This is a genomic window from Clostridium punense (assembly GCF_017874425.1).
Lineage (GTDB): Bacteria > Bacillota > Clostridia > Clostridiales > Clostridiaceae > Clostridium_J > Clostridium_J punense.
Genome location: NZ_JAGGLL010000016.1, coordinates 1 through 57,671 on the forward strand (window position 1 = coordinate 1; position 57,671 = coordinate 57,671).

General features: G+C 32.6%; 36 protein-coding genes and 1 riboswitch. Of the genes, 28 read left to right on the forward strand and 8 right to left on the reverse strand.

Features of this window, described 5'->3' with window-relative positions:
* The first annotated feature begins 162 nt into the window (after window positions 1–162).
* From J2Z44_RS10875 to J2Z44_RS10935, 13 genes are all read left to right on the forward strand, one after another.
* Window positions 163–1,779, forward strand: coding sequence for a S8 family peptidase (locus J2Z44_RS10875; protein ID WP_021281837.1), 1,617 nt, complete (start codon window positions 163–165; stop codon window positions 1,777–1,779).
* On the forward strand, window positions 1,779–3,809 hold the full coding sequence (locus J2Z44_RS10880) for a S8 family peptidase (RefSeq protein WP_021281838.1): 2,031 nt from the start codon (window positions 1,779–1,781) through the stop codon (window positions 3,807–3,809). The genes J2Z44_RS10875 and J2Z44_RS10880 overlap by 1 nt, the downstream gene beginning before the upstream one ends.
* 84 nt (window positions 3,810–3,893) lie before the next feature.
* Window positions 3,894–5,831, forward strand: coding sequence for a S8 family peptidase (locus J2Z44_RS10885; protein ID WP_021281839.1), 1,938 nt, complete (start codon window positions 3,894–3,896; stop codon window positions 5,829–5,831).
* 38 nt (window positions 5,832–5,869) lie between these two features.
* A complete protein-coding gene (locus tag J2Z44_RS10890) occupies window positions 5,870–9,526 on the forward strand; it encodes a S8 family peptidase (RefSeq protein ID WP_021281840.1) in 3,657 nt (1,218 codons plus the stop codon).
* Between the two features lie 271 nt (window positions 9,527–9,797).
* Window positions 9,798–11,690 carry a S8 family peptidase gene (locus J2Z44_RS10895; protein ID WP_209649568.1) on the forward strand — a complete coding sequence of 631 codons (1,893 nt, stop codon included), beginning with the start codon at window positions 9,798–9,800 and terminating at the stop codon, window positions 11,688–11,690.
* Between the two features lie 44 nt (window positions 11,691–11,734).
* The gene (locus J2Z44_RS10900) at window positions 11,735–13,678 is read left to right on the forward strand and encodes a S8 family peptidase (protein WP_152513215.1); all 1,944 of its coding nucleotides are present in this window, start codon (window positions 11,735–11,737) and stop codon (window positions 13,676–13,678) included.
* Window positions 13,679–13,850: 172 nt separating this feature from the next.
* Complete coding sequence (locus J2Z44_RS10905; RefSeq protein ID WP_021281844.1) at window positions 13,851–15,323, forward strand: peptidoglycan-binding domain-containing protein; 1,473 nt, start codon at window positions 13,851–13,853, stop codon at window positions 15,321–15,323.
* 595 nt (window positions 15,324–15,918) lie between these two features.
* A riboswitch (cyclic di-AMP (ydaO/yuaA leader) is annotated at window positions 15,919–16,123 on the forward strand.
* A 5-nt stretch (window positions 16,124–16,128) separates the two neighbouring features.
* Window positions 16,129–16,899 (forward strand): hypothetical protein, encoded by a 771-nt coding sequence (locus J2Z44_RS10910; protein WP_021281846.1) that lies wholly within the window; start codon window positions 16,129–16,131, stop codon window positions 16,897–16,899.
* Between the two features lie 604 nt (window positions 16,900–17,503).
* Entirely contained in the window at window positions 17,504–19,801 is a 2,298-nt protein-coding gene (locus J2Z44_RS10915; protein ID WP_021281847.1) for an MASE3 domain-containing protein, read from the forward strand.
* A gap of 268 nt (window positions 19,802–20,069) precedes the next feature.
* On the forward strand, window positions 20,070–21,869 hold the full coding sequence (locus J2Z44_RS10920) for a S8 family peptidase (RefSeq protein WP_209649569.1): 1,800 nt from the start codon (window positions 20,070–20,072) through the stop codon (window positions 21,867–21,869).
* Between the two features lie 363 nt (window positions 21,870–22,232).
* Window positions 22,233–22,934, forward strand: coding sequence for a response regulator transcription factor (locus J2Z44_RS10925; protein ID WP_021281850.1), 702 nt, complete (start codon window positions 22,233–22,235; stop codon window positions 22,932–22,934).
* Between the two features lie 151 nt (window positions 22,935–23,085).
* Entirely contained in the window at window positions 23,086–24,579 is a 1,494-nt protein-coding gene (locus J2Z44_RS10930) for a sensor histidine kinase (protein WP_021281851.1), read from the forward strand.
* 430 nt (window positions 24,580–25,009) lie between these two features.
* Window positions 25,010–26,809 (forward strand): heme NO-binding domain-containing protein, encoded by a 1,800-nt coding sequence (locus J2Z44_RS10935; RefSeq protein ID WP_021281852.1) that lies wholly within the window; start codon window positions 25,010–25,012, stop codon window positions 26,807–26,809.
* Window positions 26,810–27,078: 269 nt separating this feature from the next.
* Here J2Z44_RS10935 and J2Z44_RS10940 read toward each other — a convergent pair whose 3' ends face one another.
* A complete protein-coding gene (locus J2Z44_RS10940) occupies window positions 27,079–27,993 on the reverse strand; it encodes a radical SAM protein (protein WP_021281853.1) in 915 nt (304 codons plus the stop codon).
* A 383-nt stretch (window positions 27,994–28,376) separates the two neighbouring features.
* Here J2Z44_RS10940 and J2Z44_RS10945 point away from each other — a divergent pair, with 383 nt between their 5' ends.
* Window positions 28,377–28,829 carry a hypothetical protein gene (locus tag J2Z44_RS10945; RefSeq protein ID WP_209649570.1) on the forward strand — a complete coding sequence of 151 codons (453 nt, stop codon included), beginning with the start codon at window positions 28,377–28,379 and terminating at the stop codon, window positions 28,827–28,829.
* Between the two features lie 172 nt (window positions 28,830–29,001).
* On the opposite strand, the gene J2Z44_RS10950 is transcribed toward J2Z44_RS10945, so the two are convergent.
* Window positions 29,002–29,196 (reverse strand): alpha/beta-type small acid-soluble spore protein, encoded by a 195-nt coding sequence (locus J2Z44_RS10950; RefSeq protein WP_017415000.1) that lies wholly within the window; start codon window positions 29,194–29,196, stop codon window positions 29,002–29,004.
* A gap of 390 nt (window positions 29,197–29,586) precedes the next feature.
* Between J2Z44_RS10950 and J2Z44_RS10955 the strand changes: the two genes are divergently transcribed.
* Window positions 29,587–30,027, forward strand: coding sequence for a hypothetical protein (locus tag J2Z44_RS10955; RefSeq protein WP_021281856.1), 441 nt, complete (start codon window positions 29,587–29,589; stop codon window positions 30,025–30,027).
* Window positions 30,028–30,186: 159 nt separating this feature from the next.
* Window positions 30,187–30,663: a hypothetical protein gene (locus J2Z44_RS10960; RefSeq protein ID WP_021281857.1), complete on the forward strand. Its 477-nt coding sequence runs from the start codon at window positions 30,187–30,189 to the stop codon at window positions 30,661–30,663.
* A 159-nt stretch (window positions 30,664–30,822) separates the two neighbouring features.
* Here the strand turns inward: J2Z44_RS10960 and J2Z44_RS10965 are convergent, their stop codons facing one another.
* The 3 genes from J2Z44_RS10965 to J2Z44_RS10975 all read right to left on the reverse strand — a co-directional run bounded on the left by J2Z44_RS10965 (window position 30,823) and on the right by J2Z44_RS10975 (window position 34,476).
* Entirely contained in the window at window positions 30,823–31,893 is a 1,071-nt protein-coding gene (locus J2Z44_RS10965) for a YkvI family membrane protein (RefSeq protein ID WP_021281858.1), read from the reverse strand.
* A gap of 448 nt (window positions 31,894–32,341) precedes the next feature.
* Window positions 32,342–33,565 (reverse strand): ABC transporter permease subunit, encoded by a 1,224-nt coding sequence (locus tag J2Z44_RS10970; protein ID WP_209649571.1) that lies wholly within the window; start codon window positions 33,563–33,565, stop codon window positions 32,342–32,344.
* Window positions 33,565–34,476: an ABC transporter ATP-binding protein gene (locus J2Z44_RS10975; RefSeq protein WP_021281861.1), complete on the reverse strand. Its 912-nt coding sequence runs from the start codon at window positions 34,474–34,476 to the stop codon at window positions 33,565–33,567. Before J2Z44_RS10975 ends, J2Z44_RS10970 begins: the two co-directional genes overlap by 1 nt.
* 701 nt (window positions 34,477–35,177) lie before the next feature.
* Here J2Z44_RS10975 and J2Z44_RS10980 point away from each other — a divergent pair.
* The 8 genes from J2Z44_RS10980 (at window position 35,178) to J2Z44_RS11015 (ending at window position 43,030) form a co-directional block, all read left to right on the forward strand.
* Entirely contained in the window at window positions 35,178–35,894 is a 717-nt protein-coding gene (locus tag J2Z44_RS10980; RefSeq protein WP_209649572.1) for a CBS domain-containing protein, read from the forward strand.
* A gap of 546 nt (window positions 35,895–36,440) precedes the next feature.
* Window positions 36,441–37,346 (forward strand): putative selenate ABC transporter substrate-binding protein, encoded by a 906-nt coding sequence (locus tag J2Z44_RS10985; RefSeq protein ID WP_021281864.1) that lies wholly within the window; start codon window positions 36,441–36,443, stop codon window positions 37,344–37,346.
* 412 nt (window positions 37,347–37,758) lie between these two features.
* Window positions 37,759–38,700: a phosphonate ABC transporter ATP-binding protein gene (locus J2Z44_RS10990; RefSeq protein WP_021281865.1), complete on the forward strand. Its 942-nt coding sequence runs from the start codon at window positions 37,759–37,761 to the stop codon at window positions 38,698–38,700.
* Window positions 38,693–40,333 carry a PhnE/PtxC family ABC transporter permease gene (locus J2Z44_RS10995; protein WP_021281866.1) on the forward strand — a complete coding sequence of 547 codons (1,641 nt, stop codon included), beginning with the start codon at window positions 38,693–38,695 and terminating at the stop codon, window positions 40,331–40,333. The genes J2Z44_RS10990 and J2Z44_RS10995 overlap by 8 nt, the downstream gene beginning before the upstream one ends.
* Window positions 40,334–40,686: 353 nt before the next feature.
* A complete protein-coding gene (locus tag J2Z44_RS11000) occupies window positions 40,687–41,187 on the forward strand; it encodes an NUDIX hydrolase (RefSeq protein WP_021281867.1) in 501 nt (166 codons plus the stop codon).
* Window positions 41,188–41,275: 88 nt separating this feature from the next.
* On the forward strand, window positions 41,276–41,803 hold the full coding sequence (gene lepB / locus J2Z44_RS11005; RefSeq protein WP_021281868.1) for a signal peptidase I: 528 nt from the start codon (window positions 41,276–41,278) through the stop codon (window positions 41,801–41,803).
* Between the two features lie 101 nt (window positions 41,804–41,904).
* A complete protein-coding gene (locus tag J2Z44_RS11010; protein ID WP_209649573.1) occupies window positions 41,905–42,462 on the forward strand; it encodes a flavodoxin domain-containing protein in 558 nt (185 codons plus the stop codon).
* A gap of 22 nt (window positions 42,463–42,484) precedes the next feature.
* Window positions 42,485–43,030, forward strand: coding sequence for a flavodoxin domain-containing protein (locus J2Z44_RS11015; protein ID WP_021281871.1), 546 nt, complete (start codon window positions 42,485–42,487; stop codon window positions 43,028–43,030).
* Window positions 43,031–43,389: 359 nt separating this feature from the next.
* On the opposite strand, the gene J2Z44_RS11020 is transcribed toward J2Z44_RS11015, so the two are convergent.
* From J2Z44_RS11020 to argS, 3 genes are all read right to left on the reverse strand, one after another.
* The gene (locus J2Z44_RS11020; protein ID WP_209649574.1) at window positions 43,390–46,038 is read right to left on the reverse strand and encodes a CheR family methyltransferase; all 2,649 of its coding nucleotides are present in this window, start codon (window positions 46,036–46,038) and stop codon (window positions 43,390–43,392) included.
* Window positions 46,039–46,404: 366 nt separating this feature from the next.
* Entirely contained in the window at window positions 46,405–48,483 is a 2,079-nt protein-coding gene (locus J2Z44_RS11025) for a sensor histidine kinase (RefSeq protein WP_021281874.1), read from the reverse strand.
* A gap of 357 nt (window positions 48,484–48,840) precedes the next feature.
* Window positions 48,841–50,610, reverse strand: a complete 1,770-nt coding sequence (gene argS / locus J2Z44_RS11030) for an arginine--tRNA ligase (protein WP_021281875.1) — start codon at window positions 50,608–50,610, stop codon at window positions 48,841–48,843.
* A gap of 514 nt (window positions 50,611–51,124) precedes the next feature.
* Here argS and J2Z44_RS11035 point away from each other — a divergent pair.
* The 4 genes from J2Z44_RS11035 to J2Z44_RS11050 all read left to right on the forward strand — a co-directional run bounded on the left by J2Z44_RS11035 (window position 51,125) and on the right by J2Z44_RS11050 (window position 57,668).
* On the forward strand, window positions 51,125–52,402 hold the full coding sequence (locus J2Z44_RS11035) for a hybrid sensor histidine kinase/response regulator (RefSeq protein WP_021281876.1): 1,278 nt from the start codon (window positions 51,125–51,127) through the stop codon (window positions 52,400–52,402).
* Window positions 52,403–52,565: 163 nt separating this feature from the next.
* Window positions 52,566–55,508 (forward strand): response regulator, encoded by a 2,943-nt coding sequence (locus J2Z44_RS11040; RefSeq protein WP_209649575.1) that lies wholly within the window; start codon window positions 52,566–52,568, stop codon window positions 55,506–55,508.
* A gap of 265 nt (window positions 55,509–55,773) precedes the next feature.
* Complete coding sequence (locus J2Z44_RS11045) at window positions 55,774–56,907, forward strand: CheR family methyltransferase (protein WP_021281970.1); 1,134 nt, start codon at window positions 55,774–55,776, stop codon at window positions 56,905–56,907.
* A gap of 284 nt (window positions 56,908–57,191) precedes the next feature.
* Complete coding sequence (locus J2Z44_RS11050; RefSeq protein WP_021281969.1) at window positions 57,192–57,668, forward strand: hypothetical protein; 477 nt, start codon at window positions 57,192–57,194, stop codon at window positions 57,666–57,668.
* Window positions 57,669–57,671 lie beyond the last annotated feature (3 nt).

A 57,671-nucleotide genomic window follows, 5' to 3' on the forward strand; every position in this document is an offset into this window, starting at 1 on the left:
CCTCGCATAATTTATTTTTATTATTTTGGATTTTTATATAGTTTTATATTAGTGGTATTTTTAGGGATGAATTTTCTTAATTAAAACATATATATTCAAAAGGCCTTTCCCTTTACACTTTCTGATTTAAAAGTAAGTGAGGAATTAAGTGTTTATGAATCTTTGGATATACAAAGCACCTTTCTGAATGGAAAGGGTGTAATAGTAGGAATTATTAGCACAGGAATAGATTATTTAAATCCAAGATTTATGAACATAGACGGAAGTACAAGAATTATTAGTATTTGGGATCAGACTGTAAAAGAAGGGCCCCCACCAGAGACTTTTATAAGAGGTACTGAATTTAAGCGGGAAGATATTAATGAGGCACTTCAAAAGCAAGCTTTAGGAGAAGATCCTTATGCTATTGTTAATCACAAAGATAATATAGGGCATGGCACTGCCATTGCTGGAATTATTGGAGGAAGGAATCTTGGAGATGGAGATAAACTTCAAAGTGTGGTTCCAGAATGTGAATTTTCTATAGTGAAGCTCAGAGAAGCAAAGGAAAATATGTTAAGGCTAGATGGTATAGAGAGAAATGGGAAAAATATATATCAAGATACAGATATATCTGCAGGGATAAGATACTTTAGGACCCTTCAGGGTATAGTAAAAAGACCTATAGTAGTTTATTTAGCTTTAGGTAGCAATTCAGGGGGGCACGGAGGGGAAACTGTATTAGAAAGGTATATGGACTTTGTAGCTTTACGAAGAGATTTTATTGTAAGTTGTAATACTGGCAATCAAGGAGCAGCATCAGGGCATGCTAGTGGAATCTTAGAAGGTACTGGTAGTAAAAAAACAATTCCTCTAAGTGTAGCGGAAGGAGAAGGAAATGTAAGCTTTTCCATGTATACAAATAAACCAGACAAAGTAAATATTGGACTAACTTCACCAACAGGGGAAAGGCTAGAAACTTTAATTATACCTACTAGAAATGGAGCATCCCTTGATTTTACTATAGACAATAGCAATATAACTGTGCAATATTTTGAGGAAAATCGTGGTGGAGGGGTACAGCGGGTAGACGTATTAATAAGAAATGCATTAGGAGGATCGTGGTATATAGATTTAAAAGGAGCGTATATTTCCAATGGAAGATATGATTTGTGGCTTCTTCAAAAAGAGTTAATTGAAAAAGAGACAATATTTTTAAATCCAGACATAAATATTACATTGATGACACCTTCTACAGCTCAAAACTCCATAACTACCTCGTATTACGATCAGAGGGATAATAGTGTAATTAATGAGTCAGGAAGAGGATTTACTCGTTATGGAGCAATTAAGCCTACTACAACCATGGAGTCTATAAATTTTTTAACTTCAGGACTAAATAACTCTACCATAGTAGCTAGTGGGGCAGCTATAGCAGGAGCATTGCTTACTGGAGCCATTGCAATGATTTATCAGTGGGGAATTGTAGAAAAGAATGATATAGATATGTATCAGCCCAAGTTAAGGAGCTACATAATCTCAGCTAGCTTAAGAGATGAGGATAGCATTTATCCAAATCAACAGTGGGGTTATGGAAGATTTAACTTCAATAAGCTTCTTGATAACTTAAATAAAATAGTTGAAGCAAAGGAGAAAAAAAAGAAAAAGCCCATAGTAATTAGTACACAAGAGGATTCTTTAAGGAAGGTCATAGAAGGATTATTTATAAGTATTCCAGAGGATATATATTTAAGGCTTGGAAATCATTTGCTAGTAAGGAATAAGGGGCGGGGTAAATAATGGATAGTGATGACATTAAAGCAAAGGGACTCATAAGAGATAGAGGGATTAAATTCATTGAAGATAAAGAGGATGGAATAAGAGAAAAATGGGATATAGATAGGGAAACTAGTGAAGAAAGGCCTAGTAATCTCAGTGTAGAAGAGACCAAGTACTATTACTTGAGTGAAGATTATGAGGTTTACTTTATTGAGTATGTAGGTGATATTTTAAGTAGAATAAGAAACATACCCTTTGCTCATGTATATCTAACAGGAAGATTTTTTGCAATGCTATTCGTGGAGAATGGAAGGTTTAATGAAGTTGTAAAGGAAGTTCCCGAAATTGTAAATATACAAAAGGGATTTCCTTATACTCTTTCAGAGCTTGAAATTTCTAATGATTTATATAGTAGCAATGTAATTGATAAGGGAAACACCACTCTTCAAGGTGAGGGGGTCATAGTTGGTATAATAAGTACTGGAATAGATTATTTAAATCCAAGGTTTATAAAAGATGATGGGACTAGTAGAGTAGTAGCTATCTGGGATCAAACCTTACAGGAAGGTCCATATCCACAAAGTTTTTTCTTTGGCAGAGAATTTTCACAAAAAGAGATAAATGAGGCCTTAAAGAGAAGAAATTTAGGAGAAGATCCCTATGAAGTAGTTAATCATAAGGATACTATTGGTCATGGTACTGCTATTGCAGGGATTATTGGAGGGGGAACCCTTGAGCCAGGGGAACCTTTAATCAGTGTAGTTCCAAAATGTGACTTTGCAATTGTAAAGCTTAAGGAAGCTAAGAATAATACTTTAAGATTAAGTGGTATAGATAGAAGAGAAGTGCCTGTATATCAGGATTCAGACATATCAGCATCAATAAGATTCTTATCGGAACTGCAACAGAGAGAGAATAAACCAATGGTGGTTTATTTAGCGTTGGGTAGTAACTCAGGTGGAAAGAATGGTCAAACGGTAGTGGAAAGACATATAGATTATTATTCTCAAAGAAGGGATTTTTCCGTAGTTTGTAGCACAGGAAATCAAGGGGCAGCAGAAGGTCATGCCAGTGGTATTTTATATAGGACTGGGGAGGAGAATATTGTTCCACTAAATGTAGATTTCAATGAGGGGAGTCTATATTTTTCTATATATAACTTTAAATCAGATAGGATATCTCTACAATTAACTTCTCCAACGGGAGAAACCATAAAAGCTCTAACCATTCCAACAGTAAATGGGGAAAGTCTTACCTTTAGTTTAGGACAGAGCACAATAACTGTTCAATACTTTGAGGAACTTCAAAGCATTGGAGATGAAAGAGTAGATGTATTAATTAGAAACGCACCAGGGGGATCTTGGGTAATTGGGATTTCAGGTGAGTATATAGTTAAGGGGAAATATGATATTTGGCTTCTTCAGAAGGAGCTGTTAAGAAAAGAAACCAGATTTTTAGAACCAGATCCTAGTATAACCTTAATGACTCCAGGTACTGCTAGGAATATTTTAACTACTGCATACTATAATCAAGATAATAACACAGTGATTTTAGAATCAGGAAGAGGTTTTACAAGGGATGGAAATATAAAGCCTTCTTTTGCAACTGCAGGGTTAAATGCTTTGACGGTAGGTTTAAATAATACACCCATAGTAGTAACAGGTGCAGCTGTAGGTGGTGCGCTTCTTGCGGGGGCGGTGGCAATGATATATGAGTGGGGAGCCGTTAGAAGAAATGATATCAATCTTTATCCTCCTAAAATAAGAACTTATATGATTTCAGCAGCTATCAGAGATGAAGGAAGGACCTATCCAAATGAGGAGTGGGGATATGGAAGATTTAGTTTTCAAAGCCTTGTAGAAAACCTTGAAAGAATATCTATAAGTAAAAAAAGAGATAGGTACCATGAGTTGGAGAACCTAAGAAATTTTGAAAGTGTAGAAAATCATAAATATATGGAAAGAAGTAATATTATTTATCATAGTGAAATCATTTTTCATAAAGGTCTATATATTAGGATTCCTAAAGAGATATATAGCACATTAAAATAAGAAATACAATCTTGGGAGCAATAATATAAAAAGCGTTACTAAAATCCATTAATAAATTATAACAATAATTAGGGAGAAGGGGTTATGGCATTTAAAAATTTAAAGCTTTCAACTAAGGAAACCAAGGAAAATAGAGAAACAACTATGGAAACTGGAGCTTTATTAAGCGAATTAAGTGAAGAGGAAATAAAAAAGTTAAATCAGCTCTATCTTAGTGAGGATTATGAATCCTATTATATAGAATATATTGGAGATATTAAAGAGAGTATAGATAAACTGGATTATGCCACAGTATTTTTTCCTGGAAGGTTTTTTGCGGTAGTGCTTGTGAAAGCAGGAATGTTAAACAGATTAGTACAGGATGTACCACAACTAACTAATATTATCAGGTTTTTCCCTTTTACTTTATCGGGGTTAAAAATATCAGATTTACCCTACGACCCACAGGTTATAAATAAGGGAAATATTCCTCTAGACGGCAGTGGAATTGTAGTTGGTATTATTAGCACAGGAATTGATTATTTAAATAAAAACTTCATAGCAGAGGATGGAAAATCTAGAATAGTAGCTATTTGGGATCAAACTGTAGACACTGGACCAATTCCCAAAAGCTTCATACATGGTACAGAATTTACCAATGAAGAAATTAATATAGCCCTAGAAGAGCAAAGACAAGGAAGGGATCCCTATGCCATAGTGAATCACAAAGATGAGGTAGGCCATGGCACAGCCATTGCGGGTATTGTAGGGGGAAGGAGTAAAGATAATACGGAGAATTTAGTAAGTGTAGCTCCTAACTGTGAGTTTGCAGTAGTAAAACTAAGGAAAGCAAAGCAAAGAACCTTACAGTCAATTGGACTTGAAAATCCTCGGGAAACAGTTTACGGCTCTTATAATATGACTTCTGCAGTTAGGTATTTTGCAGAACTACAGCTTAGGTTAAATAAACCTGTGGTGGTTTATTTAGCTGTGGGAAGTAATCTAGGAGGACACGATGGAGGCACCATAACAGAAAGATATATAGATTTGTTTTCCCAAAGAAGGAACCTCGTGTATGTTGGGGACAGTGGAAATCAAGGAAATACAGCTACTCATGCTAGTGGCCAATTGATAAGAGCCGGTGATAGAAAAAACATTGAAATAAATGTAGATAGTGAAGAAAAAAACTTGGATATTTCTCTTTATATAGTAGGCTCAGATAAAATTAGAGTTGGCATAACTACTCCAACTGGTGAGGAGTTGGAAAATATAGCTGTGCCCAATAAAATTGGAGAGATAGCCTCAGCTAATTTAGGAGGAAGTGATATAACAATAGAGTTTTTTCCGGAAAGGCAAGGAATTCCAGACGCAAGATTAGATATCATTATTAGAAACATAACCCCAGGGGTTTGGAGATTAAATCTCCTAGGGGAATTCATAACAACTGGAAGGTATGATGCTTGGCTCTTTCAGAAGGAACTATTAGCACCAGGAACTAGATTTTTAAATCCCGATCCTTACTGCACTATGATGACTCCAAATACAGCTATAAATAACATTGTAGCAGCATCCTTTAATCAACAAACAGGAAGGATATTAGATGAGTCAGGAAGAGGATTTACAAGGGATGGGAGAATTAAACCTTCTGTTGCTGTTAATTCTGCAAATGTTTTAACTACTGGATTAGATAATAAATTAATTGTAGCTACTGGAGCTGCTATGGCAGGAGGAATACTTGCTGGAACGGTAGCGTTACTACTTCAGTGGGGAATAATTGAGGGAAACAATGTGGATATGTATCCACAAAGGCCTAGAAACTATATTATAGGTGGCACCATAAGACAACAAAATGTAATATACCCAACTCCGGAAGTGGGGTATGGACAGTTAGATATAGAAAAATTGTTTACAAGTTTATTGCAAAGTCCGGAAAAAAGCAATAAAGAACTAGAAGTAGAACGGTTAGGAAATGAAATCCTTGAGGAACAGGGCTTATATGTAAGATTACCTGTTGAGATATGTGAAAAATTAAGAATTCATTAAGATTTATAATTTAGCAATTATATGGGAGGTAAATCCTTGTGAGTATTAATAATACCTCTAATAATTTTTACAGAGAAACTGAAAATAATACTGGCCAAAAGGGGGCCACTGTAGAACAGGCTAATGCTTACTATGCAGATGAAACCTATGAAAGTTATTTTATAGAATATACGGGAGATGTAGCAGAGAGCATAAGAAGAACAGGCCTTGGAGATGTTTTTTTCTTTAATAAGTTCTTTGCCCTTCTCTTTGTAAAAAAAGGAATGTTAAGAAGACTTCTTGAGAGTGTACCTGGAATTGTAAATATAGAAAAGAGCTTTATATATACTTTATCACCATTTAATATTGAAAATAACTCACCAGATTTAAGTGTTATTAATAAACAAAATACTACTTTAAATGGAGAAGGGGTTATAGTTGCTATAGTGGGTACAGGAATAGATTATCTAAATCCTAGATTCTTAAATGAAAAAGGTGAAACTAGAATTGTATCTATTTGGGATCAAGGATTAGACCAAGGGCCAAAACCAGCAACTTTTTTCTTCGGAACAGAATTTACTAGGGAAAATATCAATAATGCTATAAAAGTCAAAGGTATAGGAAGAGATCCCTATGAAATAGTTAACCATAGAGATGAAGTTGGTCATGGAACTTCCATGGCAGGACTTATTGGTGGAAGAAACTTAGGTGGAAGAGATATTTTTACAAGTGTGGCCCCAAACTGTGAATTTGCAATCGTAAAGCTTAAACAGGCTAAAAAAAGCAATTTAGAATTAGCGGGAGCTGGAGATTATGAGGGAAATGCATATGATTCAAATGATATTACTTCATCAATGAGGTATCTATCAGAACTCCAAGAAAGACTAAAAAGGCCTATGGTGGTGTACCTTACTATTGGTACTAATTCGGGAGGTCATGATGGAGGTACTGTAGCAGAGCGGTATTTGGACTTCTTCACAAATAGAAGAGACTTTTCTATGGTTTTAAGCACAGGTGGAGAAGGAAATACAGCTACTCATACCAGTGGAAACTTACTAGAAGTAGATGGAAATAACATTGTAGAAGTGGCTGTGGGGCCAGGCCAGGACAATCTTCTTCTGTCTATATATACAGTAAGGAGAGATAGAATTTCCATAGGAGTAGAAAATCCACAGGGAAAAGTCTTTGAAAGAATAGACATCTCCTTTATAAATGGAGCAGAAACCTATGTTAAATTAGGGGAAACAGGAATTAGATTGCAGTATTTTCTTGAGGTTGATGGCATTGGCGACCAAAGGATAGATGTTTTATTTACAAATATAAGTGAAGGTACCTGGAGAATTAGACTTATTGGAGAGAATGTAGTTGATGGTGAGTATAATTGCTGGCTCCCTCAAAGAGGGCTTTTAAAGGGGAATACTAGATTTATTAATCCTAATTCAGCTATTACCTTAATGACTCCTGCTACAGCCAATAATGCCATAGTAGGTTCTTCTTATAATCAAATTGAAGGAACTACTTTACCAGAGTCGGGAAATGGATTCACGAGGGATGGTAGGATTAAACCTAATCTAACTGTTCCCTCTAAGAATATATTAACTATGGCTTTAAGTAATAATATAGTTGCTAGTGGACCAGCTATATCAGGAGCACTACTTGCAGGGGCAGTAGCCTTACTATATCAGTGGGGGATTGTAAGAAACAATGATATCAATTTATTTCCACAGAAAATTATAAGCTATTTAGTGCAAGGGGTTGAAAGAAAAGAAGGTGTAACTTATCCAAATGAAAGAGAAGGCTTTGGTGTATTTAGCTTTCAAAAGTTTTTTATTAGTCTAGGTGCTGGTGCAAGAATAATAGCTGATGTAAACAATCAGCAGGAGATTTTTAAAAACTATTATCTTAATGAGGATTATGAAAATTACATCGTTGATTATACAGGAAATATTTTTGAAACCTTTGAGAATATTGACTATGTAGTAGTTTACTTTTCAGATAACTTTGCAGCTATTGTGTCTATTAAAAAGGGAACCCTTGGCAGGCTCTTAGAAGATGTTCCTGAAATAACTAATATTCAAAAGAGTTATTTGTTTACTATGGCTGATATAGAGAAATCTAATGAACCCTATTCACCCCTAGTTTTTGATAGAAGCGGGTTAGATTTAGAAGGACAAAATGTCATAGTTGGAATTGTAGGCCCAGGTATTGACTATTTGAATGAAAGATTCATGACCCAAGATGGAAGTACTAGAATAATAAGTATTTGGGATCAAACTTTAGAGCAGGGTCCACCACCACTTGAAACCTTTGGTACTGAATTTGATAGAGAAAAAATAAATGAAGCTATCAGGACAAGTAAAGAAGGAAGAGACCCATACTCGGTTGTTAATCATAAAGATGATAAGGGAGAGGGAACTGCTATTGCAGGCATTGCAGGCGCAAGAAACTTAGAAGATAATGATGATATGGTAAGTCTAGCCCCAAGGTGTGAATTTGCAGTGGTTAAGCTAAAGGAAGCAAAGAATAACACTCTAGAGCTCAATGGAGTTACTGAAAGAAAAGAAGGAATTTATGAGACTACTGATATAGGTCTAGCATTAAAATATCTATCAACTATCCAACTTAAAGAGAAAAAACCTATGGTTGTCTATGTACCTTTAGGCAGCAATTGTGGTGGCCATGATGGCTCAGATGCACTAGAAAGATATATAGAGTTTTTAGTTAGACAAAGGGGCTTCGTAGTGGCAACTACCAGTGGAAACCAAGGAAATACTAATACTCATGCTAGTGGGTTCCTAACCTCTACAGGGGATGTAAAAACCATAGAGGTGAATATAGGACAGGGAGAAAAAAACTTTTGTATGGGGATTTACATGAACTTAGCTGACAGAGTGTCTATTGGTGTTGTATCTCCTAGTGGTAAAACTGTAGAGCGGATACCTGCACCTTTAGGACAAGAGGATATAATGGTAGTTAATCTAGAAGGAGCTACTATAGAAGTAAGATATTTAATACAAGAACAAAGTCAAGGAGACCAGGCTATCATCTTATCAATTTATGGAGTAACTAGTGGAGTGTGGCAAATAAGGCTTTTGGGAGATTCTATATTAGGAGGGCGCTACGATGCTTGGATGCATCAAAGGGAACTTCTAACTGGTGATACTAGATTTTTAAGAAGTGATATTAATACAACTTTAATGACTCCTTCCACTGCTAATAATATTTTAGTTAGTTCCTATTTTAATGAGGTAGCTGGTAGTGTACCACCAGAGTCTGGAAGAGGATATACAAGGGATGGAAGAATTAAGCCAGGAATAGGCATCGAAGGTACAAATATACTAACTTTAGGATTAAATAATCAATATGTGGTTGCCAGTGGAAATGCTTTAACAGGCGGAATACTAATTGGTATGACAGCTATTTTACTGCAATGGGGAATTGTAGATAAAAATGATATTAATATGTTTGCGTCAAGAATAAGAAACTACTTAGTTGCTGGAACTGTAAGACAGGAGGGCGGTTCATATCCCAATAGGGAAGTAGGCTATGGAGTCTTATCAATTAGCAAGATATTTCAGATATTAAAGGAAATATCTAAGAGAACAAGAGTAGAAAAGGATAATAATAACAGTGTACTTTCACAAGGAATTTATATAAGTATTCCCAAGGAAATGTATTTAAGAGTAAAAGAGAAAAATAACTTTATAAGGAATTAAATCATGCTAATGAACAAAGAGTAGCTTTACGATAGTTTAAAGCTATTCTTTTATTTTTAAATTTATTTGCTATGAAAAGTGTCTAATTTTTAGTTTGCAAATATAATGATATTATGAGAACTGACATAATTTTAGAACACTGAAATCTGAAGAGCTAAGCAACCTAAAGCTTGCTAAAGCTTCATAAGAATATTAACTTTTGGGGAATTAATATAATTTACAAATAGATATTGTTAAGTGATTGAAAAAGTAACAACTAAGAGGAGTTGAAATGGGGATAATGGGGTGTTTTGGGGAAGGGAAGCTTATAGGTAAACATAATAGACAAGTAATACTAAAAGATAAGAAAAATTACTATTTAAGTGATGAATATGAAACTCATATTGTGGAATATATAGGGGATATTGCTAGGGCCATTGAAAAGTTAGATTATGCTCAGTTAATTGAGTCTGAAAGTTTTTATTCAGTAATAGCAGTAAAACGTGGAATGGTAGAACAATTACTTAAGGATATACCTGAGATAACTAATACGGAAAAAAATCATTTATATACTCTTTCAGACATAGAAAAGGTTGATAGGCCTTATGATAATAAGGCAATTGATAGGGATGGGGTAACTTTAGATGGAGAGGGGGTTATAGTGGGGATTATTAGCACAGGTATAGATTACTTAAATTCAAGGTTTACCACCCAAGATGGCAGAACAAGAATAGTATCAATTTGGGATCAAACTATAGAAGAAAGCTCATTAGCTCCTTCTTTAACTATAGGATATGGAACAGAGTTTGATAGTGAACAGATAAACGAAGCCATAAAAGCAAAGAATCAAGGGAGAAATCCATATGATATTGTTCCTCATAGGGATGAAGAAGGGCATGGAACTTCTATTGCAGGAATTGTTGGTGGAAGAAAATTTGGTGTGGATGATGATTTGGTTAGTGTTGCACCAAAGTGCGATTTCGCCATTGTAAAATTAAAAAAGGCTAAACATGTAAATCTACAGGTTAGTGGTATTGGACATACCAATGCAAACATCTACGAAGGTGCTGATATTGGTTTTGCAATTAAGTATTTAGCCAATCTACAGCGTGCTATTAATAGGCCAATGGTAGTTTATCTACCCTTAGGAACTAACTGTTCAGGACATGACGGAGAGAGTGCTTTAGAAAGATACATTCGTATCTATCAAAGCAGAAGAGGTTTTATTGTGGCTACTGATTGTGGAGATGAAGGAGATGGGAGTACTCACACAAGCGGAACTTTAGCACCAGTGGGAAAAAGCAAGGTTGTAGATTTGTCTGTAGATCCAGAAGAGACAAACTTTTGTATGACTATTTGGATATCGAGGCCTAATAAGGTATCAATTGGGATAATTGCACCTTCAGGGGAACGAGTAGAAACCCTGCCCATGGCATCTTCTGAAGAAGGAGAGGCAGTGGTTAACTTTGCAAATAATCAAGTAAAGGTGGAGGCATTTATACAGGAGGAAACTGGAGGAGAGCAAATTTTATTCTTTTATGGAAGTGGAAATATTGGAGGTATATGGCAGTTTACTCTGACTAGTGAATATTCAATTGAAGGAAGATACGATTGTTGGCTTCTTCAAAGAAAGCTCTTAAAGGAAAATACCAGATTCCTAAGCCCAGACCCATATATAACTTTAACCACACCAGCTACTGGAGTAAGCCTCATGGCTACTTCCTACTACAACCAAAGAAGCAATTCTATTGCACCTAAATCAGGAAGAGGATATACAAGAGATGAAAGAGTTAAACCAGGAGTTACTGCAGCAGGGGTAGATGTATTAACTGTGGGAAAGGGAGATGCCATGATAGTAGTTCAGGGAGCTGCTGTAGGAGGGGCAATGCTTACAGGAGCAACGGCACTTTTACTACAATGGGGAATAGTTCAAGGAAATGATAGGAATTTATTCACAGCTAAGGCTGGGAATTATATAATTCGTAGCACAAAGAAAATTGAGGGAGTAACTTTTCCTAACCAAGAATGGGGCTATGGTATTCTATCTATTAGTAATCTTTCAAAGGTTTTGGAGCAAACTTCTACTAGTAAGCCTAAAGATGAAAGAAGTTTTAAAGACGAAGAAACCAAGGAAAGTAAAATTTTTGTTCGGATGCCAGTAGAATTATATGAAAAACTGGGATAGGTTATAGAGGGAAAGGATGTTGCTTGTTAGTAAGAGAAGAGGGGATGAATTTTTTTATGGTCAATAGTAATTTTGACTATGAGGGTTTAGATAAGAAGAAATTGAAGGGAAAACAGAGTGTTACACAGGAACTAGGGGAAGGCCTGAGGGAGGGTCAGTCTAAATTTCTTCCGGTATATACTAGTGAGGATTATGAGAATTACATTGTTCAGTACACAGGAGATATTTTAAAGGCTTTAGAACCTTTAAATTACGTTAGAGGTTATGCTTCGGGAGAAAACTACTTTGCTGCCATAGCTGTTAAAAAAGGGAGAATTCAAGACTTACTTAAGGCAGTTCCTGAGATTGTGAATATAGAAAAAAGTTATCCATTTACCCTTTCAGAGCTTAGGGTGGTGGGTACAGAAACTTTTGACAATGCTGATTTTCCTAAAAAACCAGAAAGCCTTAATGGTGAAGGCGTAATAATAGGAATTATTGGTACAGGAATAGATTATTTAAATGAAAGATTTATGACACAAGATGGAAGCAGTAGAGTTATAGCAATTTGGGATCAAACAATTTATAAAGGACCAACACCTAAAACTATGAGATATGGAACAGATTTTTCAAAAGATAAAATAGCAAGTGCTGTGGCAATAAAAAGACGAGGTGGGGACCCATATAGCATTGTTGACCATAGGGATGAAGTTGGACACGGAACGGCTCTGGCTGGAATAATAGGAGGAAGAAGTTTAGGGAATGAAGATACTTTTAAAAGCATAGCACCTCGTTGCGACTTTGCAATTGTAAAGCTTAAAGAGGCAAAGCAAGCAACCTTAGAAATGAATGGCATTAGTGAACGAAAGGGTCATATCTATGAAAGCACTGATATTGCGGCAGCTGTTGAGTATTTGCATAAACTTCAAATTAGTGAAAATAAGGCTATGGTAGTATATATACCACTTGAAAGCAATTGTGGAGGGCATGATGGCCAAACTACTTTAGAGAGATACCTGGATATTTTTAATATGCGAAGAGGATTTGCTATAACATCTACCACAGGGACTGAGGGTGATAAAGGAACTCACACTAGCGGAATACTAGCACAAAAAGGGGATATAGGGAAAATAGATGTGGAAGTAGATGAAAAGGATAGATTATTTTGCTTATCTATTTGGCTTACAAGACCTGATAAGGTATCTGTAAATATCATTACACCTACAGGTGAAAAAACAGGAAAAATAGAAGTGCCTAAAATGGAGGAGGGAGAAATTCAAACAAAGTTAGGGGATAGCCTTATTAAAATTCAATACTATATTCAGCAGGAAAGCGGTGGAGAGCAAGTAATTATCCTTATAGCTAATAATGTTAAAGGAGGAATTTGGCAGGTTAACCTTATTGGCGATATTGTGGTTAATGGGAGATATGATGTTTGGATGCACCAAAAATCTTTGTTAAGAGGGGAAACAAGATTTTTAAAGCCAGACATCTACACAACTTTAACTGTGCCATGTACAGGAAGAAATGTACTTTGTACAGGATATTACAATAAAAAAGATGGCATTTTACCACCAGGATCAGGCAGAGGATACACCAGAGATGGAAGAATTAAGCCTACAGTAATTGTTAATGGTTATAATATTTTAACTACAGGGCTAAATAATTCAGCGATTGTAACCAGTGGAGTTGCCGTGGCAGGAGCTGTACTTACTGGGGCGGTTGCTCTTTTGCTAGAATGGGGAATTGTAGAAAAGAATGATGCTAACTTGTACTCTTCTAAAATTGCTACCTACTTAATCCGTGGGACTATAAAAAATGAAGGTATAGTTCACCCAAATCCAGATTGGGGTTATGGCATTTTAACCTGTGAAGAATTATTTAAGAATTTGGGAAGGGTGGAGGAAGGGGTGTGCACAAAGGGCTACTTTGAAAAGTTTTATCATATACCCACTGAAAATCTATTTTTTAGTATCCCATATGACGCTTTTAAAAGGTTAAAAGCATAAAAGATATAGAGAGCAAAGATAATGCTTGCTTCTAGAAAAGCAACTTACTATAGATTTTATGAAGATAGAATCATAGAGTAAGAAAATAAAGTTAAATCTTATGGCAGGATATTGAACTTTTTAAATGGGTCTTTCATATAATATTATGAAGCATTTTGTTAAGGAGAATATTATGGCGGATATTGGAAGACTTCAGGTGCAAGCTTTTCGAGGAAATACGTTAACTCCAGTTAAAGACGCAAGGGTAACAGTTATACCTAGGGAAAGGTATAATAGAGAAACAGCTCAAATACAAACGGATATCTCAGGGCAAACTCAAGTTATTGATTTAGTTGCTCCACCAAAGGAGTTATCTCTTAATCCCAACAATACAACTCAGCAACCTTATAGTACTTGTGATGTAATTGTTGAAGCTGAAGGCTTTGAGAGATTTCAAGTAAATGGGTGTCAAATATTGCCCGACACTGTGGCACTACAAATTTGCAATTTAGTTCCACTTGGCACACCGGGGGGAACTAATCCGGCACCAGGAGGAAATGCAACCCCTGGAGTTGGAACTATTAATACTGGAGTAGGTGGTGCTGGAGCGACAGGTACAGGAGCTAATACTAATGGTACAAGAGACTGGTGGGGAAGAGAAGTTATTCAACCTACTGAAGTAATTGAAGTTCCTGCAAATAGATTATTTGGGAATTTTCCACCTAAGATTCCAGAGGACCCAAATAAGCCACTACCACCACCACCAAGTGGATTTGTTGTACTTCCTGAGCCAGTAATACCAGAGTTTATTGTGGTTCATGCAGGAGTACCTACAAACACAGGAGCACCAAATTATACTGTAAGATTTAGAGATTATATTAAAAATGTTGCAAGCTCAGAAATTTATGCAACTTGGGATGAAAAAGCAATAAGAGCAAATATTTATTGTATTTTATCCTTCACTTTAAATAGAATTTATACAGAATGGTATAGAGGTAAGGGATATAACTTCCAAATAACAAACTCTACAGCTTTTGACCATGCTTTTACTTATGGAAGAAATATATTTGATAACATCAGCAGAATAGTTGATGAATTATTTACTACTTATATACAAAGAACAGGAGCAAAGCAGCCTTTACTTACTCAGTACTGTGATGGAAGACAAGTACAGTGTCCTGGATGGCTTACTCAATGGGGAAGTCAAGCTTTAGCAGAACAGGGAAGAACTCCATACCAAATATTAACTAATTTCTATGGTGGGAATATTCAATTGGTTCAAGCAAAGCAAGTGTCTGGAATACCACAATCCTTTCCAGGTTCAAACTTAAAGGTAGGAAGTACAGGAGCAAATGTAAGAACTATTCAAACTTATTTAAACAGAATAGCTCAAAACTATCCAGCTATACAAAAGGTAGCAATAAGTGGAACCTATGATCAAGCGACTGCGGATTCAGTTAAGACCTTCCAAAGCATATTCAATCTTCCACAGACAGGGATAGTAGATCTTGCAACTTGGTATAGTATATCCAATATTTACGTTGGAGTAAGTAAAATAGCAGAGCTAAGAAGAAGTGCTCAGCCAACTTTTGAAACTGCTAGATTTTATCCACCAGTACCCTATGAAGGCATGATTAATGTTCCAAATATAAAATATCCACTTTAATCGCATTTTAGAAGGTTAATTAATCCGTTTTGGATTGTATTAAATCTCCTTCTAAATTTGCTCTATAGGATCAACTAATTTATTATTCCATAAAATTCTCCTAAGGAAGGTAGCCTTAGGAGAATTTTTTTGAGTATTTGTTGTGAAAATAGATTAAAACAGGGATAAAAGATTTCAGTGGTATAGATACTACGTTGCAAATACTGAATTGAGTTGTTCCGTGATGAATCACGGAACTAAATAGAGGTGAGACTGAATTGAATTCATCCGTGCTCCGACACGGTATATTAAAGTGAACTGAAAAATTCATAGTATAACTACTACGTTACAAAAACTGAATTGGGTTGTTCTGTGCTGCGACACAGTATGCTGAAGTGAAATATAGAAATTCGTAGTATAGCTATTGCATTACAAAAACTGAATTGGGTTGTTCCGAATTCCATTCGGAACTAAATAGAGGTGTATAATTTTTCTTTTTTTACTTATGCTAAGGAGTGAGTCAGTCATAAGCAGGCATTGTACGAAGCTGTTACAATAATTGGGGGTTTTAATGGAGAGAGTTTTCCATTATAATATTATAGGTACAGTTTGTATAAGTTATGTTAAGCCTAATGCCATTTTGGCAAGGGAGGATTTTTCATTGGGGTGAATCCTAAAGAAACTTATTTTGAATTTTAAGGCTAATTATAAAGTCAGACTATAATGGAGGACTTGATTAACTTTTAAATTTAAGAAGTCTTTAGGTAGGTTATCTCTTTCCGAACCCGTCAACTAACTTCCTAGGCATTAAGAGAGGAGTAAAGAAATGAAAAAGAATGTTTTATGTGTTTTATTGGCTACAGCTCTGTCCATAGGAGTAATGGTTATGGCAGGAGAGAAGACTTCAGAAAGTAAAGAAGTTAAGCCAGTAGCACAAGTAGAGGCAACTCAAAATCCTAGAGCATCTAGAGGGGGAGCCTTTGATGACAGCTTAAATGTTAGTGCAGAAGAGGATGGCGAAGCTGAAAAAGCTAGCCAAGGTCATATAGACAGTGAAGTAGCAAAAGAAAACCAAGAAAGCCCTGTAAAAGAGGTATCAAAAGAGCAAGAAAAACCAAAAATTGAGACTTTAGATTGGTGGGAAGAAGCTCAATACATATTTGAAAGGGGTACAGTAGCAGAGGTTGAAGATGTTTATACAGGTAGAAGGTTTAATATAAAAAGAACCTTTGGGACTAACCATGCAGATTGTGAGGCTTTAACTAGCGAGGATACAGAAATTATTAAAGAAATTTGGGGTGGTTTCTCTTGGGAGAGGCGACCTATTATTGTGAACATAGAAGGAAGAAGACTTGCTGCTTCTATGGCTGCAATGCCTCATGCGGGAAAAGACTCAGCACCAGCCTTAGCTGTTGCAACTAATCTTTCAGCAGGATATGGAACTGGGCAGAATTTAGATTTAGTTAAGGATAATGGAATGGACGGAGTTTTTGATGTGCATTTTTTAGGAAGTAAAAGGCATAAAGATGGTAATGTTCAAGCAGTAGTTGACCCACAACATCAAGAAGCCATAGAAATTGCAGCAGCTGCAAACTAAGGTATATGAAAATAAATAACAAGTGAAAATAGACGAGTAGACTGACCTATTTATTTTTTGAAGATGCATGAACTATTTCTAAATAATAAAAATATTAAAGAGTGTTAAATTATAGAAAATCCCCTGGTGATTCCAGGGGATTTTCTACTTTAATATTATTTACAGCTATTATAGATGTCCTAAGTAGAAATTATAGTTAAATATGATATGGGAACAAATAAAGGAGGCAATTTATGTTATTTACTGTAAATATTTATCTATAACCCCAATATAAAACGGAAAAGTATCGAATAGTATATAAATATAGTATATATTGCCAGTGTGGTAAAGTGTTTTATTAGCCACTAGGAGCCTTAGGAATTTATAGTAGGTGAATATGGAGATACAGCAAATATTATAAGTACATATAAATAAGTTTTTAATTAGACAATGAAGTAAACAAGCTTACTTGTATTTTCGACGGTATAAAAATAAATTTCAAAGTTTTTGGTGAAAATTCTTAATATTTTGATTCTATTTTTGTAAATTTGTAGTAAAATATCATATATAAGGCTATTATTTTGGGGTATAGTACGGGTATATACTGAGAATTTTGGGGGATGCTATGAAAAGTTTGAATTTAAATGAAGAAAACACTCATGAAAGACATAAAGTAGCAGTATTCAGGCTGATTTTAATAACAATCTTTGCGGTCATATTGTCCTTAATTATTTGGTCAACCCTTTGGAGAGGAAACGAACTGGTTATTCATTCTTCCCTAGAGATTGCATGCATATTTGTGGGAGTCTCCACTTTCTTACTGAGTTGGAACACCTATCACCATGATAATTGGATAAACAGGATGATAGGCTTTGGTTTTTTTATTACTTCTTGCTTTGACTTGATTCATGTTTATTATTACCAGTCTATGTATAGATACAAGGATCTACCAATTGACTTACCATTAAAGTTTTGGATGATAAGTAAGTTGACTCTAGTATTGGTGATTTTTATGTTAGGTTATTGTTCTAAGATACAGGAAAGTATAAAGGTTTGTCATTTTATGAGAGTAAGGAGAATTCAGGGGGAAAACAGTGCCAACAAGGGCAAATGGCTATCTCTTATAACTTCAATAGCATTTGTAGTGGTAATGTGGTATGTATTCTATAATATAGCTTTTATTAATCTTTATACTGACCAAGGAGTAACTAAAACGAAGATTATTTTGGAATTAATAATAACTGTACTTTTAATTGTAACCCTAATTAAGCTTCATAGAACTAGTGAGTTAAATGAGAAGGTAAAATTAGAATATATTTTTATGAGTTTATTAGCTATGATTGTTAATGAGATATTTGCTTTATCAGCTACAAAATCAACTTCCTTCTTTTTACTATTAGGACATGTAATGAAAATTGTCAGTTACCATTTTCTTTATAAGGGGATTTTTGAGACCACTGTAAGGGAACCTCATAGAAAGATGGAAGAGGCAAATAGTAAATTAGTGGATATATTAGATGCAGTTCCAGTAGCCTTAGTAACCTATAATGAGGATAATAAACTGTCGTATGCTAATAAAAGCTTTGAACAGGTTATAGGATGGAGTCGAGAGGAATTAATTGGGTTAAGTCCAGCAGAATTTTTAAAGATTATTCCTAAGGCCGAGGAGCACAAAGAAGAAGCTCTAGTAGAGCAGGTTTTAAAGACCGGAGAAAAAGTAAATGGGGTTATAAGAACCTATAGTACCTCAAAGGGTGATAGGATAAAGCTTTTGGTTAATGCTCATAAAATTAATGATGGGGCACTAATGATTTTTAATGATGTAAAAGCTGAGCAACAAATTGCTGACTTAAACCTACAAACCCAGATAATTTTAAATTCTATTGGAACTCCAGCGGTGATACTAGATAATCTAAATAGAATTACAGCACATAATATAGCTTTTACGAATTTAATTCATAGAGATGATATTGATATAGTTAAAATGAGTATAGATGAACTTATTACAATGCTTGATGGTAGTATAACTTTGTTAGATAAAAAATATGACAAGGACATCTTAATAGAAGAATCATATGAAGGTTTTTTTCAATGCATAAATGGAAAACAGAGGAGTGTTCTTATAAAGGTTTCTACGATTTATAACATAGAAAATGAAAATATAGGGGCAGTTTGTGTAATTCAAGATATAACAGATGAAAAGGAAAATCAGCAGAAACTAATTAACCAAGAAAAACTAGCTCTTCTAGGACAAATGTCTGCTACTATTGTTCATGAAACAAGAAACTTTTTAACCACTATAAAAGGCTGTAGTCAGCTAATTCAAACCTATACTAAAGAAGATAGGATTAAACTGTATGCAGAAAAGATAAATTGCAATACAAATGAGGTAAATAAGATAATTAGTAATTTATTAACTATGTCTAAACCTAGCAAAGCTGTTATGGAGGAAGTATCTATAAATGACTTAATTTATTCATTAAAGAGTACTTTAGAGACCTCAACTATGACAAAAGGGGTAGATGTTCAATTCAACTTAAACTTTGATGAGAGGTATATACTTTGTGATGAAGGACAAATTATGCAGGTGATTTTAAACCTATGTAAGAATGCTATGGATGCTATGAGTGATACCAAGGATGCTCTTTTAACTATAGAAACAGGACTTCGTGAAGAGAATGAAGAGTTATTTATTAAAGTATCTGATAATGGAGTAGGAATTTCTCAGAAGAATCTAGCTAAGATTGGAACACCATTTTTTACTACTAAAAAATCTGGTACAGGATTAGGTTTGAATGCTTGTTACCAAATAATTAAGAATCACAAAGGGAAAATCGAGGTTAAAAGTGAGGAAGCTAAGGGAACAACCTTTATAATAACAATTCCTTGTGTAACCTATGAAGACTTAGCAGAAATAATTTAAATAAATGAATCAAATGCATTAGGCTTATAACAAAGTCTAGTGCATTTTTATTATATAAAAAAATTAGTTTTCATCTACATGTTGGAAGCTTAAGGTTTGGCATGTCCTTTGAAACATGAGCATCAGTGTAAATCATTTAGCTTTAAATAAATAGATAAAGCGGTGGAAAGGAATAAAAAAATATAAGTTTATTTACTTTGTCATATTTTTTAACAAAACCTCTGTTGTAGCATAAAATAACTATATAAAGTATTATGGGGGGATTAGGTTGTACAACTATTCTGCCAGCTATGGAGATAGATATGAACATAAAAAAGCCCAATCAAATTTAAATGGGTTTAGACAAAGCAATGAGAGATTTAAACAATTTTATTTAAATCCTGATTATGAAACTTATATTATAGAATACACTGGGGATATTCTTAAAGCTTTCGAAAGCATAAGCTATGCAGCCATTACAGTTACAGGCCCCGTTTTTGCATTAGTGGCTTTGCCTAAGGGTGAATTAAATACTCTTCTTCAAGATATTCCTCAAATAATTTATGTAGAAGGTAGCTTTCCTTTTAGTTTATCTCCTTATAAGGTAGTTAATACTAATGATTACTATAATTTTATGGATGGGACAAATTCAGCTTTAAATGGTGAAGGAATTGTTGTTGGAATTATAGATACAGGGATTGATTACTTAAATCCTAGATTCATGACAAGAGATGGAAATACAAGAATCATAAGCATTTGGGATCAAACCTTGCAGCAGGGCACATCTCCTAAATCAATTGCCTATGGTACGGAATTCTCAAAAGAAGATATTGATTTAGCCATTAAAGCAAAAAATACGGGGAAGAACCCTTATGATATTGTGGCTCATAGGCCAGAAAATGAGCATGGTACTGCAATGGCTGGGATAATCGGTGGAAGAAGGCTTAGTGATAAGGATTTTTTTACTAGTGCTGCACCTAATTGTGAATTTGCTGTTGTAAAGTTAAAAAAGGCAAAGGAAAGCACCTTAGAGCAAACCGGAGTAGATAAGGAAGGCGTAGATGTTTATGAAAGTGCTGACATTCGAATGGCACTACTCTATCTTTCTGAGCTTCAAGCCAAAACAAATAAACCTATGGTGATTTATACTCCTTTCGGAAGCAATGTGGGAGGACATGATGGCGGTGGGCCTATTGAAAGATATGTTGATTCTTTAACTCAAAGAAGGGGGTTAGAAGCTGTAGAAAATACAGGAGAAGAAGCCTTAGCTAATACCCATACTAGTGGTATGTTTTCTAGTACAGGGGAAGAAAGGATAATTGAAGTCAGCGTAGATCCAAGGCAAAAAAATTTATATGTTTCTATTTGGATGAGAAGACCAGATAGGGTGAGTATGGGGATTAATCCGCCTATAGGCAATGGGACAGGAAGAATACCTTCCATTTTTAAAGAGGGGGAAGAGGTAAGAATTCAAATAGGGGAAAGTATTGCTACTATAAAATACTATGTATCTTTTATTAACGGGGATCAGTATGTGGGTATATTAATTAGAAATGCCTATAGTGGTATTTGGAAAATAACTGTTTATGGAGATTATATTGTTAATGGGAGGTTTGATGCATGGTTGTTCCAGAGAGACTTGTTATATGAGGATACTAGGTTTCTAATTAATGACCCCTTTATAACTCTAAGGCTTCCTTCTACAGCTACTAGTATGTTAACAGCTTCATACTTTGATAGCGAAACAAAAACTCCAGTGCCAATAGCAGGTAGGGGCTTTACTAGAGATGGAAGAATTAAACCTGATGTGTGTGTGGGAGGAACTAATATATTAACAACTGGGTTAAACGGAGCAGACATTGTAATTAGTGGTGCTGGCGCAGCGGGGGCAATTATCTGTGGAGCAGTGGCCTTGATAATGCAATGGGGCCTTGTGCTGGGAAATGATAAAAATTTATTCACCTCTAAGATAAGAACCTATTTGATAACCAGTGTAACTGAAATGGAAGGAATAACTTATCCTAACCCTCAATCAGGCTATGGTATGCTAAGTTTTAAGAAGTTATTTGAGACTTTGGATGTTTTATAACTGCAATAAACAATTCTAATTATAAAAGTTTTTTACAAGTTAATATAAACTCATTTAAAATTAAAGTAGAGACTAAATAAATGGCTTTCTAGAGGTAATTCTCAGGAAAGTCTTTTATTAATTTATTGGCTTAATAATTTTGTTAGTATAGTCAGTTATTAGAGGTTATTTTTAAAAGGAACTGAAAAAATATTTTAATAGAAGGGATTTTTATGGATAGATAGTTTTTCTTATTGACACGGAAATGACAATGAAATAGTTTATAATTAAGGTAGGAATTTAGAAAATTACATAGCTATGATTTAACAAAGGCTATACTAGTAATTTATAGAGATAAAGTTTATTAATATAGAGGTGAATTAATTGAATAAGTCAATTTTAATTGTAGATGATGAGGATAATATTAGAAATCTTTTAGCGGTGTACTTAAGAAAGGAAGGTTTTGAAATTTACGAAGCAGATAATGGAGTTGAGGCTCTAAACCTAATTAAAAACAATAGGATAGATTTTATAGTGTTAGATATAATGATGCCTATAATGGATGGGTTTGAAACTTTAAAAATCTTGAGAAAAGATAGTGATATTCCTGTGATGATGCTTAGCGCTAGGGCAGAAGATGAGGATAAGCTTTTTGCTCTTGGCTTTGGAGCAGATAACTATGAGACTAAACCCTTTAGTCCTAAGGTATTGGTAGCTAAAATTAAGGCACAAATTAAGAGGATTTACGGAATAGAAAGCAAGGAACAATCTAAGGATTTAAATGGAGTAATCTTCGGAAGCTTATATGTGAATGAAAAGGCTCATAAGGTAACAGTAAATAAGGAGGAACTTAACTTATCTCCTACTGAATTTTCCCTTCTAGTTTATTTTGTAAACAATAAAGGTATAGTTCTAACAAGAGAGCAAATTTTAGATGCTATTTGGGGTTATGATTTTGAGGGAGATTTAAGAGTAGTAGACACCACAGTAAAGAGGCTTAGGGAAAAACTTAAGGAAAGTGCCAGCTTAATTACTACAGTGAGAGGTTTTGGATATAAGTTTCAGGAGGAAAGTCAAGGGGACTAATCCATATAATAGAGGATTAATTATAAAAAGTGCCTAAAACTTATTCTTTAGAAGAATACTATGGTGATAATTAAATAGAACCAATTTAGTGAAGGATTAATCTGGTTTATCTATAATAAACAGTAAATTTAGTTGAAATTTGAGGTGAAGTATGGACGGGAGGATAACAGTAAGAGGTAGTGTAGCTAAAAAACTTTTTTTGATAACTGTAATTTTATTTATTTCTTTTTTAGCTTTTACTCTTATAACACAGAGAGTATTTTTTGAGAAAATGTACTATAACAAAAAAGAGGTAGATATTCAAAGTAATGTAGAGAAGTTTAGGCAAATCTTGGTTCTAGCTCAAAGTGAGGAAGAGGTTCTTCTTGCAATGAAGGATTTTGAAGATAGATATAATACTTCTATGGCTATAGTGGATACTGAAAGAAATATTACTGTAGTTTTTAATACAGGACATAAAAAAATAGATGCAGATAAACAAACCCTAGTAAAGGATATTGTCAATGAATTTAAATACAACAGTGATTTGCAGCAGGAGCTCAACACTAGAGGAAAAATTACTTTTGTGGCTACAGACCCTAGAAGCAACACAAACAGTTTAGTATCTGTAGTTGTACAGAATTCCCAAATAGTTCTAGGTTTTACTTCCATGCAATCTATAAAGGAAGCGGTAGGAGTTATCGAAATATTTTATAAGTACTTTTATTTAGCAGCTATTGTTATAATAATACTTTTATCTTCGGTTTACACTAGAATGATAACAAGTCCATTAAAAAGAATAAATAAGGTAGCAATGAAAATGGGACACTTAGATTTTAGTGAAAAATGTGTAGTAAACTCTCAAGATGAAATAGGAAGCCTTGCAAATTCTCTGAATTTTTTATCTTCAGAGCTACAACATTCTTTAAACTCTCTTCAAAGTGCTAATGCAAAGCTAAGACAGGATATTGATAAGGAAAGAAAACTTGAAATCATGCGTAAAGAATTTATTGCTGACGTATCTCACGAATTAAAGACACCGATAACCTTAATTAAGGGTTATGCTGAAGGCATTAAGGATGATGTGTTTTCTAAGGAGGAAGTAGACTATTCCCTTGATGTAATTATAAGTGAATCAGATAAGATGGGAAACTTAGTTAAAGATATGTTAGAGTTATCCACTTTGGAAAGTGAGACAGCAGTTTTAAAGACTGAAGTTTGTAGCATTGGACAAATCATTGAAGGAACCATAAAAAAGCTGACACCTTCTATTAATGAGAAGAAAATTAAGGTGCATATGGACTTAGAAAGAGATTTAAAGTTTAAAGGGGATTGTTTCAAGCTAGAGCAAGTGGTTACTAACTTTTTAACCAATGCTGTAAGACATACCAACCTAGAAGGTGATATTTGGATAAGCACGAAGACTATAGAAGGAAAAGGTGTGGTTTCTTTTGAAAATAGTGGAGCTCACATTGAAGAAGAGGCTCTAAGTAAAATTTGGGATAAGTTTTACAAAGAAGATAAATCAAGAAATAGAAAGCTCGGTGGAACTGGCCTTGGGCTATCTATTGTAAGGAAGATTATTGAACTTCACAAGGGAGAGTATGGGGTTAAAAATACTGAAAGAGGGGTTATGTTCTACTTTATTATAAAAAGAGAAGGTTAAGATATTTAGCTTCAAAATTAACAATTATATAGCCTTAAAGATTTAAACGAGACTTAAAACCCTCTATGCTTAAAACTGTGTAGAGGTTAAGTTTTTTTATGATTATGAATACATTACACAAAAAATATGTCTATTTATTTTAAGTAATAATGTACAATTATGTAGAATTTTGATAATATAATATTGAAGGATAATTATTATTAATTACACATGATGACTATAGGTTAATAAATTAAAAGAATTTAAAAATGGAAGAGTCAAGTTTGAAGGTTTATAAAAATAAGGACTTTTCAGATGAAGTTCATTGTGTTTAGTTAAGAAATCTTTAGAAAGCTAATACTGAATTTGGGACAAGCTAACTAGTGACTTAATTACATATTAGAACACTTTAGGAGCACAACTTTTCAAATTATGAAATGAGGGGATAGAAATGAAAGGAACAGTAGTATCCGTTTGGATGCAAACTTGTAGAAAATTGTATGGTGATTCCAATGTTGACAGCACCATGGAATACGTTGGATGGGGAAGCGGAAGAGTATTTTCACCTGTTGAGGATGTAAATGATAGTGATATTAAAAAGTTTATAGAGAGAATGTCTTCTAACCAAAGCATCACTACAGAACAATTATGGAGAGCCATTGGTAATGATAATATTAATTCCTTTGCTAAGGTTTATCCAGTATTTTTTAAGCATGAGACTACCTATGGATTTTTAAAGTCTCTTTATGATATTCATATTGTAATGACACAAAAGATTCCAGGGGCAAAGCCGCCATTTGTAGATATAAAACCAGTATCTTCAAGAGAAGCAGTGATGAAATATCAATCTAAGAGAGGTATGTTTGATTATTTCCTAGGAATGCTAGAAGGAAGCTTTAAATACTTTAATGAAAAATATGAGTATACTGTAGAGAAAAAGACTGAGGATTCCTTAGAGATTAAAATAGTCTTTGATAAAGAAATATATCAAAAGAAAAGTTATTTCTTTAATAAAATAACTTCACTAGGTTTTGTTAAGTCCATAGCAGGAAAGGCGACAATCTTTACTTTCCTTATGAGCTTAATTGGTTCTTTAGGAGTATTAGGTTTTGATAACATAGTAAAAGCTTTAATATTAACAGGAATATCTTCCATTGCTACTTTTGTAGGGGTGGGATTACTACTTAAGCCAACTAAAGACTTGATAAGACTTTCTAACAAGCTAAACAAAAATGAATTCTTTGAAGATAGAGAGATTATAACTAAGGATATCTTTGAAGATATATTTGGTGGCCTTAAAGCTCACATGAAGAGTATGAGCTCTGACTTTGTGGTATTTAATGGTATTACCGAGGAAATGAGAGATTTTGCTGAAAAACTAAGTAAGATTTCAGATAATATGGATAGAACTTCTAGTGAGATTTCTGATGTTGTAGAGCAGGTGGCAAGCACTTCAGTAGATCAAGCTCAAAATACAGAACACGCTGCATCAATTTTAAATGATAATATTAATGCTTTAAAGGTTATTGTGGATAGTGAAAACAATAATAAAGAAGAATTAGAGGGAACTATTGAAAAAATCAATTCAAGCTTTGATAAGGTTGAATCCGTAAGTAATAATATAGAAAAAACCCTAAACAACTTCCAAGAAGTTAAGGTTAAAGGTGTTCAACTTGGGGACAAGGCTAAGGATATTACTAATATTGTTTCTATAGTTGCTCAAATTTCTGACCAAACAAATCTACTTGCACTTAATGCATCAATAGAGGCTGCAAGAGCTGGTGAGCAAGGCAGAGGCTTTGCAGTAGTTGCTGAAGAGGTAAGAAAGCTTGCAGAGCAAACCAAGAGTGCTGTGGAAGAAATCAATTCAAATTTAGTACAATTTGTTCATGACATAGATGGCTTAGTTGACAACATCGAAGAACAGTACGATACTCTTCAACATGAAACTAAGGGTCTAGAGGAGATAAGAAAAGTAAGTTATGAATCCACTATGTCTGTAAGAACTGTTTCTAAATCTATGATTGAAACTATAAATGATTTAGATAGAGAAGCTCAATCTATTGGCTCTATGTACGAAACAATTGAGTCCCTAGCAGCCATAGCAGAGGAAAACTCAGCTTCCACTGAGGAAGTAAGTGCAAATGTAAGCTCTTACACAGAGGAAATAAGACATTTAATTCAATCAATTAATGAGTTTAAGAAGATTGCTGAGTACTTTAAGGAAGACTTAGAGAAGTATAAAATGTAAAAATAGTTTTACAGAAAAAACTAGATTATAAGAAAAATTTGTTAGTTTTAAACTAGTAAAGCCATACATAATAGAGGAATTAGTTCTCTATTATGTATGGCTTTTAAATCATTTACAGTTTTCTATGTATTATGAGATAACTCTTTTTTATTATATGTAAACTTAACTTTCTTCTTATGAAAACCGTATAAGATGAAAAATCAATAGTCTAAAAAACACCTAGTTATAAACAATTTAAAGCTAGGTAGAACAGTGGGGTAAAAAGATAATTATACTCCACTTAAGTTAAAGTCAGGTACATAAACCTCTGAAGAAGTACCACTTTCTTGAATAAAGGCATTTTTATAGCCTATCTCTAGGCAGTGGTCAATTAAGCTATCATAGTGCTTTGGATTTAAAGGTTTATTAATTTCAGGGAAATCTTTGGCACCATACATAGGGGTATACTGATTCATAAGACTTAAATACACAGAATCACCAAAGGTTTTATAAATGTAATCCACTATCTTTTTTGAGTCAAATAAAAGCCCTGGAAGCATTAGATGCCTTATGATAACTCCCTTTTTCATTATGCCATTTTCATCAAACTCTGGCTCTCCAATTTGTCTTACCATTTCCGTTATTGCTTCTGAAGCTATACTAAAGTAGTTTGGAGCCTTTGAATATTTCACTGAATACTTATCATCAAAATACTTTAAATCAGGGATATAAATTTGAATATACCCTTCTAAAGCTTTAAGGGTTTCTACTTTTTCGTAGCCATTAGAATTGTAAGCAATAGGAATTGTTAAGCCTTTTTCTCTTCCTAGTTTTATTCCTTCAACAATTTGTAGTGCATAATGAGATGGGTTAACTAAATTTATGTTGTGGCAACCCTTTTCCTGAAGCTCAAGAAAAATTTCACTGAGTCTTCGGATAGAAATGTCCTTTCCTACTGCCTCATGGCTTATTTCATGATTTTGGCAAAATACACAATTTAAGTTGCAGTTGGAGAAAAACACTGTACCAGATCCCTTTTCACCAGATATGCAAGGTTCCTCCCACAGGTGAGGATATGCCTTTGCTACTTTTAGGGTTGAAGAACTTTTACAAATTCCAAGTTTACTGGAAGTTCTATCTGCATTGCAATTTCTAGGGCATATATTACAATTATTTAAGCTTTTTAAGATTGTATTGTTACACATATATAAGCGTTCTCCTTTTTTATCTTTATAATCAATGACTAATAAACCACTAGTAATATTGCTATTGTTAATCATAATAAGTTCACTACTTGATGCTTTATAAATAATAGGTTAATTGTTTGGTATTATAATAACACATCTTTAGCATAAGGGAAATTACATGTTCTAGCATAGGATTTAATAGATATTATGAAGTTTAGGTACTGTAGATTTTCTTATGTTAGTTTGCAAATAAAAGTTTGAAAAATAGCAACTTTCATGTGAGTTACATACAACTTTTCGAGAGATTCAGACATAATCTAAAGAAATTACAGTATAATAGTATTAGTTAAATTTTTACATAAAAATATAAATTTGTTAAAAATCTAATGGGAGGAGGATATATGTCAAGTATATGGGAACATTACTATTTACTTAGAATTGGAAACACTATTTTAATCATAATAGCTTTAGTTGCATTTCTCTCTATTATAGTGAAGTTTTTTAAAAGCATTTTTGGTAATTATACTAGCAGTGAAAATGTTTGGAAGAATATCGCTTTATATATTTGTGGGTTTGTTATAGTTTATCTTTCAGCAGTAGCATTAATATCAGCCATAGGCAATGGATATATTATTTTAGAGTTACAAGCAGCAATAGAGGCTTTGGAAAAAGGAGCTTCATATAAGGTAATGTATACAAAGCAAGTTCAAGGAAGCTTTCAATATATTATTAACAAGTTAGTTCAAGTAGGAATAGTTTATTTTCTCTATACAAGAGTAGCTAAATCAATAAGTCTTGAAATTGAGAAGTTAAGAGAAAATGTAGTGCGTTGGGATTTTAAAAATAAATTGTAATAAGGCAGCTAAAAATACCTAATAAGTGAGAGCTGTGAAGGAATCTTGATTTAGACAAGGAATCTATAGACGTAGTATAACTCAAAATGGGGAGGCTACTGATTTATTTATTTTTGAAGATGTTAATATAATACCCCATGAGGAAACTTTCCTCATGGGGTATTGTTTTTAATTATAAATTTTTCTCGTAAGCTTCAACCATTCTCTTAACCATTTGGCCGCCTATGGAACCAGCTTCTCTAGAAGTTAGGTCTCCATTGTAACCGTCTTTTAAGTTTACTCCTACCTCTTTTGCAGCCTCCATTTTAAATCTGTTTAATCCTTCTCTAGCCTCTGGAACTAATACTCTATTACTTCTGTTTGACATATTAAATTCCTCCTTTATTGTATTAATATTCTTAATTACAGGCTTTTTAAATGAAGTTTTTTTACTAGTTTAAAAGTCTTAGAGAACCAAAGTACATTTATTTATAAGAATCTATTAACTTTGGTTCTTTGTAATTAAGTGTTATTATTATATGCGAATACCTATCATTTAAACTATGAATCTGGTGGAAAGGTAACCAGTTTTAGGTAGAGGATTTATTGGTTTATAGGCTCAGAAGTATATAAGAATAAATGTTATAATTCGTTAACAAAGTAACAAAAATGTTTTCAGAATATTAAAACAAATACATTGAAAAAGATGATAAACTAATTTAAATAATAAAATTACATAAGTGGTAATTTTATGAAGGGGTTGAATGGGGGAGATTTTATGTCAGCTATTTTGGGAAACTATTCTTTTATTAAAATGCTTAATTCAGCTATAAGCATAATAGCATTATTAGGGATTATATCTATGACAGTGAAGCTTTTTAAGGGAGCATTTATTAATCATTACAGTAGTGAGAGTTTTTGGAGAAATGCTAGAATACATTTTTATGGGATTGCCGTACTATTCATATGTGGCTTTGTATTAGCTGGAACTTTTGACAATGAAGGTATGATTGTAGATATGAAGCTTGTAGGAAAATCACTATATAATGGATTACCCTATAGAGATGTTATACTAAAGAAGGTTATGTTGAATTTCAAATATTTAATAGTATGGTTAACATCATCAGCAATATTTTACTTTTTATATGTTAAAATAGCTAAAAAAATTAGGCTTGAAGTTGAAGAAATCAGAAGAAATGTTGTGCATAAGAGATTATAACTAAGATCCCTAGGGAAGAGTTCCTTAGGGGTTAAATAACTTTCAATATATTCTGCCAATTGCATTGAAATCATGTAAAAATATGGTATAATAAAAACATAAATAAAATTTCTTACATAACTCATAATCTTATAAGGGTATAAAATAGGGGGGAAGTTTATGTCAGGTATTTGGGGAAATTATCTTTTACTTAAGGTCTGTAACACTTTAATAATAATAATAGCATTATTATTATTCGGCCTTATTGTAGTGAAACTTTTTAAGAATATTTTTATTAATCACTGTAGTAGTGAAAAAGTATGGAGAAATATTGAATTATATCTCTCAGCAATTGTTTCACTATACTTATCAGGTACTTCAGCTATTATAGCATTATATAATGGATATGCCATTGATGAATTAGAAACGATAGGAAGATTAGGGGTAGAAGCAATTGGAATAGTTGGGGAAAATTCAGGTTCTTATAGGGATATTTTATTAGGTAGCATTCAAAGTAACTTCCATAATTTAGGCAAATACATGCTAATAGCTGTAATATTCTACTTCTTATATACTAGGGTAGTTAGAGTAATCAAACTTGAAATTGAGGAACTTAGAAAAAATGTTGTACATTGGAACTTTAAAAATAAATCATAAAATAAAAATTGCTTTAAAAGAATTGAATAACTATTAAAATCTTTAGTTTTCAACCTAAAGATGAGATTATAAATAAAAAATACTTAAAAATTAATCCTCCGAGGAAGGTTTCTTCGGAGGATTTTATATGTGTATCCAGCATTTAATTCTATACAGCTTTTATCTGCTTTTTTTCATTCTTAAGTAGAACATAATACATTGCACAGAAAAAATTAAGCTAATTATTCCAAAGCCAGGATAAAGGTAGGTTATTAAGGTTTTAAAACCTATTTGTGACACAGGTATAGCAATTAATAACACTATTAAGATTCCTTTCTTGTAAGGAATTCTATATTTGTTTTCTAAGGTTTTTCCCACACTATATATATTTGAAACCTCTGTAGAAAACATTTCACACCAAATTACAATAAGCAAAAGCACTTGAATTAGTGGGCCAAACCTGCTTGCTACATGGAGTAATGGGATTTCATACTTAAATATGTTAGGTATGTTTACTAAAAGCATAGTATTAATCAAGCCAGCAAGTAAGGTTAAGGTAAGAGCACCGATTATAAGCCCTGTGATTATAACTCTCTTCTTTTTCATTTCCTTTGTTAATGGTACTATAACGCCACTAGAAAATAGCATATTAAACCCTGCATATAAGAAAGAAGAAATTATCCATTGGTTTGGTACTATAATTGTTTTGTGTACAGGTACACCTTTTAAATATTCTAGGGACATAGTTCCTTTAGAATAAATAAGGTAGAATACAAATACTGTGATTATAATAGTGGTAAGAGAAGGAACTATAAAGGAGTTAATAGCAATAAGTCCCTTAGTATCTTTCAGTAAAGTAATTAAAGCAACCACCACCATGATTGATATTCCAATATATCTTGGAAGTTTAAAATATTGATAAAGAAGAGCACCACTTCCAGCAAGAATAATGGCAGCTCCAGAAATTAAGAAAAAACTAGTTAAATAATCGGTTATTTTTCCTAAAAATCCTGGGCTTACAAGATTTATAAAGTCCGTGTAGGAGTTTAGATTATATTTTACACTGATGGATACCATCATGGAGCTAAATACCATGTAAAAGGCTGCACAAATTAAAAGACCCCAAAAGCTCATGTACCCATAGGTTGAAAAGAACTGAGTTATTTCTTGACCAGATGCAAGGCCTGCACCTACTATGGTTCCAATAAACACTGTAGCTACTTGAAAAATATGTTTTATATCTCGCAACAAAAAATCTCCCCCATAAATTTATATCTGTTACTAATATATAAGGTTATGTGGACAAATATGAGGGAATTAAAGAAAATGGGGACAACAAAAAAAGAAATGGGGACAAAATCATAAAGTTTTTCTGTGTGAATGCTATTACAGTAGTTTATTTTAGGGGACACCATAGCTAGCAGTTAGCTTGCACAGTGTTACTAAAGAACTTCAGGTTGTAGTGGAATATTTTACAAAAGGAGGAGGGGAGAATTACACTTAATAAAGATTACTAAAATAAAAGACTCTTAAGTTTAATACTTAAAAGCCTTTTACTTAGTGAATAATCTTCCATAAGGCATTTGAAAATAAATAATACTAACTTACTTATCTATTTTTAAAAATGTCAAAGGGGGAGGAGAGATTAATTCTTATAACTAGTGATTTAATATTAGCATTGTTAATTTATGGTGCCTTATTATATAAGGATATCCTTCTTTGTAAATACAAAGTGAGATATTAGGTAGCAAACTACTGTCCAGCCAAGGAACACTAGCATAGAAGTTCCAAAGGTGGAGTTTGGATTGTTAAACATCGTGGCTGTTTGGCCCTTTAAAATAGCAGTTGTATCTGTATAACAAGGAAGTACGTAAATGGCAAATTTCTTAAGGAAACCTACTAAGTTAAATAAAATAGTCATTAAAATTATAAATACAGTGCCAACTCCCATAGATACCATACTGCTCTTAAATAGAGTAGATACTAGGAAGATAAAGGCTGTACAAGCTATTATATATAAGCCTTGAGTTAGTAGTAGCTCTACAGTATATTTCCAAAGTGGTATTATAGAAGAACTTCCAGCTACCATAGCAAGTTCATGTCCACCATTAGGTAAGAAGGTAGCCAGGTCAAACTGGTATTTTGCACCTACCATTACAGGGTAAGCTGGATTTCCAAAGCCATAAATTAGACCTACTATAAGGAAGAAGATTACTTCAATGGATAAAATTAATCCAGCAGCAGCTAAGGCTACTGAGATAAATTTTGAAAAAATCACTTTTCCTCTTGATACAGGTTGGGTTAAAAGTAACTTTAGAGTTGGAGGAGTGCATTCCCCAGAAACCATATCAGCGGCAAAAACTGCTATACCTATAGCTAAAAACACTTGGCCAAGAATGATTATTAATCTTTCGAGGAATAAGAAAGCATTAAATTCAAAATCATCCATTGGTTTAATATTGTTATCTTTTAAATACTTTGCCTCTGATAAACTTTGAGTCAACATGGATTTTGATTGCATAGAAGCATTCACATCATTCTTTAGGTTAGTTTCTAAATCCTTTATTCTATCATCTAGTTCTTTTTTCCAATCCATATCTTTTCCTATTTGAGCTTTAACCTTAGAGATTTGATCCTTTAATTCTGCAATATTTTCATCAATGTGCATTAGATATTGTTGCTTTTTAGCTTCATCATTTTTTATGTCAGTTGGAATATCATTTTTTCTCTGTTCATTATATTTAATATTTTCTTCATAGTTTTGTATTCTATGCTCTGGAGTATTATACTGTTTCATATTTTCTGATTCTTTATAAAGACCAAAGGCTATGAAACCAGTAAGTAGGATAAATCCTAGAATAACAACTAGAGTTTTTACTCTTTTAAATAGTTTAAGTAGTTCATATTTAATTAAGGTTATCATTATCTAATACCTCCTTCCACAAGTTCCATATATCTTTGCTCAAGTCCATTATGCTTTTTATAAACTTCATAAATATCTATGTTTTCACTTACAAGTGCTTTGATAACTTCTGGGGAAGAGTTCTTCTCAGTTACAACGGTAAAGGTATTATCAAGAGCAGAGCAGCCTCTTACAACACTTATATTTTGAAGTGCCACTCCAGCCTTAGAGGAATCACCTACAACAATTGTTAGAGTTTCAGTTTGGTTATTTATGTTTCCATCTGCAATGCTTTCGATTGCTTTTATTTCACCGTGATTTATAAATGCTACTGTATCGCAAAGCTGTTGAACTTCGCTAAGAATATGAGAGGATATAAGTACAGCCGCATTAGTTTCTTTAACAGCCTTTTTTACTATTTCTCTAAAGTCAATGATTCCAGTTGGATCAAGACCGTTAGTAGGTTCATCTAATATTAGTAGCTTAGGCTTTGATAAAAGAGCAGAAGCTAGTCCAAGTCTTTGTTTCATTCCAAGGGAATACTTTCCAACTTTATCATCTATTCTTCCAGATAAATTAACTAACTCAATGATTTCATCCACATTCTTTCTTGGGATTTTCTTTATGTCTGCAATCATATTTAAGTTTTGTCTTCCTGAAAGGTAGGTATACATTTCAGGGTTTTCAACTACTGCACCTACATTAGATAGGGCCTTAACACTGTTAGTTCCAATATTATTGCCACAAATACTAATGGTTCCTTTATCGGCTGCAATAAGCCCTACCATCATTCTTATTGTAGTAGTTTTACCAGCGCCATTAGGACCAAGGAAGCCAAAGATTTCACCTTCCTTAATGGAAAAACTGATGCCTTTGATTATTTCTCTTTTGCCTAATTTTTTATAGACATTGTTAACTTCAAGTACATTCATTAACACTTTTCTCCTTTCAAATTTGAATTAAATAAGTTGTGTACCGTATGCTAGTAATAAAAGTTCATTAACCTTCAATAACTAGGCAATAAGTTATAGGTTTCATGATTAATTTGGTTGATTTTAGACTCAATCTATTAATCATATAAATATTAACCATGAAGGATATAGAATTAATTCCCAAAGGAATAACATATTATAATATAGGGAACCAGAGTTAAAACTTAACTTATACATCAGTCCTACCATGGTTCCCTTAAGGCTTTTTGAACCTGGATAAATTAAGCTTTCACTAAGGAAGCCTATAGCTAAAAGATTTTGTCATGATTTTGTAAAACGTAAATCATCAGTACAAATAATATTATAACAGGTATCATCCAATAATTTCCTAAACATTTACATAAATATTTCTTAAGAATTCCTTAAGAACTTCTTTAGAAGTAGTTAGAATTGTAAAGAATTAAATAGGGATATATCTATAAAAGCATTAAACTGGTGGTATAATTAAGGTAGGAAATATAGGAGTAAGTAGTGAACATTTAGTTTTCAAGAGTCATTTTCTCAAAGGTATAAGGTAGTTGAAGCTTACATAAGTGTTACTAGGTAAGAGTAAATTAACCTTACAAATTATGATTGAAAACAGGGCTTATCAATAGCAGTTATAAAAAGACTCAATTAATACTTACTTTTAGGAGGTATAAATGGAAAAGAAAAATTCAGAAAGATTTTTAAGTGCCTTTATAAAAATAGAAACTAAGCTTAAAGAAATAGTAGGTAACGATAGCCATAAAGCCTTTTATCAGCTTGTAGATAGGGCTGCAGTAAAAAATCCAGCTATTGATAAATATAGAAGTGTCCTTAAAGAGTATGCAGAGCTAAGAAATGCAATCGTTCATAAACGAATTGAAGATGAGGCTATTGCAGAACCACATATAAAGGTTGTAGAAGATTTAGAGTTTATTTGCAATATGCTTACAACTCCTCCTACTTTAGAACAGGAATTTCTTCAAAAGGTAGTTAAGTGTAGCTCTTATGATAAAGTTAGCTTAGCTATAAGAAAAATGGTGAAGAATGATTTCTCTAAAATTCCAGTTTATGATGGCAAAAGGTTTATGGGGCTTTTAACTACTGATAGTATTGCAAGGTGGATAGCCTACAATTTAGAAAGTGGAATTGAAGTTGCTCAAGATGCAGATGTGGAAACAATTTTAGAATTTAGTAAGCAGAAGGAAACCTATACTTTTATAGCTAAAAATTCTACTGTGTTTGAGGCTATTAGTGTTTTTGAGCAATGGTATAAAAAAGGCCTTAGGCTAAATGCAGTTATAATTACAGAATGTGGAGATAGGAATGAGCCACCACTAGGAATTTTAAGTTTATTTGATTTACCAAAGTTATATGAGCGTGTGTCTAAGTAGTAAGAGGAGATGCACCAACCTCATAATTCACAGTGCTAGAGGAATTTGAAAATACTATAATTGATAAATAGGAAAAGTAATGATTTATGAATTCTTAATAATAGCATAAATCATTACTTTTTATCTTTTATAGATATATAAGATAAAACTGATTTCGTAGTTTTAGCAGCTCTTAAGAAAATGAAGGAAGTGCTACATATAAATTATAGGTAGATTATGGTTTTCATATAAAAAATATATATAGATAGGGTATAATCTATTAGGATTTTCAATTATACATTTTAAGCCTCATCACATATAATTTATAGTTGTGTGAAATTCAATATATTATATAATTTATATAATAATTTGGAATATAATGAAAAATACTGGGATGATTTTCATTGCTAATGGACAGCTAAGTAAAGTTTATATGGTTAAACTTTATTATGTATTGATTTTCTACATAATGTAAAACTATAACTATTAAATATAAATAAAATAATGCTGGATTTTCAAAGTGTTTGTTATAGATGAGATCACAGCTAAATGCGGAGGGACAAGTTAATGAAAAAAGTGATGGCAGCAGTACTTGCAGGACTTATGATGTTTTCAGTTACCGCTTGTGGTAAGAGTGCAGAGACAGAAACAGCTAAAAAGGAAACACCTACCTTTAAAATAGGAGCAATTCCAGACCAAGCAGCAGCAGATTTAAATAGGAATATGGGAGAAATGGCTAAATACTTAAGTGAAAAAACAGGACTTAAGGTGGAGTTTGTTCCTTCAGTTGATTATGCAGCACTAGTTACTGGTTTTGAAAGAGGAGAAGTTCAAATGGCTTGGTTCGGTGGATTAACAGGAGTTCAAGCTAGAGGAGTAGCACCAGGAGCAGAAGCTATTGCGCAAAGACCAATGGATGCTAAGTTTAAGTCAGTATTTATTGCTCAAAAGGACTTAGATGTAACTAAACTTGAAGATATAAAGGGAAAGACCTTTACTTTTGGAAGTGAAAGTTCTACTTCAGGAAGCCTAATGCCACGTTATTTTTTAACTCAAGCAGGAATAGATCCAGAGAAGGATTTTAATGGAGCACCAAACTACTCAGGTAATCATGATAAAACTATTGCCCTTGTACAAGGGGGTTCTTTCCAAACTGGAGCTCTAAATGTTTCTGTATGGGAAAAATCTATTAAAGAAAACAAGGTAGACTTAAATAAGGTTAAGGTTTTCTACACAACTCCTGAATACTTTGATTATCACTGGACAATCAATAAGCCAGATAATATAGATAAAGTTTATGGAGAAGGAACTAAGGAGAAGGTTAAAAAAGCCATATTAGAAATGAATGTTGAAGCAGGTGGTTCTCAAGCAGAAGTTCTAAAGTTCTTCCAAACAGATAAATTTGTAGAAACTAACAATGATAATTACAAAGCAATTGAAGAAGTAGGTAAGAAACTAGGAATGGTTAAGTAAAATAAACCTTAATAATAACTTTGGAGGGATGTAAGTCCTGCCAAAGTTATTGTTTTACTAGGAACTTTAACAACATTTTGGACGCTTCAAGTCTGTGATCTTCTAAAGTGGCAGTTGCTCACATTAGTCAAGTCACTTTGATGGCAGTGAAAGTTAGGTTCCAAAGTTGTTAGACCTAAGTAGCTTGCTGCGACTTTAATAATAGAAACTTTAAGGCATTCGTGATATATTAATTAAGATAAATTGTGAAACAAGAATAAGGAAACACTAGGATTAATTTAGCAGTAAATAGTTTAAATGATGTTAATTTTATATATGATATAGGCTGGTCCAATGTACAGTAAATATTTAAGTTGTTCAAAATACCAGTAGATTTTCAGATTTAAAAGCATGCACAGTAGAGAGCTTGCTTATGTTTATAAATAGAAAAGGATTAAGATTAAAAGGAATAGTAGGTGAAAAAATGACTACAAATACTGATGTTGTATTTCAAATCAATAATATATCAAAGGTTTATGATAAAAAAATAGCTCTTAATTCTGTAGAAATCAACATAAAAAAAGGTGAAGTTATAGCACTTATAGGACCAAGTGGGGCAGGTAAAACTACCTTGTTAAATACCTTAGCAACAGTAATAAAGCCTGATAAGGGAGAAATACTTTTAGATGGAAATAGCATAGAAAGCTATAAGGGAGTAAAGGAACTAGCAAAGAAGATAGGAATTATTCGTCAGCAGTTTGACTTAGTAGGACCTCTTCCTGTAATTCATAATGTGCTTGCGGGAAGGCTTAAGGATTGGGGGTTTTTTAAATCTTTACTATCCTTAGTAGTTCCACAGGATAAGGATTTAGCAATAAGAGCTTTGGATAGGGTTGGAATTAAAGAAAAGGCCTATGAGAGAACTTCTAATTTATCAGGGGGAGAGCAGCAAAGAGTTGCCATGGCTAGACTTCTAGTCCAAAATCCTGAAGTGATTTTAGCAGATGAGCCTGTGTCCTCTTTAGACCCTGCACGTGCTGAAGATATTTTAGATACACTAACAAATCTTGCAAAGGAGGAGGGGCAAACTTTAATTGCCAGCCTTCATTCCGTGGAGTATGCTAAGAAATACTTTAATAGAATAATAGCTCTTCGTGAAGGAAAAGTATACTTTGATCTACCTGCTGACAAGGTAACTAGTGAGCTATTAGGTAGCTTATATGACTTAAAAGAACTAAATGAAAATGGTAAGCAGAAAGAAAATATAAAAAATCACCTTGGTGAAACCCAAGCTGACCAAAATGGACTTGCCCAAGACCAACTTGTTCAAAATGAACTTGTTCATTACATGAAGGAGTTGAAGGAAGATGAATAATCTTAAATCAACCATAGATTATCATAAAAAAGGCATCTTAACTGCATTATTAGTTTTAATATTTATATGGAGTCTTTTTTCAGTAACTTGGAGTAAGGATCTTATTCATGCTGGTGGTAAAGCTACCATGATGCAAATATTTAATTCAATTCTTCATCCTAAGGTAACACCAGAGCTTATTAAGCTTGGATTTATTTCTACTTGGAGAACTCTTGCCTATGCAGTGACAGGGATGACCTTAGCTTTTATTATAGCCTTTGTTTTTGGAATCTTAGCCTCAGGAATTATGGCAGAAAGAGATGCCTCAAGAAAAGTATCAAAAAGTATATTTAGAGGCCTTTTAGGCTTTATGAGAGCAATTCATGAATTAGTGTGGGCTTGGCTCTTTGTTGCTGCTATAGGACTTACACCCTTTGCAGCTATTTTTGCACTAGCAATTCCCTATGGAGGAACCTTGGGTAGAATTTATGCAGATATTTTAAACGATGTGGCTAAAGAACCTATAAGGGCATTAAAGGCTTCAGGAGCCACAAAGCTTCAGCTTTTAATTTACGGGTACCTTCCTTTAGCGAAGGTGGACATGATTAGCTATACAATGTATAGGCTTGAATGTGCTGTTCGTTCTTCAACTATTATGAGCTTTGTTGGACTTGGAGGCCTTGGGTTTCAAATTCAATTATCCCTTCAAGATTTAAACTACAATGAAGTATGGACTTTTATGTTCTTTTTAACTGCACTAGTAGTTTTAATTGACCTTTGGAGTAATGTACTTAGAAATAAGTTGATTTCTAATAAAGAGTATAAGAAAAAGTTTAATTTTAATAAGTTTTCTCTTCTTTTAGCTGTAGTAATAATTATTGGTTCATGGGTATTTATATTTGTAGCTGATAAAGCTGATTTTTTTGGACTCTTCACTGAAAAGAATTATATGTACACCAAGAAGTTTATAAATGGACTTCTTGGAGCTCAAGAAGCGAATCCAGCCTTTTTAAATAGTGAAAGTTGGGCAAAGGCTTTGAAGCTTACTTATGATACTCTTCAAATGAGTGTTATGGCTATTGGTTTTGCAACTGTAGCAATGCTTTTAACTGTACTTCCAGCAGCAAGGAATGTAGCTGATGGAAGCCTAACTTTAAGTAAAAAGTGGTATAAATGGCTTAGTTTTGGAGTAATACGTTTTGTTTATATATTTTCAAGATCAGTACCAGAACTAGTTTGGGCAATGATTATAGTATTTATATTTAAACCAGGAATTTTGCCAGGAGCCATAGCTCTTGCTATACACAACTTTGGTATCATTGGAAAACTCTGTGCAGAGGTTATTGAGGATTTAGACTTAAGACCAATTAGAAATATAGCATCTTCGGGAGGAACTTCCTCACAAATGCTATTTTATGGTGTAATTCCAACAGTAATGCCTAAATTTATAACTTATATTCTCTATAGGGGTGAAGTAATTCTTCGTACCACTATAGTAGTGGGCTTTGTGGGAGCAGGAGGGCTTGGACAGCAGTTTAAACTAAGTATGAGTTACTTTAAATACACAGAAATAACTTTGTTATTAATTTGTTATTTACTACTTGTAGTTCTTGCAGATTTATTATCTGAAGGGTCAAGAAAGTTAAGTGAATAATATGTTTTAGAAAAAGTCATGAATAGTTTAAAGGAAATAAAACTTTTAAAGCCACCGTAGACAGTTTAGTCTGAGGTGGTTTTATTTTATCCTTAGAATATATTAACTTTCGTAGTAAAAAGGTATTTTACCAATCTTTAAAAAGCGCCAAGGGAATCGTCATAAATTTCATATATAAGTTAATAACAGATTTTGAATTCATATGATAAAAAATAATACATATGGTCAGGAATAATTATCCATAGGGTAATTACAAGGTGATATTACTGGTGATATAATTAATATAAGATTTAAAAGTGGGAGTATTTTAATTAAGTAGAAAAGGTATTATCAATACTAAAGGGGGACATAAATTGGAGATATGGGACATATTAGATAAGCAGGGAAATAAAACTTACAAAACTATAGTTAGAGGAGAAGAATTAAAAGAAGGAGAGTATCATTTAGTGGTGCATATTTGGATTATGAATTCTAAAGGTGAGTTTCTAATTCAAAGAAGGGCTGATGCACTTAAGCTAATGCCTGGTATGTGGGCTGCCACTGGAGGGTCTGTTATAGCTGGTGAAGATAGCAAAACTGCGGCTTTAAGAGAAGTTAAAGAGGAGCTTGGCATAGACATTAATGCAGATAATATTCATAAAATATGGAGAGTTACAAGAAAGCATAATTTAGCAGATGTATGGTTTGTTAAAGAAGATGTCAATATAGAGGACTTAGAACTTTTAGAGGAAGAAGTAAGTCATGCTAAGTGGGTAGCTAAAGAGGAACTAAAATCTATGGTTACAAAGGGCGAATTCCATAACTATGGAGCAGAGTATTTTAGGAAGTTATATGAATATGCAGGTAAAAATTAGTTTATGTTTATCATAGCTTTAAACATAATAGGTAATTAACTATATTGGCATTGAGTATTAGAATTATTTTATTCTAGGAGGAGTAACTATGAAGAAGCTGAACATAACTGGTAAAGACATAATTCAAACATTAGGACTTTTAATAGGTATACTATTAGCACGGTTTTTTCTTATAGATAATGTGAGGGTAGAGGGGCAGTCAATGTATCCTACTTTAAATATGGAAAAATACAATGACAGAGTAGTTATAGAAAAGTACAAGCACTACACTAAAGACTATAAAAGAGGAGACATTGTAATTCTAAAGTCCGACAGAACTAATAATGATACATTCATAAAGAGAGTCATAGGATTACCTGGGGAAACCATAGAAATAAAACAAGGTAAGGTATACGTTGATAATAATTTATTAGAGGAAGATTATCTAAGCAATAATATAATTACTAATCCTCAAATGAATTTAATAGTACCACAAGGCAGTTTATTTCTTTTAGGAGATAATAGAGGACATAGCAGAGACAGCAGAGATATTGGTACAGTATCAATAAATGATATATTAGGGAAAGCAAGCTATAGATTTAACCTTCTGCACTTAGACTTTGAAAAGTTAAAGTAGAAAATTAGGAATAGAACTTTGTCTTTTCCAATATAACTAAGGATAAAAGTTTGCCATAGAGGTAGCTATTACATATCAATATGTGAAAAGGGGATGTATTTATGTTAGATGGTAATAAGGTTCTTGTAATTTATAAATCTAAGTATGGAAGTACAAAGAGATATGCTGAGTGGATTGCTAAAGAGGTAGATGGAGACTTAGTTGAAAGTGCTAAGGTTAAAGTTGAGGACTTGGGGAAGTATGACACTATAGTTTTTGGAGGCTTTTTATATGCTGGAAGTATTAAAGGGATAAAGGTAATCACTGAAAACTTCCAAAGTATCAAGGATAAAAGAATAATAGTATTTGCTGTTGGATCTTCTTCAGAAAAGTCAAAGGAAGTTGAGAAGACTTTTGTTACAAATCTTAATGGAGAACTTAGGGAAAAAGTAAAGCATTTTTATCTTAGAGGCTCGTTAAATTATCAAAAAATGGGTTTGGTAGACAAAGTTATGATGGGGATGCTTAGAATAATGCTTAAAAAGGCTCTTAAGGGAGATGTATCTGCTGATGAGAGAGCCGAAATGGAAGAAATACTAAAGGCTTACGGAAATCCAGTAGATTGGACAGATAAGAAGGCTATTGAACCAATAATACAATGTATAAATAATATATACTAATTTTAAAAGTGAGGTTGTATTTATGCTAGACAATACTAATAAGGTTCTTGTGATTTATAAATCTAAGTATGGAAGTACAAAGAGATATGCTCAGTGGATTGCAGAAGAAGTAGGAGGAGACCTAGTTGAAGTCTCTAAGGTTAAAGCTGGGGACTTAGGTAAGTATGATGCCATAGTTTTTGGTGGTTTTTTACACGCTGTTGGAATTAGTGGAGTTAAGGTAATTAATGAAAACTTTAAAAATATAGCTGACAAGAAGATTATAGTATTTGCTGTAGGCTGCACTCCAGAGAGAGAAAAAGATATAGAGAAAGTGTTTTCAACAAACTTTAAGGGTGAAGTCAGAGAAAAGGTGCATTGTTTTTACTTAAGAGGAGCCTTTAACTACGATAACTTAGATTTAGTTGATAAAATGATGATGAATGCATTAAAAATTAAACTTAAGAAAATTAAGGAAGAAGATTTAGATGAGGATGCTAAGGGATTATTAGAGTGTTATGATAATCCAGTAGACTGGACAGATAAGAAGTCGATTGATCCAATAGTACAATGTATAAATAAAAATTAAGGTTTATTTTTAAAATTGTTTGATATAGGTATATAGTTTAAGCAGCAATAAAACAGAGTGTTGGCAACACTCTGTTTAGGCAATTGGTATTAATGTTATAATTTAAATTTTAGCATAGTAGCAACCAATTATTATATTGGGCTACTTTTTTCATACTTTAAAAAGTTAGGGATTAGTAGGTAATGTTACATAAATGCCAAAGCTCTCACCTTGCGCACTAATCCAGACTTGTCCATCGTGAGCTTCTATAGCATTTCTTAACAAAAGATATTCGTAGTTTTCAAGAAGTTTACCTTGGAAGGAATATATACTGGTTTCAAGAGAAATCACAAAGTTACTAACTTCTTTTATTAGTATTTTTAATCACTGCCTATTTCAGCTAACTGATTTTTTAAGCTTCTAATTTCTTCTAAATATTTAGCTTCCATTTTTTCTTTTTCTTCACTTAGCTTCTTTATTTGATTATCTCTCGTAACCACTGCAGTCATATTTTCAATATTAATTACAATTCCTTTAATTCTAGATTCACTTGCCAAATAGGGATAGATACAAACCTGATACCAGTCATTAGAAAAGCCGGGAACAATTTTATTCTTCGGTATTAAGTTTGATACTACAGAATGAATATCATCAATTATGTTTTCATACTTTAAGTTCATTGATATATGACTTATTGGTCTACCTATATCTGAATCAATGATATTAATTTCCTTCTTTACACAGGAGGTGAACCTTCTAATGCAAAGGTTTCTATCAAGAAAGATTGTACTTACATTTGTGATATTTAAGAGATTATTTATATCATCATGGGCTTCTGTTAATTCATTTATTTTAAATTGGTATTCAGAGTTAAGGGTGTATAGCTCTTCATTAACAGATTGAAGTTCTTCATTTGTGCTTTGAAGTTCTTCATTTGAAGACAATAACTCTTCGTTGGTAGATTGTAATTCTTCATTGGAAGATTCAAGTTCTTCAATGATAGCTTGCACATGTTCATTGCTGTGCTTTAATTCATTTTCTAAATCTGAAATTCTTTGATAAACCTTTGCATGAACTTGGAAGTCTTCACCTTCATCTAGACAGTTATCAATTCCTTCTTCTTCAAATAAAAGAATCACATATCTTTTTGAAGTAGCCTCATCCACATAAGGTTTAACTGTTAAACATATTTCTAAGTAGCCATCGGGGTCCTTTATCCTGATATTTTTATATCTAAGTTCTTTTCCCTCATTTATAACAGTATGGACCGAGGTACTAACAGCAATAGATAAGTCTGGTCTAATCATTTTTAGTAGGTTTAAGCTTAATTTGTTTGAAGGAATTTTTATATACCTATTTACATCCCCAAAAACATGCACCAATTCATAATTTTCATCTATTATAACGCCCTTTGGAACATATTCCTCTTGAAGTTGTTTTATTATTTTATCTACGGACTTCTCTATATAGTTTGAGGCCTTAGAAGAGCCGTAATTTAAAAAGGAGGAATTTCTTTCACTAACATAACCACCAATATTACTGATGCTAAAACTATTTATGCGATTAAGCTTACCAATGCCACCATACTTAAATATTTTCCACTTATTATTATAAGGAATAAAATGTTTTCCCATATTTCCAATGGATTCACTGCTACCGAGAAATAGGTATCCATTTTCATTTAAAGCAAAGTGGAAAAAGCCTAAAATATTTTGCTGAGTTTCAGGTTGAAGATAAATTAATAAGTTTCTACAAGTCACTAAGTCCACTTTTGAAAAAGGAGGATCATTAATTAAATTATGTTTTGCAAATATCACCATATCTCTTATGGATTTATTTATTTGGTACTTGTCCTCTTTTTTTATAAAAAAGTTTTTTAATCTTTCACAGGATACATGTTCTTCTATGTTACTATCATAAAGTCCGTTGCTAGCTTTTGCCAGAGCTGCATCGTCAATATCAGAAGCAAATATTTTTATATTATAATCCTTATCCACTCTATTCATATATTCTTTCAGTAAGATAGCCATGGAGTAGGCCTCCTCACCAGTAGAACAGCCTGCTACCCAAACTCTTATAGTAGCACCAGGGTTTTTCTTTTCAAAAAGACTAGGAACTATTTCTTTTTCAATTATTTCAAAGGCTTCCTTATCTCTAAAAAAATGGGTGACCCCTATGAAAAATTCTTTATATAGGGACTTTATCTCATCAACATTGATATTAATGTATTTTAGGTATTCTTCTAAACTTTCAATTCCGTATAAACTCATCCGTTTTTCAATTCTTCTTAAAACAGTGCCTTTCTTATAATGAAAAAAGTCCGTATGAGTATATTCTTTTATGTAGCTTAGTATTTTATTAAAAACTTCTTCATTGTTTATTAAAGTATTACTAATAAAGTCCTCTTCAATAACTCCCTTTAAAACCTCAAGTATTTTACTAGGCATTTTAGAGGGAGATAAAACATGGTCTACGCAACCAGTGGCTAAGGCTGCATTGGGCATACTTATAAATTGAGCAGTCTTTTCATCCTGGACTAATACTAGTCCACCATTTGATTTTATAACCTTTATCCCACCACTCCCATCATAACCAGAACCAGATAGGATTACTCCAATGGCTTTTTCCTTTTTATCTTCAGCTAAAGAAGTGAAAAAGGTGTTAATTGGAAGAGAGGTTCCTGCTGTTGTAACTCTTTCAGATAAGTATAGCTTGTTGTTTTTTATAATCATTGATTTAGCTGGTGGAATAAGGTAAATATTATTAGGAATAACACGCATTTCATTCTCTGCAACAGTAACATTCATTTTTGTATGACGTGAAAGTAGTTCCTTCATTAGGCTTTTATGATCAGGTGATAGGTGTTGTATAATAACATAAGCTAGATTAGTGTCCGCAGGTGTATTGTCAAAAAACTCTGTTATAGCATCAAGGCCTCCAGCTGAGGCGCCAATTCCTACAATAGTTAAGTTTTCTTCTATATTTTTAGTTATATCCTTTATAACCATATTGTGAAATAAATTATCCATAAAATTACCCCCCAAAATATAAAAAGTAGAGATTAAATCAAAATGTGCCTATAAAAATAAAGTCTGTCCAATAAATAGAATAATTACATTATAATAAAAGACATGTATTGAATTTAAACTGATTGCAGTTCATATAATACACTATAGATTTTCAATTTAAAAGTCAATGTATAAGATTTGTAAGTATAGTGAACTTTTTTCCAGAATTACATAAGTTACATATAAGTATCATGAAAAATTAGAAGCTATAAAAGCAATTGGATAATTAAAGCAAAATAAGTTATTTAGGATATCTATAAGTATAAATTAAAAAAACTGGCAACCTTTTATGTAAAAATAATTGGTTGTCAGCTTATGTATTAATTCTTAAGCATAAATATCAGAGAACTCTAAGTTGATTTTTTCTACATTCTCTTGCCAAAAGTTAGTATCACTTAATATAAAGCTTTCCTGAACAAATTTTACAGGAAGAGTTATAATAAATTCACTACCTTTACCATATTCACTGAAAAGCTCTATTGTTCCACCGTGGAGTTCTATTAGTGATTTTACTAAAGATAGTCCAATGCCGCTTCCTTCCCTATTTCTACTCAAAGTTTTATCAACCTGCCTGAAGCGTTCAAAGATTACTTTGAGTTTGTCTTCTGGGATACCAATTCCAGTATCGCGTACACTTATACAAACTTCATCTTCTTTATCAGTTATGGTTACTGCTATTTCACCACCTTCAGAGGTGAATTTAACTGCATTTGCTAGTAGATTTAAAATTATTCTTTCCATCTTATCAGGGTCAAAAGCCATAATTTTTTCTTCAACATTAGTATCAAATACTAAGCTCACATTTCTATTTTCGATATACTGAGCCACTGATAAAGTGATGTTTTCAACTATACCTACAATATCATAGTTATTTGTTTGAATGTTAAGGAAACCAGAATCTATTTTAGTAATATCAATTAGATTATTTACTAGTCTTAAAAGTCTATAACAGTTTTGTTTTACCATGGACAAGTAATTTTCCATATGAGGTTTTGCACTGCCACATTCATCAAGCTTCAAGTTTAATACTTGAATTGCGCTAAAGATAATGTTTATTGGAGTTCTTAATTCATGGGATATGTTTGCAAAAAATTCTGTTTTTATCTTATCATATTGAAGTGCCTCTTGAAGTTGCTTGTCCTTTTCTTCTATAGAATTTTTGTATTTAATAGTATTTATTTTTTCTGTAATATCTTTAACTATAAAAAGGGTCATTGTTTCATCTTCAAAAAGTATCTTACCTTGTTCTATTTCAACATGAATCTTTTCATTCTTAGAATTCACAAACACTTCTTTTACACCACTTATAAATTGAGATTTGCCTTCAGTAAATCTACTTATAAACTGGATTTTATAATCAAGATCCACAAAGTTTAATAAGGGTTGTCCTAAAATATCTCCTGGATTCTCTAGCTCTAAAAGCTTTAGTGCAGACTGATTGCAATACACAACTCCATTTTTATCATGAACAAAAATCCCTACAGGGAGAATTTCTAGTAGATTTTTATATCTTTCTTCATTTTTAACTAAGCTTTCCTCAAGTTCTTTCAATCTTGTTATATCTGTATAGGAAGCAACCCCTCCTAAACCATTCTCAAGAGACTTAACAGTCAATAAGTACCAGTATTTCTTAAAGTCTTGTATGTAATAATACTCAAAGGAGTACTTATTCATATTGCCATTAAAAACTTGTTTTACATTATTTAGTACATCTCTATTCTGTAAAAATTTACTATTATCTGTGGTTCCCACATAACTTGAGAAGAAATTGTCTATCAGCTGAGGTCCCCTAAATATATTATTATCTAAACAGAGCTCCTCCATAGCTCTATTCACAGCAATTATATCTCCATTACTATCAAAAGCAGCTACCTTAGTTTCTATAGAGTTTAGTAGAAGTTCATTTAATTCATAAGATTGTCTTAAACTTTTTTCTACCTGCTTTCTCCAATCAATGTCAACACAATATATAATTACATCATTATCCTCATTAAGTAAAGCATAGCTACAACTGAACCAAATGTGCTTACCTTCTTTTGATATAAGCCTATTATCAATAGTAAAATTGTCTATTTCTTTATTAATAAGCTTATAGTAATTTTGTATTTTTAGTGAATAGTCATCTTTTTCATGTATAAGGTTAAAGCTTTGGTTAATTAACTCATCATATGAATATGCAAGTTTATTTAGTAGTTTTTCTGAGATATATTTTATATTTCCTAAACTGTCTATTTCTACAATTGTAGTAAACCCATTATTCTCCATTAAGCTTATTTTTTCTAGCTTAGTGTCTTTTTCCAACAGTAAATTTTCACAGGATGTTATTTTTTTTTGGTAAAGCAGGTTACTCCGAAGAAGTATTGCTACAGTTGCAATAAAACCTACTATATATAAAAACTCAATCAAATTTATGCCCCCCTACTTAAAATGCATTATTTAACAAATATTATTATATAAACTATGAATATCCTTGTATAGAAATAAAAAAGAACAATGTTTTGGCTATATCGACATAGTATATTAAATTGCATAGAGGAATATGTAAAATTATCTGCATCACTAAATAGTTTGGGGTAAATTGCATGAATCTTATTGAATTTTATGCAGATTAATGTAGCATTTTGGAAATTATTATTGCTAAACATAATTGAAATATAGGTACATCTCAGAAGAAACTAAGTAATTTATAAACATAAAACTACTGGATTAGGTGTAAAAGAAAATAGCCCTTCATATAACTGAAGGGCTATTTATTCAGAGATTTTACATTTTTTCAGGAGCTTCTATTCCAAGTAAATCAAGTCCTGCTTCTAACACCTTTTGTGTTAAGGTAATTAAGTTTAGCCAAGACATTTTCTTTTCTATATTTTCCTCTGCGATAATTCTGTTATCATGGTAGAACTTATTAAATAAGTTTGACAAGTCATAAATGTAATCGCAAATTTTATTCGGAGATCTATCTTTAAAACTTAAGTTTACTACTTCATTAAATCTAGAAATTTTAAGCATTAAATCTCTTTCAGTGCTACTGTAAGGGTGAAGAATTTCCTTTGAACTTGAAAGGTTTATTCCTTCAGCTTCAGCTTTTCTAAGAATAGATTTTATTCTAACTACTGTGTATAAAAGATAAGGACCTGTATTTCCTTCAAAAGATGAGAATTTATCCATATCAAAGATATAGTCTTTAGTAGCTTGGTTTGAAAGGTCACCGTACTTTAAAGCTGCAAGACCTACTTTTCTTGAAATTTCTTCAACTTCTTCAGGAGTCATAGTATCAGTTTCTTTTAATTTATCTTTTACGTTATCTTTAATAATTTGAATTAAGTCTTGGAGTCTCATAACTCCACCCTCTCTTGTTTTGAAAGGCTTGCCATCTTTTCCATTCATAGTTCCAAAGCCAATGAAGTCAAGAGTTGCGTCTTCTTTTATAATATTAGTTTTCTTCGCACATCTAAATACTTGCTCAAAGTGTAATCCTTGTCTTTTATCAACTACATAGATGATAGCATCAGGGTTGTAATCCTTAACTCTTTCTACAATAGTAGCAAGGTCTGTAGTACTATAAAGAGTAGCGCCATCAGATTTTAATATTATAATTGGAGGAACTGTATAAGTATCAGTTTCCTTAGCTACATCAATAACTAAAGCGCCTTCACTTTCATAAGTAAAGCCTTTTTCCTTGAATAATTCTACCATTTCAGGGATATATTTTTGACAATCACTTTCTCCCTTCCAAAGGTCGAATTCCACGTTTAAGTTTCCATAGTTTTTCTTTAAATCTGCTATAGAAACATTTAATATATGTTTCCAAAGAGCAACGTAACCTCTACGTCCATTTTGAAGTTCAAAGGTAGCTTTTCTAGCAGCTTCCATAGCCTTCTCATCAGATTTTGCGAGACTACTAGCAGCAGGGTAAATTTCTTCTAACTCATCAATGGTAAAAGGTGCTGTTTCAGGATACTCACCTTGAAAGTCTTCATCAAAGTAAGGAAGACTTGGATTACGTCTTTCTACTTCAGAAATAACCATACCAATTTGAAGTCCCCAGTCTCCTAGATGAACATCACCGATAACTTTATGACCTAAGAAGCGACCAATTCTTTTTATACTTTCACCAATGATAGCAGCACGAAGGTGACCAACGTGTAGAGGTTTTGCAACGTTAGCTCCGCCGTAGTCAACAACTATAGTCATTGGGTCTACGTCACTTGTACATCCAAGTTTTGAATCACCATACATATTATTTATGTAATTTGATATAAAGCTATCCTTTAAATTTATATTTATAAATCCAGGACCAGCAATAGAAACATTCTCGAAGTTTTCCTCATTTTCAACAGCGGCAACAATTTCCTTAGCTATGTCAATAGGAGATTTCTTGTATTTTTTTGCAGCTGCCATAGCTCCATTACATTGAAATTGGCAAAGGTCTGGTCTGTTCGATACAGTAACCGTACAAAGCTGTCTATCATAGCCACACTGTTCAAATTTATCTTCCATTATAGTACTAATTTTCTTTATAAGTTTTTCCATAACTTCCTCCTTGTAAAAAATCCTTAGGCATCTGAAAGTAAATAATAACTAAAAATAAATAAGTATATCGACTTATTTATTTTTGAAGATACTTTATTATATTATACCTCTAAAGGACAATAGTTTAATCATTTAATTTATAGTTACTTTATTATTATTAACAGTAACATAGTGTCTATAGTAGTTGGTTTATAAAAATAAGATAATTATATATATTTATACATTAATTTAGGTTTTATTGTAAAGAGTTATTTTGTTAATATTATAGGTTTATTTTAGTACAAAGAAAAATATAATATTACCACTGAAAATAATACACCATATTTTACTAAATTTACAGTAAAATATTTTTTCATAGGTAAAAAAACAGATTTAAGAAAATTCACTTAATACGTATGAAAACCTGTAAAAGTTTACTTTAATTAACAGTGAGCAGATTTTGGTAATTTGACATGAATTTTCAGGGGTGTACAATATAAAATGTATAGTTGCGTAAGAAGATGGGGGTTTATAAATGGTTAAACAAGCTAATTACAGCATACTTATTGTGGATGATAACCATAGTAATTTGTTTACATTAAGGGAATTTATAAAGGAATATATTGACGCAGAGATTCTTGAAGCGGATTGTGGAGAAGATGCTCTTACACTGCTCTATGATAAAACAGTAGATTTAATAATTTTAGATGTACAAATGGAAGGGATGGACGGCTTTGAAATAGCTTCCTTAATTAAGAAAAGAAAGAAGACTAAGGATATTCCTATAGTGTTTCTTACTGCTGCCTATAAAAATGATGAGTTTAAAAAAAGAGGCTTCGAAATTGGAGCTGTAGATTACTTAGTTAAACCTATCGATGAGTTCCAACTTATTAATAGAATAAACGTTTACTTAAAGTTAATAGAGAAAGAAAGAACTATGAATATACTCTTAGAGGAAAAGGTTCATGAACAAGTAAAAGAATTGAAAAAGGCCAAAGAGGAAGCAGAAGCTGCTAACGAGGCAAAAAGTATGTTTTTAGCGAATATTTCCCATGAGCTTAGAACCCCACTAAATATATTACTTAGTTCAGTACAACTTATAGACCTCTATTTAAAGGGAGAGGACCCTATAGAAAGGGACAAGATAAGAGAAAAGATTAATGTACAAAGACAAAATTGTTATAGACTTTTAAGACTTGTAAATAATTTAATTGATATTACAAAGATGGATGCAGGCTTCTTTACCTTAAATTTTACTAAGTGTAACGTTATTGAAGTTATTGAATCTATAACTATGTCCGTAGTTGATTATGTTAATGATAAGGGAATCAACTTGATTTTTGATACAGAAATAGAAGAGCTTGTAATGCATTGTGATTTAGATGCTATTGAAAGGATTGTACTCAATCTTTTATCTAATGCAATAAAGTTCACTCCAGTGGGGGGAGTTATATTTGTTAATGTGAAGCTTAATGAAGGAAAGATAATTATTTCAGTTAAAGATACTGGCATAGGCATGACAGAGGAAACCTTAAGTAAAGTTTTTGAAAGATTCAAACAAGGTGATGAGCTTCTTACAAGAAGAAGTGAAGGTAGCGGCATTGGTTTAAGCTTAGTTAAGTATCTAGTAGAAATGCATAATGGACAGGTTTATGTTGAGAGTAAGTACAAGGTAGGAAGTGAGTTTTTTGTGGAGCTTCCTATAAATAAGGATATAAAGGAAGAGCATGTAAGTAATATAGATGAAAGCTACAAGATAGGTGATACTGTAGTTCAAAAGATAAGTATAGAGTTTTCAGATATATACTTATAAAAAAGTGGAATTTTATAGATAAACTAATAAGTGGAAGTTAGCAAGCAATTGTTTAGGAGTAAAAAGTAAAAAAAGATTATGGTTACTTAGACTCCCTATAAATAGCTTTTATTAGTTTTTACACTCAATTTATACATGGAAATAACCCAAAAGGAGATAAAATATGAAATTACTTGAAAGGATAAGTGTAAGAAATAGACTTGTGTCTGTACTTGGTATATGGATAGCAGTGTTTGTTTTCTTTGGGATTTTATCTATAAAGGAAATGAACATGCTTGGAAACATGACTAGAAGCTTATATAATCATTCTCTTCCTGTTTCTAATGCAGCAGTGGAGGCTAGAGTAAGTATAATTAAGGTTCAAAGAGACCTTAGAGATTTAATTTTGTCAAGGGACATTGAGGAATTAGAGTCCTTATCAAGAGAAATAGATAAGACAGATAAAATAGTTTTAGATAATCTTGATATAATTAAAAATCAAACTTCTTTGCAAAATAATAGAGATTTAGAAAAAGAAGTAAGGCAAGTTTTTACTGAGTGGCAAAAATTCAGAGGAAGAGTAATTGAATTAGTTAGAGATAAAAAAATAGATGAAGCTAATGATTTAATAAAAAGTAAAAATAATAATTTTGTAGAAAATATTGAGGCTTTACTTGGAACTATAGATGCTAATTCAACTCTTGATGCAGAAAACCTTGCTGTGAAATCTAAAGAAATTGAAAAAAGGGAAAGCACGCTGCTTATTACAATAATAACTATAACTACTTTAGCCTTTGTTGTTGTTATTATTTTTGTGATTAGAAGCATTATAACACCTATAAATACATTGCAGCAGGCTATGGATAAAAGTATTGCTACCGGAAAACTTGATACAGTAGTTATAGGTGGAAACAATGAAATTTCCCGAATGGCTAAGTATTATAATAACCTAGTACAAAAGTTAATGCATAATTTCTTCATAAAGGATAATCAGAATAAGCTAAGTGAAAAAATTTCTGCTTGTGACACCTTGGAGGAATTTGCTGAAGCTACCGTAGGGTATCTTGCTAGGGTAACTTCAGCTGGTAAAGGTGTGTTTTATGTATATGATAAAGAACATAATAAATTAGAACTAAAAGGAACCTTTGCCTTTACAGAGGAGGATAAGCCTAGGATTAGCCTTTCTAAGGGACAAGGCATAATTGGACAAGTTGCCCTAGAAAAGCAGCCTATAATTCTAAAAGGAGCTAAGGAACCAGAAGGAATTATTTCCTCAGGAATAATTAGAGAAAGTGCAAATAACATATATGCCTTTCCTTTAATGTATAAAGAAGAGCTTTACGGTGTTATAGAGCTTGCTTCTTTAGAAAGTTTTGAGGAAAAGACTCTTGAGTTTTTAAATTCCTCAGCTAATATTATTGGAATAAATCTATATTCAGCAATACAAAGACAAGAAATAAAAAAACTGTTAACCATATCGGAAGAAGCAAGAAAAGAAGCTGATGAAAAGTCTAAGGAATTAGAATGTGCAAATGAAAGTCTTCAGCTTCAACAGGAATACTTGCAGCAGCAAAGCGAGGAACTAGAGCAGACTAACGCAGAACTTGAGGAGCAACAACAACTATTGCAGCAACAAAGTGAAGAGCTTCAGCAAACTAATGCAGAGCTTGAAGAACAACAGCAATTGCTTCAACAGCAAAGTGAGGAAATGCAACAGACTAATAGCATACTAGAAGAACAGCAAGAGCAACTAAATGAGCAAAAGAGTCTTTTAGAGGAGCAAAATAGAATACTTGAAGAATATACTAAAGAATTATCAAGGAAAACCCAGGAACTTGAAATGACTAATAAATATAAGTCTGAGTTCCTCTCGAATATGTCTCACGAGCTTAGAACCCCTTTAAATTCTATTATCTTACTGTCAAAGTTACTTTTAGATAAGAGTAAGGACAGGCTGATTCAGGGAGATGAAGAGAAAATTACTGTAATCAACAAATCAGGACAAGAACTTCTAAGGTTAATAAATGATGTGTTAGACCTTTCAAAGGTGGAGTCTGGAGCAATGACTTTAGATAAGTATGGATTTAGCTCTAGTAGTATAAGCAAGGAAATGAAGGATATGTTTTCTAATGTGGCCTTAGATAAAGGGTTAGAATTTATAGCAAAAGATAGTTTAAATAAAGACTTATATGGAGATGAACATAAAATATCCCAAATTCTAAGAAACTTAATTTCAAATGCTATAAAATTCACCTCAAAGGGATATGTGAGCTTTGAAATTAAGGAGGACACAAAACTTAAAGGAGCTGTATTATTTGCTATAAAAGATACAGGAATTGGTATATCAGAGGAGAAGCAAAATATCATTTTCAATGAATTCCAACAAGTAGATGGATCTGTTTCTAGAAAATATGGGGGAACAGGACTGGGGTTATCTATTTCTAAGAAGTTAACTGCGCTAATGGATGGAGAGATAGAAGTTAACAGTATTTTTGGTAAAGGCAGTGAGTTTATTCTAAGAGTACCAGGGCTAGTGGAAGCTTGTAAAGATTATGATATCAGTAATAGTATCAGTGAAAATATTCTTATTAAGGATAGTGAGTCACAAACCACTTTGGAGAACTGTGAAGAACATTATAGCAATAGGAGTTCAGAGGTTGTAGAAGAAGTACATAAGCAGATAGACAAAATAGATAACAACACTGAAAACTACTTACTCCAATCTATTAAAAGAGATAATTTAAGTTTAAAGGGAAAAACTATTCTTATTGTGGATGATGACCCAAGAAACATATTCACCCTAGCTTCTACCTTAGAGGAACATGAAGGTACTGTAATAGAAGCAAGTAATGGTAGAATTGCCCTAGAGAAGCTAGAGAAACAAGATATAGACTTAGTTTTGATGGATATTATGATGCCTGAGATGGATGGATATGAAGCTATGCAGCATATACGGAAAAACCCAAGGTATATAAATCTTCCTATTATTGCAGTTACAGCCAAATCCTTAAAGGAAGAAAGAGAAAAATGCATTGCTATGGGAGCTGATGATTATATATCAAAGCCTGTGGATTACGATAATCTTATAAGAATAATTAAGGCATGGATAAATAAACAAAGTATTTAGAAACTAAAAGCAGAGCAGAAACATATAATAGTCTAGTAGACCGGTTACTAGACTATTATTATTAGTAAAAAACCAAAATTAAAACATCAAAATTAAAACACACATATGGGCCTATGAAGGCATTTAATGTTACAAACTTAAATCTAATATAAAGCCCGTTAAATGAGTTTAACATAACAATTCACAAATATGGACTTAATATAAGGAGGCAAGTACAAGATTAGGACATCAATGATACATAATAATAACTTATAGGGTGATAATTATGAAGCTAGAAATAAGCTTAAAAGAAAATGAAACTAAGGTAATTCTAATTAGGGGGGAAATAACATCAAAGGAAGAAGCCGCGGTACTCCTTAAAGAACTTAATGAAGTGAAGATTAAAACTTATAACATCACTTTCTTCCATGCTAATATGGTTCCAGTTAATATAGTGGAAAGGTTATATTATTTATACAAACACAACTTATGTACTGTAAGCATTTTTAAAAAATACTTATATTCTTATCTTTACAGCCTTGGAATAAAGGGGAAGTATGTTGGAAATAAATCTTTAAGTAAAAGCCATGAATTGGGTAAGGTCATTGAAGAATTTAAGGAAGAGGATATAAGGAACTTTTTAATGAAGGTTTATAAAGTGTATGGATATGATTATACTGGGTATCAAATTCAAAGCATTATGAGAAGGGTGAATATATCAATGATCAAATCTAGTATTCACAATTTCAAAGAATTTGAACGCCTAGTGATAGAAGATGCTGCCATGTTTGAACAACTATTTCTGGACTTTTCCATAAATACCACAGAGTTCTTTAGAGATCCTGAGGTTTTTAATGCTATTAGGGAAAGTATACTTCCGAAGCTAGACTCCTTTAATCACATTAAAATTTGGTGTGTGGGATGCTCTATTGGAAAAGAACCCTATTCTCTTGCTATAATGCTCCATGAGTTAGGACTCCTTCATAAGACTCAAATATACGCCACAGATATTAATCCTTACGTTATAGAAGAAGGGAAAAATGGATTGTTTTCTAAACGGGATTTAGAAAAAGAAATATTAAATTATAGAGAGTCAAAGGGGGAGCAAGATTTACTTCATTATTTTGAGGAAGAAGAGGAATTCATTAAGGTAAAAAGGTTTTTAAAGGAAAAAATATTATTTTTCTCCCACAGTCTTATAAGCAGTGGAAGCTTAAATGAATTTACATTAATACTTTGCAGAAATGTACTTATCTACTTTACCCCAGAGCTTCAGGGAAAGGTGTTAGAGAACTTTTATAACTCCCTTGATAAAGAAGGATTTTTAGTTCTTGGAAAAAGTGAAGGTTTAATGCTCAATGGAGGGGATAAGTACTTTAAGGAATATTTAGATAAAGAAAAGATATTTACTGTAAAGTGATAATGCCTCAAAATAAAGTACCTGATTAAGAAGAATTCATGGTTCACTATTTTAATAGATATTTAAAAATCTACAAATTTGGTTAAATAACTTCATAATAAGAGTCACCAGTATTTAGCTTATAAATATTATATTATATGAAACCAATTTTAAAATTTATAAAGTAGCGTTGGTTTGTATAATACTTTAGATTTACATAAGTATAGTTCTAAAAAGTATTTAATATGAGAATAAGGGCAGGCTCTTTTATTTTGTGGTTTTATAGGAATATCTAGGGGTGATTTATGAGAAAGGGGTATAGTTTAGTAATTTTAGTGGTAGTTACTGCTTTGATTTCAGCGGGAATTACTAGGTTAATTTTAATTAATAATGAGCCTAAGTTTTATAAAATTGATTACTTAGTAAGGGATATAAAAATTGAAGACTTTCAGTTAGTTTCTATAGGTAACAGTGTTTATATACCTATGGGTCTTAAAATACAATATAAGGGGAATATAGACGCTAAGGTGAAGTTTTTAATAATTGGTCTAAAAAAAGGGGAGTACTACCTTTTTAGCATGACCACAGGTAATTTTGAATTTACAACAGATAACAGGGAAAAATACTTTCCATCCAATACCTTTCTAAAGAAAATAAACATATCTAAAGATACTAACTTAGATTTAATAATTGAGTATGAAATGGGAATTGATGTGGTAAAAGAACATATAAAGATAAATCTTGAGGATTATAAAAATCAGGACATATTGAAGGATGAGTAGGAT

Bases quoted from the DNA above. Each gene is read 5' to 3' on its own strand.
- J2Z44_RS10880 (WP_021281838.1), top strand. From the start codon at position 1,779: ATGGATAGTGATGACATTAAAGCAAAGGGACTCATAAGAGATAGAGGG.
- J2Z44_RS10885 (WP_021281839.1), top strand. From the start codon at position 3,894: ATGGCATTTAAAAATTTAAAGCTTTCAACTAAGGAAACCAAGGAAAAT.
- J2Z44_RS10895 (WP_209649568.1), top strand. From the start codon at position 9,798: ATGGGGATAATGGGGTGTTTTGGGGAAGGGAAGCTTATAGGTAAACAT.
- J2Z44_RS10900 (WP_152513215.1), top strand. From the start codon at position 11,735: ATGAATTTTTTTATGGTCAATAGTAATTTTGACTATGAGGGTTTAGAT.
- J2Z44_RS10905 (WP_021281844.1), top strand. From the start codon at position 13,851: ATGGCGGATATTGGAAGACTTCAGGTGCAAGCTTTTCGAGGAAATACG.
- J2Z44_RS10910 (WP_021281846.1), top strand. From the start codon at position 16,129: ATGAAAAAGAATGTTTTATGTGTTTTATTGGCTACAGCTCTGTCCATA.
- J2Z44_RS10915 (WP_021281847.1), top strand. From the start codon at position 17,504: ATGAAAAGTTTGAATTTAAATGAAGAAAACACTCATGAAAGACATAAA.
- J2Z44_RS10930 (WP_021281851.1), top strand. From the start codon at position 23,086: ATGGACGGGAGGATAACAGTAAGAGGTAGTGTAGCTAAAAAACTTTTT.
- J2Z44_RS10935 (WP_021281852.1), top strand. From the start codon at position 25,010: ATGAAAGGAACAGTAGTATCCGTTTGGATGCAAACTTGTAGAAAATTG.
- J2Z44_RS10940 (WP_021281853.1), bottom strand. From the start codon at position 27,993: ATGTGTAACAATACAATCTTAAAAAGCTTAAATAATTGTAATATATGC.
- J2Z44_RS10945 (WP_209649570.1), top strand. From the start codon at position 28,377: ATGTCAAGTATATGGGAACATTACTATTTACTTAGAATTGGAAACACT.
- J2Z44_RS10950 (WP_017415000.1), bottom strand. From the start codon at position 29,196: ATGTCAAACAGAAGTAATAGAGTATTAGTTCCAGAGGCTAGAGAAGGA.
- J2Z44_RS10955 (WP_021281856.1), top strand. From the start codon at position 29,587: ATGTCAGCTATTTTGGGAAACTATTCTTTTATTAAAATGCTTAATTCA.
- J2Z44_RS10960 (WP_021281857.1), top strand. From the start codon at position 30,187: ATGTCAGGTATTTGGGGAAATTATCTTTTACTTAAGGTCTGTAACACT.
- J2Z44_RS10970 (WP_209649571.1), bottom strand. From the start codon at position 33,565: ATGATAACCTTAATTAAATATGAACTACTTAAACTATTTAAAAGAGTA.
- J2Z44_RS10975 (WP_021281861.1), bottom strand. From the start codon at position 34,476: ATGAATGTACTTGAAGTTAACAATGTCTATAAAAAATTAGGCAAAAGA.
- J2Z44_RS10980 (WP_209649572.1), top strand. From the start codon at position 35,178: ATGGAAAAGAAAAATTCAGAAAGATTTTTAAGTGCCTTTATAAAAATA.
- J2Z44_RS10985 (WP_021281864.1), top strand. From the start codon at position 36,441: ATGAAAAAAGTGATGGCAGCAGTACTTGCAGGACTTATGATGTTTTCA.
- J2Z44_RS10990 (WP_021281865.1), top strand. From the start codon at position 37,759: ATGTTTATAAATAGAAAAGGATTAAGATTAAAAGGAATAGTAGGTGAA.
- J2Z44_RS10995 (WP_021281866.1), top strand. From the start codon at position 38,693: ATGAATAATCTTAAATCAACCATAGATTATCATAAAAAAGGCATCTTA.
- lepB (WP_021281868.1), top strand. From the start codon at position 41,276: ATGAAGAAGCTGAACATAACTGGTAAAGACATAATTCAAACATTAGGA.
- J2Z44_RS11010 (WP_209649573.1), top strand. From the start codon at position 41,905: ATGTTAGATGGTAATAAGGTTCTTGTAATTTATAAATCTAAGTATGGA.
- J2Z44_RS11015 (WP_021281871.1), top strand. From the start codon at position 42,485: ATGCTAGACAATACTAATAAGGTTCTTGTGATTTATAAATCTAAGTAT.
- J2Z44_RS11020 (WP_209649574.1), bottom strand. From the start codon at position 46,038: ATGGATAATTTATTTCACAATATGGTTATAAAGGATATAACTAAAAAT.
- argS (WP_021281875.1), bottom strand. From the start codon at position 50,610: ATGGAAAAACTTATAAAGAAAATTAGTACTATAATGGAAGATAAATTT.
- J2Z44_RS11035 (WP_021281876.1), top strand. From the start codon at position 51,125: ATGGTTAAACAAGCTAATTACAGCATACTTATTGTGGATGATAACCAT.
- J2Z44_RS11040 (WP_209649575.1), top strand. From the start codon at position 52,566: ATGAAATTACTTGAAAGGATAAGTGTAAGAAATAGACTTGTGTCTGTA.
- J2Z44_RS11045 (WP_021281970.1), top strand. From the start codon at position 55,774: ATGAAGCTAGAAATAAGCTTAAAAGAAAATGAAACTAAGGTAATTCTA.
- J2Z44_RS11050 (WP_021281969.1), top strand. From the start codon at position 57,192: ATGAGAAAGGGGTATAGTTTAGTAATTTTAGTGGTAGTTACTGCTTTG.